The organism is Staphylococcus sp. HMSC62A08 (genome assembly GCF_001839105.1).
Classification (GTDB): Bacteria; Bacillota; Bacilli; order Staphylococcales; family Staphylococcaceae; genus Staphylococcus; species Staphylococcus caprae.
The window spans coordinates 137,702-195,372 of record NZ_KV840031.1 but is presented as its reverse complement, the minus strand read 5'-3'; the positions used below and the strand labels follow the sequence as shown (position 1 = coordinate 195,372).

Genomic DNA, 57,671 nt, shown 5'->3' with positions numbered 1-57,671 from the left:
TAAAGCGAGTGGATTGGCGTATACGATGAATAATGCTTTCTTATCTTTAATAAAGTTGTTTATTTTTTCAAGATCTTCAATTGAGCCGTAGAAATTTGGGTATTGAACGGCTACAGCAGCTGTATCATCATCAACAGCTTGTTCTAACTTTTCTAAGTCTGTAATTGTTCCATCTAGGTCGATTTCAACCACTTCAAATTCTTTACGTGTTTTAGCATAAGTATGGAGGACTTGTAATGCTTGATAATGTAATCCCTTTGAAACAACGACTTTGTTCTTTTTAGTATGGCTGAATGCTAAAATACAAGCTTCCGCAAAACTTGTCATACCATCATACATTGAGGAGTTTGCAACATCCATTTCTGTTAATTCACAAATTAAAGTTTGAAATTCAAAAATAGCTTGTAATTCACCTTGAGAAATTTCTGGTTGGTATGGTGTATAAGCCGTATAAAACTCTGATCTAGAAATCATCGCATCTACAACAGCGGGAGTGTAATGGGGGTGGGGGGGGGGGGGTAAAAATGATGCATGTGTTTCCTTTGTGATATTTCTGTTCGCAAGAAGGTTAAGTCTTCTAACTAAACTTGTTTCTGCTTCACCTTTTTCAATATTTAAATTTCTATCTAATAAAATATCGGCTGGGACATCACCAAATAATTCTGAAATTGATTTTGCTCCAATAGTATCTAGCATTTCTTGCTTGTCTTGATCTGTTAAAGGTATATAACGATGACTCACTATTTACACCCCTCTGTTTATTTAGTAATTTGATTTTTCTTCACAATTTTAGCTTTAACTTGTCGTTTACGAACTTGAACAAGCACTTCTTTTCCCATTTCAAATGCATCTCTATCGATAATAGCCAAAGCAATTGATTTACCTGATGAAGGAGATTGAGTACCTGAAGTTACTACTCCGATTTGATTACCCTCAAGGTTTAGTACCTCATAACCCGTTCTCGCAATACCTTTGTCGAGTAATTCTAGTCCAACAGTTCGTTTAGTAGAACCATTTTCCTTTTGGTCTTTTAGTACTGATTTACCTATAAAGTTGTCTTCGATAAGTGGTTTCGCTGCAAATGCAATTCCACCCTCATAAGGTGTAATAGATTCAGTTAAATCTTGACCATGTAATGGTAAACCTGCTTCAAGACGTAATGTATCACGAGCACCTAATCCACATGGAACTACATTATGTTTGAGTAATTGATTCCATATATCCACTGTGTCTTCAGATTTACAGTAAATTTCAAAACCATCCTCGCCTGTATAGCCTGATTGAGAAAGAATTACCTTTTTACCAAATAAATCGACATTTTGTTTAAACTCAAACATTTTCATATCGCTAACATCGATATCTACATTTTCGTTAACAAGGTCTCTTGCTTTAGGTCCTTGTATAGCAAGTTGACCGTATTCATCAGAAGTATTATTAACGTTAACATCAAAATTTTTACTCTGTTTAGAGATCCAATTAAAATCTTTGTCAGTATTTGCTGCATTAACAATTAATAAAAATCGATCATCTGCTAATTTATATGTAACTAAATCATCAATGATGCCACCTTCTTCATTACATAAAGCAGTATACATTGCTTTATTATCTGTAAGGTTGTTCGCATCGTTTGATAGGATATATTGAACAAATTGAAAGGCTTCATTACCAGATATTTCTATTTCGCCCATGTGGCTTACATCAAATAAGCCTATTTCATATCTAACAGCATTATGCTCTTCTTTAATACTTGAAAATTGAACAGGCATCGCCCATCCACCAAATTCAACTATTTTTGCACCGCTATCTATATAATTTTGATACAAAGGCGTCTTTTTTAATTCTTCAGTCATTTGAAAACCTCCTATAAATATTTAAAAAACAGAATAGCTTAAAAGCTACCCTGTTTAAATAATCCATCCAGGAACGCGTTACAGTATTATCCTTTTGCCTGAGAGTTTCGTTATATAATTTGATATAACTTGCACCTTCGGCGATAAAGTTAAATTTTAACAATATTCTAAAAACATTAACTAGAATATTACTTTATATTTTACTTTATTCTCTCTAATACTGATCAATCGCTAGATAATTTTTCTATAATTTCCTCATATATCTCTGAAACTGTAAGTCCACTATTCACCTTGATGAATGCGATTTCATTATATCTTGAAATCCTTGATAAATACAAGGCATTTAGTTGTTCAAGCGTCTTGTTTTTGGCGTTTGGTCTATGTGGATCACTCACAATGCGACGATAAATAACGTCGATATTACAATCTAGCCAGATAACATGTCTTTGCATTTTAAGTAGTGCTAATGAGTCGCTATTCTCAATTATACCTCCACCTGTTGAGATAATATCGAAAATATCTAAACACTCTTTTAAATACTTAAATTCTAATTTGCGAAATTCTTGCTCGCCTTTGTCATTGAAAATATCTGGAATTGATTTCTCTTCATTTAATTCAATGTATTGATCTAAATCAACATAACTTAAATTTTGTAACTCAGAGAGATATTGTCCAATAGTTGTTTTACCAGTGCCCATAAAGCCAATGAATATAATAGGTACTTTATTCTTCATCAATTTTAATCTGCCTTTTTTAACTTATTAACGATAACTTTATTGTAGTAAATATCTAAGTTATGTATTGTCTTTAATTTTAAACCATATTGAGTCATATAAAAAGATATAATTGATAAATAAAATGAAAAAATTACTATTAAATATAAGCTAATGAACGCCTTTTGTTTATAAAATGATGGTTTTGTCTTTCGTATTGTTCGTATCTCCTATCTTTAATTCTATTTTTATTGTTTTATTGTTCGTTTTTATGATTTTGCTAGAAACGACATTATTCAATAGCGTAATGTTTCCTTTATGGTTAATGTTTTTATAAATTTTATTGTGGTTAAATATATATCTAATCTCTTCTTCCTTACCTCGAATAATTAATCTCGATGAATCTTCAATGCTAATATGATTGTTATATTGTTGCGCTTCTTTCAATATATCTCGAGAAAAGAATTCAAACTCTATATCGTCATTGTCTTGCGCTAAATTCAGATAATGGGAAGTAAGATGTATGAGAGTTGGTAATATTGAAAAGCTAAGAAGTACTAAAGACAAGTTAAAGAGTAATTCGATAAAAGTAAAAGCAGGTATTTTATAGTGAGACACAAGTTTCGATCTTAAATTCTTTATCTTTACCACAAATTTTGTCATGAGATAATTGAATTTCATATTTTTCTATCACGATTCCTTGTTTGAGTTGATTTTCGTTGAAATGAGAAATGCTAGTAAGTATGATTTTTTTAATTTCTAAGGTTTTTAAATCGAGTTGATAAGTTTGATTAAATGAGGAAAGCGATGGCACAAAAATGAGTGTGATAATTCCTATAATAAAAAAGGCAAGTAAACCATCTAGTAATAAAGATGCTTTAAGTTTAAATTTGAACATATCTTATACGTCCCTTTTCAATGTGTAAAATTATTTTGTAAGTATGTTGATTCATGGCAATAATAAGTGAGCCAAAATGGTTTATGTTACCATCTTTATTAAAATTTAAGGTTTTAATTTTCGCTATATTTACTATTTTGCCGTGTGGAATATTAAACTTATATTTGTGGCCTTTTTCTTCGACAACTCGAATGGTATTAGATTTATTAGTAAATACTAAAGCGATAGAACTATTTGAACTTATTGCTTTAGATTTAAAATAATTAAGTTTTGTAATGAAGTGTTTAATTTCGTATTCTTCATTAATTATTTGTAAGTTGATAAGGCTTCTAGACCACAAAGTTGTGACTGTTAATATACTTATAATAAATAATATAAAAAGCATTTCTATAAGTGTGAAGGCGTTTATTTTACTAATTCGCAACTGCTTCACCGTTAGCTATACTAATTGTTTGCCCTGATTTGCAATTTTTCTGTCCTTCTTTAATGAAACCGTCGGAAATTAATTCTTGTATGTTACTCGGGTTACGATTATGTTTCAATGCGTATGCTTCAATTTGACTATTTACCATTTTAACTTGTGCATCGCAACCAGTAGATTGTATATGTGCTGTTTGCTTAGCAATATTAGGGATTATTAGAATCAGTAATAAACTGATAATTAAAAGTACTAATAACATTTCAATAAGTGTAAAAGCTTTGGATTTTTTAAATTTTTTTAATAAGTTCATAATGACTTCTCCTTTACTTAATCGTTTGCATAAGTTCAAACATAGGTAGCATGATGACGAGATATAAAGACACAATAAACAATCCTAAAATAAAGAAAATAACTGGTTGAATCAATTTAGTTTGTTTTATGACTTTATCTTCAAAATGTTGCAATAGCATTTGACTATATAATTTAAGTTCTATATCTAACTTCCCACTTTTTTCTCCCTGCTCGATAAATTTTATTAAATCATTTTTAAAGCATTTTAAATTTTTTAATATAAGCGGAAGTGTTCTTCCGTTATCAGCTCCTTCTAATAATTGACTTCCCAAGTATTTAAAGAATTCGTTGTTTTGTTCATTTTGATAGATAAAGACGATACGTTGGAGACTAACACCGTTTTTATAGAATAATGAAAGTTCATTAGAAAACTGATAAGTTCTATATATTTTGTAATAAGAATTTAAAATTGGAATTTTGAGGATGTAATCTATTTTTTTATCAATGGGTAATTTATTTAAAAGAGTGATGAATGAAAAGTAAATGATCATTGATAAAATTAGAAATAGAAATAAAAAGTTTGGAAGTTTCGTTATGATAAAAGTAAGTATATTTTGAAAGGTAGATAATTCTACATTCATCGTAGAATATAATTGTTGGAACTGTGGAATAACTGTCATATTCAAAACGATAAGCATCACTAGGAAGATGCTAATTAATACTATGGGATATTGTATGGTTTTAATGAGTGCTTTTTTAGCTTTATAATTCCTCTTCATATAATCAATTGAATCTGTTATCGCATTCTCAAGTTTTCCATATTGTTCTGCGAATTTAATTTGATTAAGGATGATTTCAGGATAGCCTATTATTTTTAAAATTTCATAACATGTTGCGCCTGTTTGTAATGATTCAATGATATTTTGACCTATCGTTTTATTTTTATAAGGGAAGTGTAAATTTAGAAAGCTGAAACTTTCAAATAAAGTAAAGCCATTTTGTAATAATTGATTAAGTCGTTGAAGCAATTCAATTAACTGAGGCTCGGTAAGATTTTTTCGCTTTTTAAATTTAAATATATTTGTCGACAATCTCTTCACAGATAATACCTTCCTTAGACATATTACTTAGATGTGTGGACAAATTTGTGAAAGTCTTAGGTAATGCGTGGTTATGTTCAAAGAAATAATTGACTTGATTTTGGTGCATCACTTCACATACTAATTGTCGTGACTTTGCAGTCGTTGTAATTAACCTTTGATTAGATATTAAACTAATAGATTGACATAACTCTTGTACAGTTGCTCCCATCTCTAGCAGTCTGAGTAAGGCTCCTTTACAATCATTTGCATGTAATGTAGTTAATACTAAGTGACCACTTAAACTAGCTTGAATGACGCACTTTGCTACGTATGCATCTCTAATTTCTCCTATTAAAATGACATCAGGATCACATCTTAATATAGCTTTAAATGAATTAGCATAATTAATACCTGCTTTTTCGTTAACTGATATTTGAGTGATACCATCTAGTAATTGCTCAACCGGGTCTTCAATAGAAATAACATTTAAATTCAGATTTTTATGTGCATGCATGACCATTTGATACATCAATGTACTCTTTCCTGAACCTGTGGGACCACTGAATAGCAACAATCCTTGTTTTTTATTCATTAAGTGTTTAAAATCATTGAATTCGTAAGACTCTCTTTTTTGTTGAAAATATTGAGGAACGATTCTGATGACACAACTTTCATTTCCTAATGATAGCGGAAGCGTAGAAATCCTAAGATAATATATATTCTTTAATTTATAAATATATCTTCCGCTTTGAGCAACTTGTTGGGTAGAGACATCTAATCCTGATTTAAACTTCATATAGATAAGTAATTTACTATAGATAGGATGAGCTAACGTATCATAATTAATCAATTGATCGTTGATTCTAAGTTTGATGAGTGTATGATGCTCACTTGGAATAAAATGAATATCACTGACATTGTTATTGATGGCATGATTTACAATTTCTTGAAATAACATTTTCATAAAAACACCTCCTACATATAACAACGTAGGAGGTGTAAAAATTACTTTATTGATTTATCCATTTAAAAATGGATTTAATTGTTCGTCATCCACTGTAGTATAAGGACCATGACCTGGGAATAATGGAAGGTCGCCTTCTAATTCAAATAATTTATCTTTAATAGAGTCGACTAAAGTTTCGTAATCTCCTTTATAAAGATCTGTGCGTCCAATACCATTATTAAATAAAGTGTCGCCTACTACAGCAAATTCATCAAACACATATGTTAAACTTCCTGGTGAATGTCCTGGTGTGTGTAATACATTAAATTTAAAACCTTTAATTTCGGCAGGCCCCTCATTAATACTTAAAGGTTTCGCATTGCTAACTACTTGTGGCATACCATATTGTTTGAATTTAGAAGCACCGTTTTTCTCCGGATCCTGTAAAAAATCAAACTCATCTTCATGCATATATACAGGTACATCATATTTTGTAACTATATCGTCCAATGCACCGATATGATCATAATGTGCATGTGTAAGTAGCACAGCCTTTAAAGGTTTATTTATCTGGTTTAATTTTTTAATAATTTTATCACTTTCACTTGAAGGATCAATTAAAAGAACGCTATCACCATTTTCAATGAAATACGTATTTGTATCCACTAAACCAAGAGTCAAATTGGAAATTCTCATTATTTATTCACCACTATTATCTAAATGTTTTTGAACAGATTTAAGTTTATCATTCATTTTTCTAGATTTATCACGACGGTCGTCGATACGTATATTCGTACAAACTCTGTCTAAACCTTTATCAAAGGGTAATTCATGAATTGCTTGAATGACTTCGAATAAATCTTTTAAGTCACCTTCTATAAGCGTGTTCATTGGTGTAAGTTGATAATCAATTTTACCTTGTTCTTTAAATTCTTTCAGTTTAGTTTGTATTTCTGCGATGTATTTACTTACACTTGGTCCTTCTGTGCCGACTGGAATAACTACAACGTCTACGATTGCCATTATTTTACACCTTCTTTATCTAGAACATAAGTCTTAATTAACCCTGCAGCTCCAGTAATACCTGCGTCGTTTCCAAGTTTTGCCTGAACGATTTCGGTTTCAAATTGAGCTGGAGTAAATGTTAGATTGTTATATTCTGTTTTGATATTTTCAATTAAAATCGGTCCTGCAGTAGACATGCCACCACCTAAGACAATGTATTTAGGATTGCTTGTAACACTAATAATACTGCATAAATAACCAATGTAATTAGCTACCTTTTCAGTGATAAATATACAGAATTGATCTCCTGCTTTAGCGGCATCAAAAACAGCTTTAGCAGTAACATTATTATCCTTAATTAATTGTAAAATTGATGATTTAAAAGTAAGTTTAGGATAATAGAAATTCACTAAATTAACGACACCAGTTGCAGAAGCTACTGTTTCAATACATCCCGATTTTCCACAATTACATTTAAAGCGTTGATCGAAGTCTGCTCTCATATGACCGATTTCAGCGCCTGATCCATTATGACCGTGAACAATCTCTCCATTAGATATGATACCACCACCAAGACCAGTTCCTAAAGTAATTGCAACAACATCATCAGCACCCTCGCCGGCACCTTTATGCTTTTCACCTAAAGCGGCAACATTTGCATCATTATCTACATAAACGGGGCAGTCTACATATTTCTGGAAAACCTCTCTCACATTTACATTTCCAGGCCAATGTAAATTTACAGCACCATTTACAACACCGGTTTCAAAGTTAACAGGTCCAGGTACACCAATTCCTACACCCTGAACATCTTCAAAATTGAAATTAAACTCTTGTACTTTTTGAACAAAAGAATCATAAATGTTTTTTAATAATAATTCACCAGTATGATCGCTAGTATCTGTATGAATTGACCATTTATGTAATTGTTCTAGTTGTGTATCGAAAATTCCCAATTTACAAGTAGTACCACCGATGTCGGCCGCTAAAATAATATTTGTCATTTATGTTCATTCCTTCTCTGATTAATTATCAAAATACATTTTAGATATTCATCTTTAGATAATAACTGATAGTTATATAAAGACTTTATTTCTTGTAACATCATTTCATGCATATCCTCAGGATCTTTAAAATAAATGATGAAACCATATTTCTTAAGTAACTGTAAAACATCATAAAAATTATTTATCTTTCGAGTCACTAGATTCACTCAACTCTTTTTGTAAGTTTTTGTAGTTAGTATTACTAGGGTCGCTTTTTACTGCCTTTTTCACATATTTTAATGCTTTCTTATTATCACTAAGAGAGCGATTAGCTATTGCTAATTCATAATTGAGTATGCCTGAATTGGGATAGCTTTTTAAACCTCTTTCCCATTCTGCTATCGCTTCTGATTGTGAACTTTCAGTCGCTGTGATTAGTCCGCTTAAATAATATGTTTCATCGTCAGCATATTTTTTATTTAAAGTTTGAGTAACCACACTTTTAGCTTCGCTATAGTTGCCAGCTAACATTTGATCTTTTATGAGTTTGTCATAAATATTATCTTCTTTAATCGTAAATATCCTAATTTGCAAAGCAACAAAAATAGTTAATAAAATGATTAAAAATATCCAAAACAACTGACGATTATTTTTAAAATAATATCCAATCAGTGTGATTAATAATCCACCGATAAAACCGCCTAAATGAGCCATAATATTGATATTAGACATGAAAAGCGACAGACCAACTAGGATAACCAATGCAATGAGTAATTGACCAATAACTTTTTTATCGAAGGTTTTACTTAAATACATTATTGCAAAAATAGCCCCAATTAATCCAAAAATTGCACCACTAGCACCAACGGAAATTGTTGATGTGTTAAAAGAAAGTGATACAAAATTACCAAACAATCCTGAAATAAAGTAAATGATTAGCATTCTCCATGAACCCACAATGGATTCAACAATTTTCCCAAAAATAAATAGAGAAAGCATATTCATTAAAATATGTTCAAAATTAAAATGTAAAAACATGGAAGTGATTAAACGATACCATTCTCCATGAACGACATTAAAATGTACAAGTCCACCAACATCTAATAATTTAACATCAGAAAATCTATTAAGATATAAAATCATACATAGCCAGATAACAACATTTATAATAATCAAAAGGTAAGTTGCAGGTGTGAATCTATGCATGTGTTTATCTAAAGGATTATTTGTTAATACTTTTCGTCTATAGTGAGAATAAGTCTTTTTATCATTGTTATTGATAAGCATTTTATGGATGACGAAATTTGGAGTGATTTGTTTTATATCTTCTTCATTTTTGATTATAAAGAAGTTGAGTTTTATAGGATTATTTTCGCTTATTTTTTCTTCAGAAAATTCCCTATCAGTAAAGTAATAAAAATTGTAAGAACTTGGTTTAAACCCAATCTTTTGCGCTAAATCATCTTGATGGTCTAGAATCCTAGATTTATCAAATCTAACTTCTTGAGTCGTACTTACATCTTTTCTAAAAATAACTACTGATTGTTTGCGTTTATGTACCAACCAAATTTCTGCATCATCTTTATCTCGACTTATTACATCGTAGTTTAGATATCTAATCCAGTAATATAAGGTCTTCCAATAAAGTTTCTCAATATTCATTTATTCCTCCACTACATCATTGTCATAAATAATTAATTGATCTACAGGTTGATCGAATGATTCTTTGTCAAATGTAGTAAGTTGAAAATCATATAGCAAGCTAACAGTTTGCGTTTTGTATTGGTTTAAAAATTTATCGTAATAGCCCCCACCATAGCCAATTCGATATCCACTTTTTTCAAAAGCTACACCAGGTACTACTAATAAATCCATATAGTTAGTAAGTTCAGAATCTGAAATAGAATGATAAATACCTTTATTATCTTTTTCAATTTCATTTAGAGATAATAGACGTTTAAAAGTCATCAATCCCTCTTTATAATTTGTTTCTGGAACGTAAACTTTTTTATTTTGTTTAATAGCCGTTTCGATTATTTGATAGGTATCGACCTCATGAGGCATCGATAAAACAAATCCTATGCTTTCAGCATCTTGATAAGCCTTCGTATTAAATAACTCATTTGCTAACCATAGGTCTGCAACAGCTTTTTTATCTTTGTTAAAACTTTTTAGTTTTTCAATTGTTGCTTGACGTATATGTTTTTTACCCAACATTTTCACCCACTTTGTTCAATTCATATTATAACGTTTATCCATAATGATGTCATTAAGTTGCTATGTATTCGAGTATATAAAAACTACCCACAAAATGAAGATTTTGTGGGTAGTTAGCTAAATTAATTATTTAGTTTCACGGTGTAAAGTTTGTTTATTATCACGTGCACAGTATTTTTTCATTTCAATACGTTCAGGATTGTTTCGTTTGTTTTTAGTTGAGATATAGTTTCTATCTCCACATTCAGTACAAGCTAATGTAACGTTTACGCGCATGATTATTCCTCCTTACCTTTTCTAAATACGACCTTATCATTATACCAATTACAAATGTAATTGCAAAGAATAATTTTTTGATATTACGTGTAAACTTATTCCTCATCATCGTCAGAATTACTATCTGAGTCTGAATCATTATTTTGTTGATCGCTTTTAGTTTGCGATGATTTATTGGAATCGTTGTTATCTTTTTTCTCTCTATCTCTAAAGTAATAGTTAATAACGTCTCTTCCTAAATCTCCACCATTTAACCAAGGTGGTGGGACGGGTTGATTGGTATAGACGATTGAGAATGAAAGTTTTGGATCTTTAATAGGTGCGTAACCAATATAAGTAGAGTTAACTCTTGGTTCACCATTTTGGAATACCTCAGCTGTACCCGTTTTACCTGCTGATGGTACGACAGTATTTCTAAAGCTGGCATATCCTGTACCATCTTTTTCATTAAACGCCATTTTGAATCCATCTTGAACTTCTTTGATTTCATTTTCAGAGTTATTCACTCTATTAAGAACATTGCCTTTAATTTTACGTTTTAAAGGACCTAATTCATCCTTATTCGTTGATTCGTGAATCGCTAAACCTATGTGCGGTTGGATTCTATAACCATTATTTGCAATTGTTGAAACGTATTGTGACAACTGCAATGGTGTATACGTATCATATTGTCCGATAGATAAATCTAAGTAGTTACCAGGATTATTTGTTAGTGGTTCGATTTGACCTGGTGTTTCATTTGGTAAATCTACACCTGTTTTAACTCCGAGACCAACTTGATTTAGTCCTTTTCGTAACTTTTGACCTGCCGTTGCAATGTCATTAGGTAATGGCATACCAGAATAATAAGGGTCACCTGCTAATTTTAATGCTGTCTTAAACATAAAGACGTTAGAAGAATGCATAAGTGCTTGCTTATCATTAATTGTCACTCGACCATCTTTGTTAAAGTAAGATCGTTTAGTTAGACCGCCTTGGAAGTGTAATGGTTCATCGACCATTGTTTCTCCTACTTTAATGGCATGATTTTGGTAACCAGCTAATAGCGTGCCACCTTTGACAGATGAACCAACTGCATATTGTGCAGTGAAGTTTCCAATATCAAAGTCTTTAAGTTTACCTTGCTTGTCAATTTGCTTACCAGCTATCGCAAGAATGTCACCGTTTTTAGGATTTTGTACTACTATGAGCGCATTATCCATATCTTTGGCGCCTTGACTTCTCAACGTGGAAATTTCTTTTTCCAATAGAGATTCAACTTTCTTCTGTAAGTCAATATCAATGGTTAATTGTAAATCATGACCCCTTTTTCCTGGGTTGACGACTTCAGAGTTGATGACTTTACCAGATTTATCCGTAGTATATTTCATTTGTTTTTTAGTGCCTTTAAGAACATCTTCATATTGATATTCTAAATAAGATTTACCTACTCTGTCGTTTCTTGAATAGCCTTTAGAAAGATATTGTTCTGTCAATTCTTTTGGAATACCTTCTGAAGAAGTTGAAACGCCTCCGAATATACCTCTTAAAGTATCTCCGTATGGATATTTTCTATCCCAGTCCATAGATGTGTTTACTCCAGGTAACTTTGAAAGTTGTTGAGATACAGCAGCGTATTCTTTTTCAGATACCCCATCATTTTTAATGGTTTGAGGATCTAACGTAGAACCAGCATTCATCTCACGATAAATAGCTAGAATTTGTAAATCTTTTTTACTTAATTCATCTAATTGTTTTTTACCAATTTTATCTCTTTGTTGATTGTCAAATTGTTCTTGAGTAATGCTACCATTCTCTAATAATGACTGCTCTTTTTTCATTAAACGTTTTGCTTGTTCCGGATGGATTTGAACCCAGAAATCTTTTTTGTCACGCTCTGTAATTTTATCCGTGTCCATCTTAATGAGACCAGATAATTTTTTAGCTGTATCAAGCATTTCTTGTTGTGTTGTCTTTTTGTTTCGTGTATATGTAATTGACATCTTTGAAGCATTATCAACAAGGACTTTACCATTTCTATCTAAAATGCGCCCTCTTGGTACTGATTCGTTAACTGTTATGTTTTCATCGTTCTTAATTAATTGTTTGTAATGTGATCCTTGTGCTATTTGCAAATAACCTAACCGTAACACTAGAATTGCGAAGATTAATACGATAAATCCAAATACAAAATTAATCCTCTTGTTCATGGTGTTTCTGGTTTTTTCATCATTTGATTTTTCTTTTAATCTTTTCAGCAAAACAACCTACCTCTATTCAACGTGTCTCATACAAATGATATATGATATTAGATTATTTTTCTATCATTTTGACAAAAAAATAACGGTCTCTCAATTGAGACCGTCAATCTTGTAGCAAAATTATTTTGCTGCTTTATATAATTCGTCAACTTTTTCCCAGTTAACAACATTCCAGAATGCACTGATATAATCTGGACGTTTGTTTTGATATTTAAGGTAATAAGCGTGTTCCCAAACATCTAAACCTAAGATTGGTGTTTTACCTTCAGTTAATGGGTTATCTTGGTTTGGTGTAGTTACAATTTCTAATTGACCGTTGTTTACTACTAACCAAGCCCAACCTGAACCGAAACGAGCTGCTGCTTTGTCAGCGAATTCTTTTTTGAATTCATCTAAAGAGCCCCATTGTTCTTTGATTTTGTCTACAACTTCACCTTTTTCTTCAGAATTAGGTGATAATAATTCCCAGAATAATGAGTGGTTTAAGTGACCGCCACCATTGTTACGTACTGCTGTTTGAATATCAGAAGGTACGCTATCTAAATTTGCAACAATTTCTTCGATTGATTTAGCTTCTAAATCTGTTCCTTCAACTGCTGAGTTTAAGTTAGTTACATATGTGTTATGGTGTTTGTCGTGATGAATCTCCATAGTTTGTTTATCGATGTGTGGTTCTAATGCATCATATGCATAAGGTAATTTTGGTAATTCAAAAGCCATAAATAATCATCCTCCTAAATTGTCTGTACAATAATCATAACAAGTAGCTTTTATAGCAACAATGAATATGCTTACAACACATTCAAATCTAACTACCAATTATTTTTATTACATCTTTAATATATCTCAAATCTGTGAAATTTAAACATAGAAATACTTAAAAATTAATCTTTTATTAATAATTCAGACTATCGGCCTATGTTTTGACGATGAAATCTTTTAAAAATAAAACCATCAACTTAAATAGCTGATGGTTAGAAGTTATGCTTTACGTTGACATGTTTCGCATACACCATAAACTTCTAATTTATGTGTGTGTATCGCGACGTTAGGTAAAAATTGTTTGATTTGCTCAATTGGACAAAAGTCTATCACCTTTGTGTCTCCACATTGTTCACAAATAAAGTGATGATGATGGTGATTAGTACAAGCAATTCTAAATTTCATTTCACCTTCTAATTCAGTACTTTCGATAATACCTAAATCTTTAAATAGGTGGAGGTTTCGATAAACTGTATCGAAAGAAATGCCTGGATAGTCTTTATCCATTTTTTGTTGAATATGTTTGGCATTTAGATATTTGTCTTCTTCTACAAATATATCCAACATATCTTTACGCTTATCTGTATATTTAAGTCCATTATCTTTTAAAATTTTAATAGCATCATTTGTATTCATTTGAAATTGCTCCCTTTTTGAACTTAACTTTTAACTTTTGGTAAATCATTGTTATCATCAGCATAATTACTAATAATACTACAATAACACCACCAGGTGAAATGTTCATATAAAATGCTAAAACTAAACCTAATATGACTGCTGATTCGCCAAGGACAACACTGAGTGCAATGAGCTGTTTAAACCCTTTAGTTAAACGCATAGAGATGGCAATCGGAAGTGTAATCAATGCACTTACTAACAATATCCCTACAACTCTCATTGAAGCTGAAATCACCATAGCTACAATAATAATAAATAAGAATTGAATCCATTTAGGTATACCAATAACCTTACTATATTCTTCATCAAATGATAGTATGAACAACTCTTTATAAAATAATGTAATAAATAGCACGACGATGATTGTAATAACGATTATTGTAGTTAAATCACTTAAATTAACAGCACTAATAGAGCCAAATAGAAGTCCCACTATCTCTTGATTGAAACCATCTGCTAATGAAATAAAGATCGCACTTAGCGCAATACCGGCACTCATTATAATAGGAATCGCTATTTCTTGATAATTTGAAAACGATGTTCTTAACTCTTCAATTAAAAGTGCTCCAATAACCGCAAAAAGTATCCCGAACCACATTGGGTTAATGAGAGACAAAGCTGGTATTACTGTGAGTATAAACATTCCAAATGAAATACCCCCTAAAGTGACATGGCTGAGAGCATCAGCTATAAGTGATAACCTTCTTACAACTATAAAAGCACCTATTAAAGGTGCGATAAACCCTATTAAAATGCCGCTAATCAGAGAGTACCTCATAAAATCAAAATTTAATAACGCGTCTATCACAAGTTACACTCCTTAATATTTAATTTCATGAGCTTTTTTCCTCATCGTTATTGCAACACGCTCTGTTATGTTGATGATCAACGAATTGAATTGGATGACCATAGATTTTAGATATTTCTACTTCATCTAATGATTTAAAATCTTCTGTTGTGCCATGAAAATGAAGATGTTTGTTCAGACATGCAACCTCCGTAGCTGTATCTGCAACTACTCCAATATCATGTGTCACCAGAATAATCGTGATACCTTCTTTTTTGAGCCTATCTAATGTTTCGTAAAACTCGTTCACATGTTTCGCATCAATACCATTGGTTGGCTCGTCTAAAACTAATACACTCGGATTTGAAATCAGTGCCCTAGCAATTAATACACGTTGCTGTTGGCCTCCTGATAATTCGGCAATATTTTTATTGATTAAGTGAGAAATGTTTAATCGTTTTAATACATCTTCCATTTTTTTATTATCACTTTTATTAAATTTCTGGAAAAGTTTCTTTGTCTTAGTTAAACCACTTAATACAACTTCTTTTACACTTGCTGGAAAACCTGCATTAAATGCTGTTGCTTTTTGGGAAACATAACTAATTTTTAAAGATGATTTGTTGCCTTTATACAAATGACCCTCAACAAATATTTCTCCTTTTTGTAAAGGTAACAGCCCTAAAATGATTTAAGTAAAGTTGACTTTCCAGCACCATTTGGACCAACGATGGCAAGAAATTCTCCTTTGTTAATTTTAATATTTATATTTTCTAATACATGCTTATTGTCGAAATAATAATCTATATTTCGTAATTCGAAAACTGGCGTCGTCATGTTTTCACCTCGCATATAACTATACAGCTTTGCAAATGTTATGTAAATAGTAATGTTTACGACTAAATAAAAGAAGCGAGATTGAAATCATTTATCAAATGGTATGATTTCATTATCTCGCTTCGTCGGGTGTTTCCTGTATTAGGAAAAAGCTATTTATTGATTTAAAATTTTATTTTTAAGATCTGAATCAAATTGTTGTGCTTTTAACATTTCGATTTCAAATTTATAAGGTGGTTTTTTATTTTTCTTATCTTCACCAACATAAGGTGTTTCTAAAATTTTAGGAATATCTTTAAATGCATCATGGTGGACAACATAGTTTAAAGCGTCGAAGCCAATATGACCAAAGCCAATATTTTCATGACGGTCTTTATGTGCGCCTATTTCATTTTTACTGTCATTCACATGTACAACTTTAATACGGTCTACGCCTATGATTTTATCAAATTCATTCAATACACCATCGAAGTCTTCTTTGACATTATAACCAGCATCATGTGTATGGCATGTGTCAAAACAAATTGATAAACGATCATTATGTGTCACGCCATCAATTATTTGAGCGATTTCCTCGAATGAGCGACCTACTTCTGAGCCTTTACCGGCCATTGTCTCAAGTGCAATTCGCACATCATTATCGTGTGTTAAGACTTCATTAAGACCTTCGATAATCTTTTTAATACCTACGTCTGCTCCAGCGCCTACATGAGAGCCAGGATGTAGTACAATATCTTTTGCGCCAATCGCTTGCGTACGTTCAATCTCATTTTGTAAAAAATCTACACCTAAGTTGAATACCTCAGGTTTCGTCGTATTAGCGATGTTAATAATATAGGGTGCATGAACGATAATATTAGATAAACCATATTCCTTCATGGCCTCATGTCCTTTTTCTATATTTAAATCTTCAATGCTTTTTCTTCTCGTATTCTGAGGAGCCCCAGTATATATCATAAATGTAGATTCACCGAATTTATGGGCTTCTTCTGCAGAGCCTTGTAACATCTTTTTACCACTCATTGAAACATGAGAACCTAATAACATGTCATTCACCTATCCTTAATTATTTTTACGTTTTTGTCTGTTTTGTCTTTTACTATAAAGCTTTCTCTCTTGACGTTTCATTTTTTCTACTTCTTGCTTAAACTTTTTCTTATAACCTGGTTTAACTTTTCTTTTGGATTTACTTCGAACTTTATGTTTAACTTCGTTTGTTAGATGGTCATCTTTGCGTTGTCTTGTTCGTCTTGTATCATGTGCTTTAATCGGTTTTAGTTCGCCATTTTTAATGTCTACATTTTCAAAATGATAGCCTTTATCTTCGATTAATGAAATATTATACTCTTCATCAGGACTATAAAGCGTAATTGCTACTCCTTTATAATTACCCCTTCCTGTTCGTCCTACGCGATGAGTAAAGAAATCAATATCATTTGGTACGTCAAAGTTAATCACGTGACTCACGCCTTCGATATCGATACCTCTTGAAGCAAGATCACTTGCAATCACGTATTGGAAGTCTAAGTTTCTAATACGCTTCATTTGTTGTTTACGTTCTCTAGGTGTTAAGCCCCCGTGAATCATACCAACTTTAATACCTTCATTATTTAAAGAATTTGCAAGTTCGTTTGCATTTTCTCTACTATTACAGAAAATGATACATAAATACGGATTTAACATATCGATAAGACTTAACGTTTTATCGATTTTGGCAGTACCTTTTGTAGGTATAAGATAAAATTCAATGTTTTTCTTATTTTGAGACTTACTATCAACCTCAACGAATTCAGGTTGACTTAAATATTTATTTAAAAATGGTTGCAATGATTTAGGAATAGTTGCACTAAATACTGCAATGTGAGCCTCGTCATCTAATCTTGCTGCGATATAATCTACATCTTCAATTAAACCTAAATCAATCATTAAGTCAGCTTCGTCCACAATTAAATTGCTGGCAAGGTGCGCATGAAGATATCCGCCTTGTGCAAGATCATTAATCCGTGTAGGTGTACCAATAATTAATTGGGGTTGTCTATTACAACGTTGTTTATCTTTTTCGATATCTGTACCACCGATAAACAATTTAACACTTACCTCTTGTTTGAATTGACTCAGATGACTAGCCGCTTGAAATAATTGTTGAGCGAGTTCTCGTGTTGGTGCAACGACAATGGCTTGTGGTTCTTGAACATCTACATCAATCTTTTGCATTAAAGGTAATAAGAAAGAATGTGACTTTCCTGTACCTGTTTGTGATTGACCAATCAAGTTAGTACCTTTCAATATTCTAGGGATTATTCTATTTTGTATTTCTGTAGGTTTTTCAAAATTAAGGTCTTGAACCGCTTTAATTAAACTTTCGTCTAAATTAAAATGCTCAAATGGATGTTTTGCCATGATATGGCCTCCTTTAAAGTCTAATAAGCAATATATTATTTATAAGTGAATGGATCGGTGTTAATATCTGAGGCTTCGATAGGTAACTCATCTTTATACTCAAATAGCCAGTCTTCTAGCAACGATTTTAAGCCTTGCTTCATTACAAATTCGCTATAGTGGTTAATATCTAATAAATTAACACCTTGTATTTTAGCATCTAATGCGTCGTGATGTTTAATATCTCCAGTTACAAATACATCAGCACCCAATTTTTGCGCTTCATATTCAAAACCAATTCCTGAACCGCCTATCATGGCAACTTTGTTAATGACTGCATCAGGATGACCCGTATATCTTAAACTATTAATATTTAATTGCTCTTTAGTGTAACTAGAAAACTCATCTAAAGTCATCGTATGTGGAAGTTCACCTATGATACCTAAACCATACTCGCTTCGTTTCTGCAGTTTAATAAAATCATATACGGGCGTTTCATAAGGATGATAATTTATAATTGCCTGTTCGGTGATTTGTCTTTCATTTTCAGAAATCATAAATTCGAGTTTAATCTCATCTACATATTCTATACTATCGAGTTGACCGAGATAAGGATTGGCTTCTCCAACAGGTTTAAATTGTCCCTTTCCTGCGCTTTCAAAGAAACAGTATTCATAGTTTCCTTCTTTAGCTAAGCCGAGTTGATTGAGTTGGTCTTTAAAGTTTTCGACATTTTCTTTAGGGATAAAAGTTTGAACCTTATAATACGTCGTATTTTGTTGGTTAATTAGTTTAATATTATTTAAACCAAGCGTGTCTGCTAGCATCTTATTTACGCCATTTGGATTTACATCTAAATTTGTATGCATTGCGATAAGGTTAATATCGTTTTGAATTAGTTTGCGTATAATCTTGCCGTAACCAGTTTGAACGATATTTTTAATCCCTTTGAAGATAAGTGGATGATGTGCAATGATGGTATTTATATTTTTGTCTATCGCTTGATTGACGACGTCTTCAGTACAATCTAAGGCGGTTAATATACCATTGACTTGTTGGTTTTCATCGCCGATTAGTAATCCGACATTATCCCATGATTCCGCTGTGGAAAATGGTACATGTGTATCTAAAATAGATATGAGTTTACTCAATTTCATTATCTAACACCTCTTGTATGAGATTAATTTCACTTTCAATTTCTTTAAGTCTCTCATGATGTGTTGTTGAATTCAATTGTGACTTAATATGATAGAGTGCTTCGAGTTCTCTATTCCACTTTTTATAGAAATAATCATTCTTTTCCTTTAATAAATATGGGCCGAATTTTGATTCTTTTGTAGAGAGTGGTTTCAAAGATTGATTAAATTCTGCTACTACAATTTCATAAATATGCCCTTTTTCCTCAAGAATGACCTCATCTATAATTTCATAATTCAGTGACGTTAAGACATTTCTCAAGACTTGTGTTTGAATATTACTTTGCAAGATAAGCCTTGGATGATGCGTTAATTTTTCTTGCCCTTCTTTTAAAATTGAAGCAATAAGAGGTCCACCCATGCCACAAATCGTTATATTATCAATGTTTTCAGTATGATTGATAACGGCTAAACCGTCACCTAAGCGAACTTCAATTGATTCATTTAAGTCATTTTCAGCGACATTGTTCACCGCAGCCTTATACGGTCCTTTAATGACCTCGCCAGCAATTGCACTTGTACATATCTTGTTTTGTATTGCATAGATAGGTAAATAAGCGTGATCTGAACCAATATCAGCTAGTGTTCCTTGCTTTAAAAATGAGCACACACGCAATAATCGTTGATTTAAATTAATCATGTTTAAACTCCTCATATGTATTAAAAAAGAGTGGGATTGAATTCAGTATATTGAAAATTGAATTCATTATCCCACCCTTTCAAGTGTGATGATTCGATTGGGCGAGGTAGAAAACGATGTTTATTCATTCATAGACACTTGCCCAACTTTATTATTTTAATCCATGAAATCTTTAAGTCTCTTACTACGACTAGGATGTCTTAGTTTTCTTAAAGCTTTAGCTTCAATTTGACGAATACGTTCACGTGTAACACCAAATACCTTACCAACCTCTTCAAGTGTTCTTGTACGTCCATCGTCTAAGCCAAATCTTAAACGCAACACGTTCTCTTCTCTATCAGTTAACGTATCAAGTACATCTTCAAGTTGTTCTTTTAATAATTCATATGCGGCATGGTCTGAAGGACTTTGTGCTTCTTGGTCTTCAATGAAATCTCCTAAGTGGCTGTCATCTTCTTCGCCGATAGGTGTTTCAAGAGAAACTGGTTCTTGCGCAATTTTTAAGATTTCACGTACTTTTTCAGGTGGTAAATCCATTTCTTCACCAATTTCTTCTGGTGCAGGGTCACGACCTAAATCTTGTAATAATTGACGTTGAACACGTATTAATTTATTAATCGTTTCAACCATATGGACAGGAATACGGATTGTACGTGCTTGGTCAGCAATCGCTCTTGTAATTGCCTGTCTAATCCACCAAGTTGCATATGTTGAAAATTTAAACCCTTTACTAAAGTCGAATTTTTCAACGGCCTTAATTAAGCCCATGTTACCCTCTTGGATTAAATCTAGGAATAACATACCTCTACCTACATATCTTTTAGCAATACTAACAACTAAACGTAGGTTGGCTTCAGCTAATCGTGATTTTGCGATTTCATCACCTTGTTCAATTTTCTTAGCTAATTCAATTTCTTCTTGAGCACTTAACAGATTGACTCTACCAATCTCTTTAAGGTACATACGGACTGGGTCATTAATTTTGACACCAGGAGGGGCACTTAAATCATTGGGGTTTAATTTTTCATCTGTATCGGAGCTATCTTTTTCATTAACAAGAGTAATATCATTATCATTAAGTTGATCGAAGAAATCATCCATTTGATCAGAATCCATTTCGAAATTCTGTAGTTTTTCAGCAATTTCTTCATGGCTTAAATGACCTTCTTTTTTACCCTTATCAATTAATTGTTTTTTAACATCTTCTAATGTTAAAGTCGGATCAATTGTTTGTTTTTTAATTTTCACTTGGTTATCAGACATGAAAAGGCCTCCCGATTTTAATAAATACTGATAATCTTTCAATAACTATATATTATATCAATTAAATATGATTTGTATATTGTAAATATTGAATTAATCACTTTCAATTAAGCCATTTTAATATTTTATATAGGCACTTCATCAAGATTTTAATTAAAAATCAATCATACATTTAAAAATTGTGACATAGTTTTACTACCCACTCAACCTTATTAGTAACCATTGTTTAGAATGTGTGAATGTTTTCATTATTGTATCGCTTTTATATTATTACGCTTTTCAATTTCACTATATTTACATTCTACTTTTATTCTTATTTACGATAAGTTGTAAATAGTATTTTTGCAATTCTACATCACCTATACGAGATGCTTCTCTTAATTTATGATTCAATGCTTCAATTGACTCTTCGCCACTATTGCTATTAATAATGTGTATGTAGTCCTCTATTTCATTTTCATAAGGTTCATCATTAAGATTATATTGTTCTAGTTCAATGAAAGCCTCTCTTAAATCATTAGATTCAATATATTGCATTACGTCACTTATACTATAATAATCTTGTTCTGAAAAATAGTCATGCAAAATATTAAATATACTCTTAAAATATTTATTTGTAAAGTCATCACTACTAATCTTTTGATAGTAATTTAAGAATGTATCTTTATCTTTCATAAAATGTTTAAGCAGAAAGGGCACTGCTTAAACATGCTTCGATAAACGATTAAATAATTGAGTATGTGCCTGTGATGAAGGACCATAAGTACCGTAATCCGCTGGTGGTGCTTGTGGCGTTGCATTTACGCCTACTTCATGTTGAATGGTTTCTGGATTTATTTTGAAAATGTCAGCCACATCGTGTATGAGTTTATTTCGAAGTATTGTTGATTGGACAAGTGAAATGTCATTCGTCGTTTCTTTAAAATATCTTTCGTAAGCTAAGTCATTATTATTGATTTCATCTTGATGTGTTTGAACTTTAAATAAAACGAATGATTTTTTATCTTTTTGAACAAAATTTAAAAATGTGTCATTACCATATTTTCCAATATATTCATCTGGATCCATTCCAGAAGGTAATTGAACGACATACACATTTAAACCTTGTTGTAAAAGCGTTTGTCCAGTTTTCAAAGTAGCCTCTTTACCGGCGAAATCTCCATCAAACATTAATGTGATATTATGTGTTAATTTCTTAAGAAATGTGACATGTTCTTGAGACAATTGTGTCCCCATGCTTGCTACAACTTGTTTTAAACCGGCATAATCTGACTTAATAACATCCATAAATCCTTCGAGTAGAATAATTTCATCATTTTTTCGTATTGATTTACGGGCTTTATCTAAATTATATAAGAGTCTTCGTTTTTGAAAGATAGGCGTTTCTGGACTATTTAAATATTTAGGTTCTTGTCCAGTATATGTTCTACCTGAATATCCAACAATTCGTCCTTGGGCATTTTTTAAAGGGAACATGATTCTATTTCTGAATCTATCATAATAACTGAAATTCTCTTCGTTACGAGATAACAAACCAGCTTCATAAGCAAGTTCTATATCATAACCCTTTTTCTCTAGAAAGTCATGACAAAAATGTGAGTTATCTGGAGCGAACCCAATCTCTCTTTCTTTAATTAATTCATCAGTAAACCCACGTTCTCTTAAATAATTTAATGCTTCTTCGCCTTCTACAGTCTTCATTAGAGCATAATGATAATATTCTTGAATAAGCTCATGCATCTCAATCATTTTCAGATCATCTGAGGCCATTTGAGATTCTTGATTCTGTTGTGTGTTGCCAATATCAACTTGTATATTGACACGTTCACCCAACTCTTTAACTGCCTCTACAAATGGTATATCTTTAATTTCTTGCGTAAATTGGAAAACATTGCCACCCTTTTTACAACCGAAGCAATGACATATTTGTTTATCCTCAGAAACTGTGAAAGAAGGTGTCTTTTCATCATGAAAAGGACACAAACCAATGTAATTGCGCCCTCTTTTTTCAAGTTTTACATATTCACTTACTAAATCTAAAATGTCTGTCTTATCTTTAATTTCATTAATGACCGATTGATCTATACGCAAAGGGAATCACCTATTAAATATTAGTCATATTATTATATCTTTTTTACTAGGAAAATGAAATCATTTCGATTTACTTTCTTCAATTAAATATATAATATCATTTGCTGTTTCTTCAATAGCTTTATCTGTGACATCAATCACAGGGCAACCTACTTTAGAAACGAGTTCATCAAAGTAATCTAATTCTTCTTGAATACGTGCTTCTGTCGCATATCTAGCAGTATCTCCTAAACCTAGTTGTTTTAATCTTTCTTTACGGATACGATTAAGTTTTTCTTCGCTAATTTTTAAAGCAATACATTTAGATGTATCTATTTCAAATAACGCATCTGGAGGTGTGACTTCAGGAACAATTGGAATGTTCATCACTTTATAACTTTTATGTGCCAAATATTGAGATAGCGGTGTTTTAGAAGTTCTTGAAATACCTAACAGTACAATATCTGCCTTAGGTAAACCTTTAGGGTCTTTACCGTCATCATATTTAACTGCAAACTCAATTGCGTCAATCTTCTTAAAGTAAGCGTCATCTAGTCGATGTACGATACCTGGTTCGTAGTAAGGCGTTTCATCAATTGACTCTGATAATAAATCCATTAATGGTCCCATGATATCAACTGATTTCAAAGAAAATTCTTCTACTTTGGCAAGCATATATTTCTTTATTTCTGGTTTAACTAATGTGTAAACAATGATAGCGCCAGTATCACGCGCAACTTGAATCACTTCATCAACATTCTCAAAAGATTCAATGTAAGGATAGCGAAGGAATTCGTGTTTACATTGTTTAGGATTAAACTGGGAAACACCTGCTCTAGCAACTAATTCTGCTGTTTCTCCTATCGAATCTGAGGCTACAATTATCTTTATATTATCCATGTATTTACCACCTATTCTTTAAATAATGATACGAATAATTTAGTTATCGTTGTTTTAGAAATTCGACCAGTGACTTCATATTTGTCATTGTCTTTTTTTCTAACAATGGGGAGTGCGTCAATTTCTTTTTCAATCATTTGATTGGCAGCATAAATGACGAGCTCGCTTTCTTCAAGAAATGTAATATGAGGCATTCGAGTCATATTTACGCTTATCGGCATTGTATGTATATCTTCGCCAATCATGGATGCCCTGAGTAAGTCCTTTCTTGAACAAACGCCAATGAAATCATTGTCTTTATTTGTGATAAATAATGTACCTGCATCTTCTAAAAAGATTGTACAAATTGCATCATAAACAGACATTTCCTCTTTCAAAATTACAGGTTGAGACATATAATCTTTAACCACGTATTGTCTTAGTTGTTCATTAATAATTTTATTTTTAGATTTGCCCGAATAGTAATAACCGACTCTAGGTCTTGCTTCAATAAAGCCTGACATTGTCAGTATTGCTAAGTCAGGACGTAAAGTAGCGCGAGTGAGATTGAGCTTTTCAGCAATCTGTTCACCCGTGATAGGTCCTTTGGTTTTGACGATATCAATAATTTGTTCCTGTCTTTTACTAAGTTCTATAGGTCCTCACCCCTCTTGAATACTTCTTATTATAACTTTTATTATAAATTGCTACAAATACATAGAAATACTTGCTATTAAAAAATCTTTCAATTAGAATAATGTTGAAGCGAGTTAAGGATGGTGTGAGCTTAACATTGATAAATTGGCGCATGACTAAATGAATGAAATAAAAGCGAGTGTCTACACTAATTTGGGTGGAACCGCGGGTTAAATGTAAGTAAACATTTGTATTTCATGTACAAATGATTAAAAATACTTTTAAACTCGTCCCAAGATAATATGACATATTTGATATGTATATTGTCTTGGGGCGTTTTTATGTGTAAGGAGAGTTTTTATGGTAAAAGATATGGAAACAATTGTTCAACTAGCGAAACATAGAGGTTTTGTCTTCCCAGGAAGTGACATCTATGGTGGTTTATCAAATACTTGGGATTACGGTCCTCTAGGTGTGGAACTTAAAAACAATATTAAAAAAGCATGGTGGCAAAAATTTATTACTCAATCACCTTATAATGTGGGTATTGACGCTGCTATCTTAATGAATCCTAAAACTTGGGAGGCATCAGGTCACTTAGGTAACTTTAATGATCCGATGATTGATAATAAAGACAGTAAAATTCGTTATCGTGCCGATAAATTAATTGAAGATTACATGCAAAAAGAAAAAGGCGACGAAAATTTCATTGCTGATGGATTAAGTTTTGATGAAATGAAGAAAATCATTGATGATGAAGGAATTGTTTGTCCAGTAAGTGGTACAGCGAATTGGACTGATATTCGTCAATTCAACTTAATGTTCAAAACATTCCAAGGTGTTACTGAAGATTCTACAAATGAATTATTCTTACGTCCTGAAACAGCTCAAGGTATCTTCGTTAACTATAAAAATGTTCAACGTTCAATGCGTAAGAAATTGCCTTTTGGTATTGGCCAAATTGGTAAATCATTCCGTAATGAGATTACACCTGGTAACTTCATTTTCAGAACAAGAGAATTCGAACAAATGGAACTTGAATTCTTCTGTAAACCTGGTGAAGAAATTGAATGGCAAAACTTCTGGAAAACATTTGCAAGTCAATGGTTAAAAGATTTAAATATTAATGAAGAAAATATGCGTTTAAGAGACCATGATGAAGATGAATTATCTCACTATTCTAATGCGACAACTGATATTGAATACAGATTCCCATTTGGTTGGGGAGAACTATGGGGTATCGCAAGTCGTACGGACTTCGACTTACAAAAACATAGTGAACATTCAGGCGAAGACTTCAAATATCATGATCCAGAAACAAACGAGAAATATGTTCCATATTGTATCGAGCCTTCATTAGGTGCGGATCGTGTAACATTAGCTTTCTTATGTGATGCATATGAAGAAGAAGGTGTTGAAGGAAGTAAGGATGCACGTACGGTTATGCACTTCCACCCTGCTTTAGCACCATATAAAGCTGCAGTATTACCTTTAAGTAAGAAATTATCTAGTGAAGCAATTAAAATATTCGAACAATTGAGCCAAAACTTCTCTATTGATTTCGATGAATCACAATCAATTGGTAAACGTTATCGTCGTCAAGATGAAATTGGTACGCCATATTGTATTACATTCGATTTCGATTCACTAGAAGATAATCAAGTCACTGTACGTGATAGAGATTCAATGGAACAAGTACGTATGCCAATTTCAGAATTAGAAACATTCTTAGCTGAAAAAATTAAATTTTAGAATTGATAAATAGTAAATAATCATTTTTCATGGATTCAGACTGCTGATAAAGTTGGAAACTTTATCAGCAGTTTTTTATTGAAAAAAGACAAACCTTTCTTTGTTTTAAAGCAGGTTTGTCTTCAATTTGAAATTATATAATTTGAATTTCTTAATATAAGAAGTTGTATAGTCTTTTGTATTTCTTATTTTTCGCTATTCTTTTGTAACAGGATTTGATCATATAACTGTTGGAATGGAACCTTTCTTATACTAAATAAGAATATAGAGATGGTTATAAATAAACAGATATAAACGATAACATATGATTTTTGTGAAAAACTATAAAGCAAGCCTGATATAGCGTAACCAAATTGTATAGAGAAAAAGGTAAATGCATTTTTAATTTTTATTTATTTTTTTTTAATATTTTCTGGAAGAATCAATTGCTTATATATTGAGTTAGGTATAGTAAATAAAGCCGTTGCTACACCACCAATAAGACTACCTATGATAATAAATACTAGTATATAATTACTTAATATGAAAAAAGGTATAAGATTAATAATTATAATCAACGCCATTAAAGCAATAGATAAGTAGAAAAATTGATTGTAACCTTTTTTCTTGAGTTTATTCATATTTAAAGTAGTTAAAATACTACCTAACGATACAAACGTTCCGATAAGTCCTATGTTTGACGCCGATAGATGAAAAATATTCACTATACTGGTCTGAGTTCCTATTGTTATGAAGCTAAACAGAAAATTAATAAGAAAAGAGGTAAAGAATATCAAGTATAATAACTTATTGATTCTTACGAATTGAAAAACTTCCTTAAAATCATTATAAAAGTTGCTATTTTTATTTTGATGTATAGCTTGATTAGCTACATTTAATTTAGTGAATTTCATAAATAGAATTATTAATAAACTAAGAAATTCAGTGATAAATGCTATCATAAGTATAGATTTTACATTGATAATGCTATAAATTAGCCCTCCTAATAGAGGAGTTACAATCAACATGATACGTGTGACAATTCGGTTATAAATAATATAAGTCTCTAATAGTTTTTCCCCTACTAATGCTCTCATATCACTTTGAAAGACTACTAAACTAATACTGTCAGCAATAGCCAAAATACAATTTAAAATTATTATTCCTATGACTGTTGATAAAAATTGTGAATGATAATAAAAAATAGATAAACCCAAAAGAGAAATGAATTCAGCTATAATAACTAAATATTTTTTGGAGAATTTATCTACAATGTATCCAATTAATGGGTTAACAGCAAACCCAACTACCATTGTTGTAATCAAAATTAATGTGAACATTTTAGAATCATGTGTTCTATCTAAATAATGTAAACTTAAAGTAAATTCTAAGAGGGTGCTTCCAATCAAACTCACACAAGTTAAAGCTAATAATAAATACATGTTCTTTTTCATTCTTCATCAAGCCTATCAAGATATATTTTATAAATAATGAGGACCTCATTTGATACGTCCTATTTAAGTTTGTTTAATTATAATTTAAATAAATTATATATTCAATATAGAATTGATATTATAATGTATGTTCGTGAGTTTAATTGTAATAGCAGAAGCCCATATAGTATTAATCAGGAAAAATTATAATGAAATAAATAACTTTATAAAAGTAAAGTTGTAGGATAATGTTGATTATTTTAGAGAGTTTTTTATGTATGAAAAATCCACACTGTGCCGCTTTTATAAGTAAAACGGTTTAGTGTGGATCATTTTCTAGTCTTTTAAGTTGGTTAATTAACTTCTGGCTTTTAAAAAACATGCCGGCATATTCTCTGTAAAGCATAATAATGAGTTCTGACATTTCGTCTAAAATTTCTTGATGAATACTCAGAGAATTCATCTTATTGATAGGTAATTTTTGCAGTATATCTAATAGATAAAGCGAGCGATTTGTTAATTTCAAGGCGTGTGGGTCTTGATATGCTACTTCTTGAGAAATAGCTCCATCAAATTTGAAACTATAGCCCATTAATTTGGATTGGTCATCATTACCTGTTATGACGCAACGATTAAAAGAGGCAGTAAAACCAAATTTTGCCATACATTTCAATAGAACTACGATAGACATCAACTGAGCTGACGTGCCTTCGCTTATTTTCGTAAGTACAAAATGAAGAAGCTCGTAATTATATTTAGATACCTCATTTTCTTCCATTGATCTTTCAATTGTTTCTGCACATAAAGAAGCATAACTACTTTCATACAAATCTAATTGTAATTCATAGTGCTGGTTAATGACATCGACAGAATTTAAAGTTCCCATACCACGCCATTTATTATAAATAAATAAGCCATACACAAACATTTGTGTATGAGCTTGTAAACCAGATTTAACTTTTTTCGCACGTCGAGCCATTAAAGGTATTTTCGCACCATACTCATTTAAAATTGTAATGATTTTATCAGACTCACCATAATCAACCGATTTAATAATGATGCCCTTTTGTTTCATTAACATGATACATTCACCGACTCTCTAATGATCAATCTTGATCTTCAATATAGCCAATCTGGCGGATAAAGTTTACTTTATTTCTCCAATCACGTTGCACTTTAACCCATAGTTCTAAATATACTTTAGAACCAAGTAACATTTCTATATCGTGTCGTGCACGTTTTCCAACTTCTTTAAGTTTTTTACCGCCTTTACCAATGACAATGCCTTTTTGAGAATCACGCTCAACATATATTGTCGCTTCGATTCTGACTCTGTCTTCGTCTTCTTTTATCATTCGATCAACATTAACGCCAATTGCGTGCGGAATCTCTTCGCTTGTTAAATGTAAAATCTTTTCACGAATAATTTCACTCACTACAAACTGTTCTGGGTGATCAGAAATTTGGTCATCCGGATAATATTTTGGTCCTTCAGGTAGATACGATTTTAGCACATCGATAAAGTGATCAACATTTAACCCTTCAAGTGCTGAAATTGGAATAATATCTGTAAAGTCCATGTATTCTTTGTATTGTTCAATCTTTGGCATTAAAGCATCTGGATGCACAAGGTCTATTTTATTTAATACTAAAAAGATGGGTGTTTTAACATTCTTTAACATTTCCATGATATATTCATCACCACGGCCAATATCTTCATTTACATTGACCATGAACATAATGGCATCAATTTCGGAAAGTGTATTTTTAGCCACTCTCATCATATAGTCACCAAGTTTATGTTTTGGTTTGTGAATACCAGGTGTGTCTATAAAGATAATTTGAGCATCATCTCTTGTCATCACACCCTGAATTTTATTGCGCGTAGTTTGAGCTTTATCAGACATGATTGCAATTTTATGTCCTATCACTCTATTTACAAAGGTAGATTTACCAACATTAGGTCTACCAATGATTGAAACAAATCCTGATTTATGTTCTTCTGTCATTAATTTAAATCCTTTCTTGAAAATCCTAATGGTAATAGTTCGCTTACAGTCGATTCTATCATTTCGCCTTTGTGATTAGTCATATATACTGGCATATCGTCATCGCAAAGTTCTTTCAATACTTGTCTACAAGCACCACAAGGAGAGGATGGTTGATCTGCGTCAACCGTCACTGTAATAGATTCGAAATCTCCAGGTCTATAACCTTCTGAAATAGCTGCGACTAAGCTAGAACGTTCTGCACAAATGCCTAAGGAGTATGCCGCATTCTCGACATTTGCACCGTGAAACGTGCGTCCATCTTTGGTTCTTAAATAAGCCCCAACTTTAAAATGACTATAAGGCGCATATGCATTATTTTGTGCCTCCCTAACTTCTTTAAAATAATGCGATTGATAGCTCATTTATTTTCCCCCTAAAATAAACTTAAAATATGTGGTACGAAAACGATTAATCCAATACACATGGCTAAAACGGATACAATTACTACACTAAACGCTGCGATATCTTTGGCATGTTTAGCATATTCATGATATTCAGTAGTAACTAAATCGACCACAAACTCGATTGAAGTGTTAATGGCTTCTAAACTCAATACTAAAGCAATAGCAAGTAATACAAACATCCACTCTGAACGATTAATATGAAATATAAATCCCATTATGATAGCAATAATTCCAGCTAATATATGGAGTAAGAAATTTTGGTCTTTTTTTAAAATGGCTGTAAAACCATCGTAAGCATATTTGAAACGTCTCATTACTAGTCTCTAGTCAATCCGTAAGAATTTAGAATTGCATCTTGTTGACCAAACATTTCTTTTTCGTCATCTTCTGTCATATGATCATACCCTAATAAATGTAAGAATCCATGTAACGCTAAAAATCCTAATTCACGTTCAAAAGAATGGCCATAACTTTCTGCTTGTTCTTGCGCAACATCAGTGCAAATAATTATGTCTCCAAGTACGCGTGGAATTTCTAAGTCATTCATATCTATATCAGGTTCATCTTCTTCTAAAGCAAATGAAATGACATCAGTCACTTTATCTTTATCTCTATAGACTTTATTGATGTTTTGAATTTCATCTTTATCTACGAAGGTAACTGATAGTTCTGCGTCACTTTCTATATTTTCCTGTTTTTTAGCAAAGGTTAGTAAAGAATCAATTTGTTCATACCATTCATCTTTGACTAAATCAGTGTGGTCGCTAAAATCTATAGTAAACATTTAATCAACTCCTTCGTAACGATCAATAATTTTACTTACTAGTGGATGTCTCACTACGTCACTTTGGTCTAATTTCATAATACTTATACCATTGACACCGTACAGTTTTTTAATTGCTTCTTTCAAGCCACTCTTCACGCCTTTAGGTAAGTCAATTTGAGTTTGATCCCCAGTAACAACCATTTTAGAACCGAAACCTAAACGTGTTAAGAACATTTTCATTTGAGCGTGCGTTGTATTTTGTGCTTCATCTAAGATGACAAACGCATCATCAAGCGTTCTTCCTCTCATGTAAGCAAGTGGCGCAATTTCAATAATTCCTCTTTCTATAAATCTTTCTGTTTGTTCTCTTCCTAATACAGTATTTAATCCATCATAAAGCGGACGTAAATAAGGATCTACTTTTTCTTTTAAATCACCTGGTAGGAAACCAAGTGATTCTCCAGCTTCAACTGCTGGTCTTGTTAGAACGATACGTTTAACGGTACCTTTACGTAATTGCTTGGCAGCGTAAACAACTGCTAAAAATGTCTTGCCGGTACCTGCAGGTCCTATACCAAATACTAAGTCATTTCTTTTCATAGCATTGATATACATTCGTTGACCCATTGTTTTGGCACGAATCGTTTTACCGAATGCATCTTTTGTAATTTCTTCATCGTATAAATCTAAAAGGTGCTGAATCGTGTTATTATCTGCCATTTTAATAGCAGCTTCTACATCTTTAAGTGTAATTGTATTTCCCAATTCTATAACTTTTAATAAATTGGTAAGAACTAATTCTGCTTTTTCTACATGCTCTAACTTTTCACCTTTAACGGCAATTTCTTGTCCTCTAGCATGTATGACGACATCAAAGTTGTCTTCAATAGTTTTAAGATGCTCATCATTATTCCCCATTAAAGCTTGTGATTGATTAATGTCGTCAATTTGAATTATTCCTGGCATAAACGCGCTCCTTTTCAAGTTACGATAGTTAATATTATTGATTACGTAATATAATTAAATGTGTTGAATTCCATATTCATTATATCACGCTTGTTCTACTAATTAATGTGATTATGCTTTAAATCAAAGTTGAAATTTATAACGTTTGATATAACATCTATCTCATTAAAAATTTTACTAAACTCCTACAATTTAGACAAACTAAAAAGAGAGTAAAACTGTATTCATTTGGAAAAAATGAATACAAAGTTTTACTCTCCTAGTTTTAACTTATAATTAAATAATGATGTTATTAAATTAAAAGCGTCATTTAAAGTTGTTTCGGTTCACTTAGAATTTCTGACCATATTAAACCGTTGATGACCTCATCGTTGTCAAATTTGAAAGCTGAATGAGACATACTTCGTTCAACATTTTGAGAATTCAGTAGCTGTTTTAAGCGATAACGTTTTGTTCTTTCTGATAAATATTTATCTTTAATAATATCTCTCGCTTTTTTCTCAATCATTTCTAGTTGTTTTTCTTTTTCTCTATCAATCTCACTACGAACGTTTTTTAAATCCTCAGTTAAACTAGCTTCAAGTTCTTTTCTTAGTTTTTCAGCACTTTCGTCTCTTGATGTTGTGGCAACAGGTTGAGGTCTGTTGTTCTCATTGTTGTATGGCGTTGGATCTGGTTTAGGATGTGTATGAGTTTGTGACGGCGTGGTTGTTTCTTTATATGGTCTATCTTCTTCCTCATCTAAATCTTTATTTATAGGAGGAAGTGTTTCTTCAAAGTCTTTACGTTGTTTCTTTTCAGTTTCACCATTTAATTCATCATTAAGTTCCTTAAAAGTTTTCTCAAATTCTTCAAAGAAACCACCCTTTTTAGGTTGTTGTTCGCCTTGTGATTTCTGAGGTGGTCTTTGATTTTGTCTGTCTTCGTGGCTCTTGTCACGAATCGCACTAATGGCTGTAACAATTATTGATATTATAAATATTATAATACCGATACTCATCTAATCACCTCATTATATTATTGTTCTGGTGATTCATCATCATTTTGATCAGTACGTTTGTTAATCGCATTTCTCATGCCAGTATCTGCTTCGATATTCTTCAGATTATAATAATCTTTAACTCCGATATTACCTGATCTTAATGCTTCAGCCATAGCTAATGGTACTTCTGATTCTGCTTCAACAACTTTAGCTCTCATTTCTTGTACTCTAGCTTTCATTTCTTGTTCAGATGCTACAGCCATAGCGCGACGTTCTTCGGCTTTAGCCTGTGCGATATTCTTATCTGCAAGTGCTTGTTCAGTTTGTAGATCAGCACCAATATTTTTACTAATATCAACATCTGCAATATCGATAGATAATATTTCAAATGCAGTTCCAGAGTCTAACCCTTTACTTAATACAGTTTTAGAGATGTTGTCCGGATTTTCAAGAACTTCGGTATGATGTTCACTTGAACCAATAGTAGAAACGATACCTTCACCAACACGGGCGATAATTGTTTCTTCACCAGCACCACCGACTAATCTAGCAATGTTAGCACGTACTGTGATTCGGGCTTTTGCTTTAACCTCGATACCATTCATTGCCACACCTGCGATAAATGGTGTTTCGATCACTTTAGGATTAACTGACATTTGAACAGCTTCAAGTACGTCACGACCTGCTAAATCGATAGCGGCACCACGTTCAAATGGTAAATCTATATCTGCGCGTTGTGCTGCAATATTTGCATCTACTACTCTATCAACGTTACCACCAGCTAAGTAATGTGATTCTAATTGATTTGTAGTTAACTTTAAGCCTGCTTTATGCGCTTTAATTAAAGGTGCTATGACCTTTCTTGGTGATACTCTTCTTAGTCGCATACCTACAAGTGTACCAATGCCGACATGAACGCCAGCTGCTAATGCAGAAATCCATAATCCTACTGGTACAAATGAAAATAGGATTAATAATGCAACTACGATAATTACAGCTATGATTATAAAACCAATACCAAACATTGAATCGCTCCTTAATATTATTCTATTTCTCTAACAACTACACGTGTACCTTCTACCTCAAGAATTTTTACTTGTCTATTACGTAAAATAAACGTGCCATCTGATACAGCATCTATTCTTTCATCGTCACAAGTGATAATTCCTGCAGGTCTAAGATCGGTAACTGTTCGAGCGGTTTTACCCACGAGATGAGAGCGGTCTTCATGTGAACGATAACCAGCCTCAGAATTTGTTGAATCTTTTAAGATTACTTTATCTAGAAATGGAATTTTTCTTTTGAAGATTTTCACTAATAACACCCACTCTATAATTGATAATATTAATGCAACCACTACATTACCAAGCATGAGTATAATATTATCACCTAGCATAATAATACTTAATGTAATAAGTGTCATACCAATAATGCCAATGACTGCACCAATAATAAACAGCTCTATAATAACTAGTATTACGCCTACTGTAAATAAGAGTACAGATAATACGTTGACATCCCCATTAATAAGGAATCCTAAAAATAGTAATAATAATGCTAATGAAGCAATGATTCCTATGATATTAATACGTTTTGAATATAATTGGTATAGAAAACCTAGGAAGATAATACATGTAAGTATTAGCGAAACGAAAGGTTGAGTTATCAAATGCGCAATATGATCAACCCAATTATTTCCACTAGTAAGTTTCGTTAAAAGCAACGTATGTATTAGATTGGAGTAATTCACTATTTCACCTCACCCTCATTATGATTATACATGAAAACGCCCACATTATATAGCATTTCACTAATATATAAATTGCTAAATTGTAGAAAAGTAATTTAATTTGAAGTAGTTTAATAATATTTGATTAATTTTCTGAAAAATAAAAAGTATAAGAATTGGGAGCTGTCTATTGAAGAGTTTCATAAAAAGTAACATCGAAATAGGAAAAAAGTTTATAAAAAAACCCTAGTTATAAAAACTAGGGCGATATTTATAATTAACATTCGTGTTGAGGGAGTCAACAGAGCTATTAATTATTTGAATTTACGTTTACGTGCAGCTTCTGATTTCTTTTTACGTTTAACGCTTGGTTTTTCGTAAAATTCACGTTTACGTACTTCTTGAATTGTTCCACTTTTTGATACTGAACGTTTAAATCTACGTAAAGCATCTTCTAGTGATTCGTTTTTACGTACTACTGTTTTAGACATCTGTATTTCCCTCCCTCCAAATATCAACGGAACTTTATAGTCGATGCACAGTAAAAACTATGCAACTATTAGTATAATATAACTCAAATTGGTGGTCAATTAGTAAAATTTACATTTTTTAAATATTTAGACAAGTACTTCTTCTTCTGATTTATTCGTTGCATGTTCAACCACGCGGATAGCTTTACCGTCATTTAGAGGATAATCTGCTTTAAGTATTTTTACTTTAACAATTTGTCCAATTAATGATTCGTCACCTTCAAATTGAACTTTCATATAATTATCTGCATATCCAACTAATGTGTTAGGTTTTTCCCCTTGTTCTTCTGGTATCACTTCAAGAACTTCATTTTCAAATTTAGAAGCATATTCTTTAGCAAGTTGATTGCTAAGTGTAATTAATTTATGCACGCGTTCATTTTTAATTCCTTCATCAATTTGGTCATCCATTCGAGCTGCGGGTGTACCAATTCTTGGAGAATAAGGAAATACGTGTAATTCAGAAAATTGATGTTTGACGATGAAGTCGTAAGTTTCTTGGAATTCTTCTTCAGTCTCACCAGGGAAACCTACAATTACATCACTAGTAACAGCTAAATCTGGTAAAGCCTTGTGTAATTCAGTTAATCTTTCTGAAAAGTGTTCCATCGTATATTTACGTCTCATACGTTTTAATACACTGTCAGAACCTGATTGTAACGGTACGTGTAAATGTCTTACTACTTTATTTGAATTTCCAATGACTTCTATCACTTCATCAGTTAATTGACTTGCTTCAATAGATGAAATACGAATTCGTTCTAGGCCATCAATTTCGTCTAAATCTCTTAATAATTGAGCGAGATTATAGTTTTTTAAATCTTGACCATATCCGCCAGTGTGAATACCTGTTAAGACAATTTCTTTGTAGCCTGAGTTAACAAGTTGTGAAGCTTGTTCGACAACCTTTTCAGGATCTCTTGAGCGCATTAAACCACGAGCCCATGGAATGATACAGAACGTACAGAAATTATTGCATCCTTCTTGAATCTTTAATGAAGCTCTAGTTCTATCTGTAAAATAAGGAACTTCAAGTTCTTCATATGTACGGTTTTTCATAATATTACCTACACCATTGATAGGTTGTCTTTCTTGTTGAAATTGATCTATATAATCAAGTAATTTATGACGGTCTTGTGTTCCTACAACGACATCAACGCCAGGAATTTCCATAATTTCAGCTGAAGAAGTTTGTGCGTAACAACCTGTTACACAGACAACAGCTTCAGGATTTTGTCTAATTGCACGACGAATAATTTGTCTACTTTTCTTATCACCAGTATTGGTTACTGTACAAGTATTGATTACAAATACATCCGCATTTGTTTCAAAATCTACTCTATCATAATCTGCTTCTTTAAATAATTGCCAAATTGCTTCAGTTTCATAGTGGTTTACTTTACAACCTAATGTATGAAATGCAACTGTTGACATAGTCTTCACCCCAATAATTCTTTTTCAAAACTAACTGCACTTAAAGCGTATAGAGGCGCAGTTTCTGCCCGTAAAATGCGTGGGCCTAAACCAACAAGTGTACTATGCTCTTGGAATAATGACACTTCTTTATCTGATAGTCCACCTTCAGGCCCAAATATCATTAAAACACGATCTTGTGCTTCAAATTGTTTTAAAATATGTTTAAAATGACTCAAATCTCCATGCTTCGCTTGTTCTTCGTATGCAATTAGAACGTAGTCATAATGATTTATCATATCATAAATTGCTTTTAAATTCGACTTAAAATAGATATTGGGAATAGTTAATCTATAACTTTGTTCGGCTGCTTCTTTAATAATCTTTTGCCATCTATCTATTTTTTTAGCTACTTTAGATTCATTTAATTTTACGACTGAGCGATCCATTCCCACGGCGATAAACTCGCTTGCACCCATTTCGGTAGCTTTCTGGATCATCCATTCATATTTATCTGATTTAATCAAACCGCTACAAATAGTAATATGCTGAGGTAATTCAGTATTAATATCTTGTTTTTCATCTAATCGTAGTTCGATATTATTGTCGTTGATAGAGATAATTTCGCATTTATACACCTTTTTATCTGAAAAGGTAATAATGATATGATTACCTTCTTTATAACGCATTACATGAGTAATGTGATGTACATCTTCCCTATCTTCAATAAAAAAACGCTGATTTTCATCAGCGTTTTGATTAATAAAATACCTTTGCAAATTAATCACTCACTTTCTGACCAACTATACATACCCAACCGTTGTCATGTTCAACAGAAATGATATTAAAGCCAACACGCTTCATTTGAGATTCTATTTCTTCATATTTTTCTTCTATAATACCAGAAGTTATGAAATAACCTTCTTCAACTAAAGTATTATAAGCATCTTCAATCATTTCTTCAATAATGTGAGCAAGAATATTTGCTATAACAATGTTAAATTTTTTATCTTCATCTTGTAATAAATTACCTGGAACTGCTTCAATTGCGTTTTCACAGTGATTCTTCTTGAAATTTTCTTTTGCAACATTTACAGCCATTTCATCAATATCTAATGCTTTAATTCGTTTTACACCAATTAAATGACTTGCGATACTCAATATTCCAGAGCCTGTTCCAACATCTATAACAGAATCTGTAGGTTTAACATATTTTTCAATGGCTTTCAGACACATGCTTGTCGTAGGATGATCTCCAGTACCAAACGCCATGCCTGGATCTAGTTCAATACATAATTCATTATTACTTTCTTTTTCATATGTTTCCCAGCTTGGAACTATTGTAAATCGTTCTGAAGCTTTAAATGGATGAAAATAGTTCTTCCATTCATTAGCCCAATCTACTTCAGCGATTTCTTTTTCCGAAAACGTAACTATATTTTCATCTAATTCTGGAAGATTCAGAACTGCGTTTTTAATATTAGTTCTAAGCGTGTCACCAAAAGTGAGTTCATTGAAATACGCTTTTAATCTGACGCCTTGATCAGGATAGTCATCAGGGTTTAATTCATAAATTTCTCCAAATTTATCAGCAGGTTGGTTCACTAAATCTTTGGAGTCTTCTATCACAACGCCATTAGAACCATGGCTTTCAAGTATGTCTGTTACATCATATTCTACTTCGTGATTGACTACAATTGAGAGTTCCGTCCAATTCATTACTTATTCTCCTTTGAAGAATCGTTTTGCTCTATCTTTAAAATTAGATGGCTGTTCATTCACTTCTTCACCATTAATTTCAGCAAATTCTTTCATGATTTCTTTTTGTCTGTCATTCATTTTAGTTGGAGTAACTACTTTAATATTTACAAATAAGTCACCATGACCATAGCCATGAACGTTTTTAATACCTTTATCTTTAAGACGGAATTGTTTACCTGTTTGTGTTCCTGCAGGAATTGTAAGAACAACATTACTTTTTAATGTAGGTATTTTGATTTCGTCGCCTAAAGCAGCTTGAGGGAAACTTACGTTTAAATTATAGTATATGTCGTCTCCATCACGTTCAAACGTATCAGAAGGTTGAACTCTAAACACAACATATAAATCACCATGAGGGCCCCCATTAATTCCAGGTGAACCTTCTCCGGCTAATCGAATTTGTTGTTCTGTATCTACACCTTCAGGTATAGTTACTTCTAATTTAACTGTTTTATTTTCAGTTCCTTTACCATGACATGTAGGACATGGTTCTTCAAATTCTTGTCCACTACCTTCACATTTAGGACAAACTTGTTCTGTGCGCACTCTACCTAGGATAGTATTTTGTTCCACAGATACGTGTCCTGCGCCGTTACAGTAACTACAAGTTTTCTTGCTTGTACCTGGTTTAGCACCTTCACCATCACATGTATGACATGTAACGTCTTTACGTATAGATATTTCTTTTTTAGTACCAAACACGGCCTCTTCGAACGTAACGGTCATTGTATATTGTAAATCATCACCTTTACGAGGTGCATTTGGATCTCTTTGTCTTGAACCGCCACCGAAGAATGAACTGAAGATATCTTCGAATCCACCTCCGCTAAATCCGTCAAAGTCTGCACCGCCGAAGCCTTGACTGCCAAATCCACCTTGAGGGCCTTCGTGACCAAATTGGTCATAGTTTGCACGTTTATTATCATCACTTAAGACTTCATAAGCTTCGGATATTTCTTTAAATTTTTCATCTGCGCCTTCTTCTTTATTGATGTCAGGATGATATTTTTTGGATAATTTACGGTAAGCTTTTTTGATTTCGTCCTTAGAAGCGCTTTTACTTACGCCTAAGACCTCATAATAGTCTCTTTTGGCCACAACTATCTCTCCTTTTATACGTTTAACAAGATTAGTTTATCTAATTCACTCTAACTATCCAAATAAAAAGCCAAAGCCAATGTTCAATTGACTTTGACTTTTTTGGCTTAGTTATGAATTAAATTCATTTACTAACTCATCTCAGAATTATTTTTTATCTTCGTCGTCTTTAACTTCTTTGAAATCAGCGTCTTCTACAGTGCTATCTTGAGAACCTTGTTCTCCTTGAGCCTGTTGTTGTGCTTGTTGAGCTTGTTGAGCTTGCTCGTATACTTTAGCTGATAACTCTTGAACAACTTTTTCAAGTTCTTCTTTTTTAGATTTGATGTCTTCAATATCTTCGCCTTCAAGCGCAGATTTAAGTGCATCTTTTTTCTCTTCAGCATTTTTCTTATCATCTTCGCCAATATTGTCGCCTAAATCGCTGATAGTTTTTTCAACTTGGAATACTAAGCTATCAGCTTCATTGCGTAAGTCAACTTCTTCACGACGTTTTTTATCTGCTTCAGCATTTTCTTCAGCGTCTTTCACCATACGGTCGATTTCTTCATCAGATAAAGCTGAGCTTGATTGGATAGTGATATTTTGTTCTTTGTTTGTACCTAAATCTTTAGCGGTTACATTAACAATACCGTTTTTATCGATATCAAATGTTACTTCGATTTGAGGTACACCACGTGGAGCTGGTGGAATATCAGTTAATTGGAAACGACCTAATGTTTTGTTGTCAGATGCCATTGGACGTTCACCTTGTAATACGTGAATATCAACTGCTGGTTGATTATCTGCAGCTGTTGAATAAACTTGTGATTTAGATGTTGGAATAGTAGTATTACGTTCGATTAACGTATTCATACGTCCACCCATAATTTCGATACCAAGTGATAATGGTGTAACGTCTAATAATACTACGTCTTTAACATCACCAGTGATAACGCCACCTTGGATAGCTGCACCCATTGCTACTACTTCATCTGGGTTAACACCTTTATGAGGATCTTTTCCTACTTCTTTTTTAACTGCTTCTTGTACAGCTGGAATACGAGTTGAACCACCAACAAGGATTACTTCATCGATTTCTGAAGTTGATAGACCAGCATCTTTTAATGCTTGACGAGTTGGTTCCATTGTTTTTCTGATTAATGAATCTGCTAATTCTTCAAATTTAGAACGGCTTAGGCTCATTTCTAAGTGTAATGGACCACTTTCACCAGCTGAGATGAATGGTAGTGAAATTTGAGTTTGAGATACGCCAGATAAATCTTTTTTAGCTTTTTCAGCAGCATCTTTTAATCTTTGTAATGCCATTTTGTCTTGAGATAAATCTACGCCATTTTCTTTTTTGAATTCAGAAACTAAATAGTCAATGATAACTTGGTCAAAGTCGTCACCACCAAGTTTGTTATCTCCTGCAGTAGATAGTACTTCGAATACGCCATCGCCTAATTCAAGGATAGATACGTCAAAAGTACCGCCACCTAAGTCGAATACAAGAACTTTTTGATCTTTATCAGTTTTGTCTAAACCATAAGCTAATGCAGCAGCTGTTGGTTCATTAATAATACGTTCCACTTCTAAACCTGCAATTTTACCAGCATCTTTAGTAGCTTGACGTTCAGCGTCGTTAAAGTAAGCTGGCACTGTGATAACTGCTTTATCTACAGTATCACCTAAATAGCTTTCTGCAGTACTTTTTAAGTTTTGTAAAATCATAGCTGAGATTTCTTGAGGTGTATATGATTTACCTTCGATATCTACTTTATAATCTGTACCCATATGACGTTTAATAGATTGAACAGTGTTAGGATTTGTAATTGCTTGACGTTTAGCAACTTCACCTACTTGAGTTTCTCCATTTTTAAACGCAACTACTGAAGGAGTTGTACGTGCACCTTCTGGATTTTGAATTACTTTTGGTTCATCGCCTTCTAATACAGCAACACAAGAGTTTGTAGTACCTAAGTCGATTCCGATTACTTTACTCATAATAAAATTCCTCCAATTTAATATGTTTTAAATTTACAATGTTTTTTCAATCAACTTATTGATTTACTTTAACCATTGATGGTCTTAATACACGATCCTTAAGTTTATATCCTTTTTGTAATTCTTGAGTGACTTCACCTGATTTGAAATCAGGATTATCATCTTGAACCACTGCTTGATGTAAATTAGGATCAAATTCTTGCCCTTCGGCTTGAATTTCTTCAAGACCATTATCTTTTAAAGCTCTTAGTAAACTTTCGTGTACCATTTGCACACCTTTTTGAAGTGATTTAAAAGATTCATCATCACCTTCAATTTGAAGTGCGCGTTCAATATTATCTATTGACGGAAGAATATCAGTTAAAACACCTTGAGCTTGATAAGTTTTATTAATTTGATTTTCATTTTGAATTCGACGCTTATAATTTTCGAATTCAGCATATAATCTTAAATATTTTTCTTCATTATCATTTGCTAATTTTTCTAATTCTTGAATTTTTTCATCTTTAGGATCAACATCTTCTTGTTGATCTGTTTCTTCAGAATCATCTTGCAATTGATTATCTTTAACTTCATTCTTATCAGTGTGATCTACTGATTCCTCGTTATTTTCAAAAGTTTGATTATCTTCGCTTTCTTTTGAATTAACTTCTTCCTCAGTTTGATTCACTGTATGATCTTTTTCTGTCATTGTCTGACCTCCAATACAACTCTCATTACTACCATATTTGGTTAAGTAATTGAATTACATTTTGATAATGCATAGCAGTTGGTCCTATGACCGCAATTTGACCTTTTAGTGACTCATCAAAATGATACTGACTTGTCACGATAGAAATATCACTTAAACTTTCATCAATTTCTTTGCCAATACGAACATTGATTTGAGATGCTGATATTTCATCTAATAATTCAGTGATTCGATTTGATTCGATATATTGAAGAATTGGTTGTATAGATGACACGTTTGTTTCATTCAACGCATCAATAAGTTTAACCTTTCCTCCCATATAAATGCTATTACTTTGATTATTAATATGTTGTTCCATCAAATCAATCATTTCGCTTACTAACTTTTTCTCTTCATCTGAATTTACAACCATATGAATATCACGAGATAAATTTTTATGATTCTCATTAAAATGTGTAGTCAAAAAGTTAGCTATTTTATTTAAGTTAAGACGATTCAGTTCTACATGAGTTACAACATGAATGTTCTCAACATGACCTGATGAAAATACCATAATTAAAATAACCAAATGATTGTTAGCTTGAATCAAATGAATATTACTAATAATATCTTGATTGTGATTTGGACGTACAACCAACGTTGCATATTGAGATTGCATTGATAATTCATTTGCAAAATAAGTCAATGCGGTAGAAATATCATAATGATTCTCAATCAATAACTGATTTAAACGTTGAATTTTGTTTTGATTTTGATGAGATGTTTGTTCTAATAAACGATTGACATAATATCTAAAACCTAATTCGGATGGTGTCCTACCTGAAGAGGTATGTGTCTTCTCAATGAAGTTCATATCTTCAAGTTGTTTCATTTCATTTCTAATGGTAGCAGGACTAATATCTAAATTATGTCGATGAATTAAAGTTTTAGAACCAATCGGTTGTCCAAAATCAACATAATCTTCAACAATTGCATTAAGGATGCTTAATTGTCTATTTGTAATCATGTTTTCACCTCATTAGCACTCTTTTATCTCAAGTGCTAATTATAATTTATCAAAAAGGTCAAAGTAAGTCAATGTTAAAGCATTAAAATATCGAAATTTTTAGAGGTTAAGTAAAAATGCCTCGAAAACCTCATTACCAATCACTTTACCACGATCAGTTAATGAAATGTTTTGTTGTTGTTTTTGTAATAGATTTCTTCCTAATAAATTTTCAATTGTTTGACCAAAAACACTTTCAATCGGTAATCCGAATTTGTATTTAAATCTTTCAGTATTAACGCCTTGGTTCATTCTTAAACCAAGAAACATTTCTTCTTCCATTTTTTCTTCAAAAGTTGGTTCTGTTTGAGTAAGTATAGGTTGTTCATTTTTATTAATAGCATCAATATAATGACGAACAGGATTTAAGTTGGTATATCTTACCCCGTCTACGTAACCACTTGCACCTGCACCAAATCCATAATATTCCTCATTTAGCCAATAAACTTTATTATGTGTAGATTCGTGCCCTGCTTTTCCAAAATTAGAAATCTCGTACTGCTTTAGATTTGATTGTTCTAATCTTTGCATTAAATACTGGTACATTTCAGCACCTAAATCTTCATTTGGAAGTTTAAGATGTCCCTTTCTATACATATTATAAAATTGAGTTTTAGGTTCTAGTATAAGCCCATAACTAGATATATGATCAATATCCATCTTTAGAGCTAATTCCAAACTTTGTTTGAAATCATCCAAAGTTTGTTGTGGTAGATGATACATCAAATCAAGACTAATTGATTCAATTCCAACTTTGCGTGCATTTTCAACAGCTTCGTATATGTCTTCTTTTTTATGAGTTCTGCCAAGTATTTCTAATAATTCTGGTTTAAATGTTTGCACACCCATTGAAATTCTATTGACGCCATACCTTTTTAAGAGTGCTACCTTTTCATAAGTTAACTCATCTGGATTAGCTTCAAATGAATATTCGCCACTTATAGTAAACGTATTATTAATCGCTTTAAGTAATTTTTCAAGTTGCGTTAAATTTAAAGCAGTAGGCGTTCCTCCTCCAACATACATCGTTTGAAGTTGTCTATTATTATTAACCTGCATTTCTTTAATAAGAGCATCTAAGTATTCATCTACTGGCTGTTTATCTATAAAATACTTATTGAAATCACAATAAGTACAAATTCGTACGCAGAAAGGAATATGAATATATGCGCTTGTAACTGTCAAAATTCTCCCCCCAATAATGAACATAAAAAAGAGCGGAAGCGAAATCTTGTAGTTAAAATGATTTCATCGCTCCGCTTCGGTAAGGATGATTGTTGCTGAACTAGTGGATAAAAGAAAAATTGGATTTATTCGATTATCTCATATTTAGGCACTTTCGATACGTTTTTAAAGGCTGAGACTCATGTGTTTATGTCTCAACCTTTGAATTAAAGTTTTATTCATCATCCATTTTAAGCACTGCTAAGAAAGCATCTTGAGGAATTTCAACATTACCTACAGCTTTCATTTTAGCTTTACCGGCTTTTTGTTTTTCTAGTAATTTACGTTTACGGCTAATATCGCCACCATAACATTTTGATAAGACATTTTTACCCATCGATTTAATATTTGTACGAGCACTAATTTTTTGACCGATGGCTGCTAGCACTGGTACTTCGAATTGCTGTCTTGGGATAAGTGTTTTTAATTTTTCAACGAGTGCTTTACCTCTTTCATAAGCAAAGTCTCTATGAACTATGAAACTTAACGCATCAACTTTATCACCATTAAGTAGAATATCCATCTTAACTAAGTTACTTTCTTTATTCTCAATGAATTCATAATCGAAAGAAGCATATCCTTTAGTATTAGATTTTAGTTGATCAAAGAAATCAAATACGACTTCTGATAATGGAATTTCATACACAATATTTACTCGTATATCATCCAGATAGTCCATATTCACAAATTGACCACGTTTACGTTGACATAATTCCATAACAGCACCGACGTAATCATTAGGAACCATCATTGTAGCTCTAACGAAAGGTTCGTAAATATGGTCGATTTTATCTCTTTCAGGCATTTGGGCTGGATTATCTACAGTAACTTCTGAGCCGTCTTTTAAAATACATTGGTAAATTACTGATGGTGCAGTCGCAATTAATTCAATTCCGAATTCTCTTTCAATTCTTTCTTGAATAATTTCCATGTGTAACATACCTAAGAATCCAGTTCTATAGCCAAAACCAAGAGCTTGTGAAGATTCAGGTTCAAATTCTAATGATGCATCATTAAGTTGAAGTTTTTCCAATGCTTCTCTTAAATCATTATAATCTTTATTATCTATTGGGAATAATCCGCAATAAACCATTGGATTCATCTTTTTATAGCCTTTAAGTGGCTTGTCAGCTGGTCGATGAGCTAATGTGATTGTATCACCAACACGTGAATCATCTACATTTTTAATGCTGGCGATAATATAACCAACATCACCTACTGTTAATTCTTCAACAGGTAACTGTTTAGGTGTATTGATACCCACTTCAGTTACTTCGAATTCTTTACCAGTCGCCATCATTTTAATTTTATCTCCAGCTTTGACTACACCATCTATAATTCTGATAGAAGATATAACGCCTCTATATGGATCATACTCTGAATCAAATATGAGGGCTTTTAATGGTGCTTCTGGATCTCCATCTGGAGCTGGTACGACTTCGACTATTTTTTCTAATATATCTTCAATACCAATATTTGATTTGGCACTCGCTAAAACAACATCGTCTTGATCTAAGCCGATAACATCTTCTAATTCTTGTTTTACTCTTTCAGGTTCTGCTGCTGGTAAATCAATTTTATTCACCACAGGTAATAATTCTAAATCATTATCTAAAGCTAAATAAACATTAGCTAAGGTTTGTGCTTCGATTCCTTGAGCCGCATCGACGACAAGAATTGCACCTTCACATGCTGCCAAAGAACGTGACACTTCATATGTAAAATCTACATGTCCTGGTGTATCAATAAGATGGAAAGTATAAGTTTGACCATCTTTAGCGTCGTATTTTAAACGAACAGCATTCAATTTAATTGTTATTCCACGTTCTCTCTCTAAATCCATAGAATCAAGTAATTGATCTTGCATTTCGCGTGTTTCGACTGATTTAGTATTTTCTAAGATTCTATCAGCTAATGTCGATTTCCCGTGGTCAATATGTGCGATGATAGAGAAATTTCTTATATTTTCTCTTCTATTATAGCGTTCTTGCTTATCCATCTTATCCTACTCACTTTCATAAAAATAACCCGATTTATGTATACATCTTTGATATGATAACGTTTTTAAAGTTTAAATGCAAATGAACTTAAAGGAAGTTATTGAGGTTGAGACATTAATAACATTTTCATTATTCCTAAGAAAACTTCATTCTATGTCATTACAATGGTTTCTATCCAGAATAAACTCCTTTATTCCAGTATCATTTAAGTTCTAACAATTTTAATTATATAGAGTTAATGGTCACTTTCCAATAGTTAAAGACTTTAAACTATATTCACAATACTGATAAATAAATGATTGCACAAAGATTAGACATTTGATAAAATATTTCTTGTTGTAATCAAATAAATTTTGATAAGTTAAGTTCACTTTTAGGAGGTGACAGAAATGCCAAACATTAAATCTGCAGTTAAACGTGTGAGAACAACTGAAACAGCTGAAGCACGTAATATCTCTAAAAAGAATGCTATGCGTACAGCAGTTAAACGCGCGAAAACAGCTATCTCAACTGATGCTGAAAACAAAAATGAATTATTAAATTTTGCGATTAAACAAGTTGATAAAGCTGCTCAAAGCAACTTAATCCACTCAAACAAAGCTGATCGTATTAAATCAAAACTTATGACAGCTAATAAATAATTCTACTTATTAAAAAGATCAAGCGCTGAGCTTGATCTTTTTTATTTTAAAGAGACAAGATAAATAGTTCTAAAATAAGCTGCTTATCCATGTATGAAGATTTTAATTTATAATCAGTTTCTGCACATGAATCAATAATATTTAATAAATCATTTAATTGATAATTCCGAGCTTGATTTAAAGCTAATTTCACCCTATAAGGATGCGCATTAACTGTTTTAGCTATTTGCTGACCACTGTATCCCTTTTGACCCAATATTTTACATTGATAATACAATCTGTAGTTGCTTGTTATTAATGCTAAAAGTTTAATAGGTTCTTCTTTCATTGTTATTAAATCATTCACTAACTGTACTGCTTTATTTTTTCTGCCTTTTTGAATAAATTCAGTTAATAAAAACACATTTTGTTCTAAGCTTCTATTAATAATTTGATTGACATCATCTTTATTTATTGTAGGTCTATCCCCTAAGAAGAGCATTAATTTTTCAAGTTCTTGAGAGACAATATTAAAATTAATGCCAGTGAGCTCAATAAAGAGATTTAATGCATCTTGTTTTATATCTTTATAATTCTCATTTAATTTGCGCTGAATCCATTTTTTTATTTCTTCTTCAGACATCTGTTCTACTTTTTTTAATTGAGCATATTTTTTAAGCGATTTCGTTAGCTTTTTACGTTCATCTAATTTATTTTGATAAACTTCAAAGATAATTAAGTTTTCGCCATCATACTTTTCAATAAACTCTATGAGTTGTTCAGCACTATGATTGAGTTCTTTAGTTACTTTTTCGCCAGTAAACACATAGGCATTTTTTACTACAATAGCCTTTTTATCTGAGAAAAAGGGCATCGTTAATGTTTCTTCAATGATAGGCGTTAAGTCATTTTCATACATATTAAATTTCACAAAGTTGAAATCATCTTTGTCCTGTCCAAGATATTGATTGACTATTTCAGAACTTTTCTTCTCGACAAGTTCAGGCACTTCACCGTATATAGCCACAATATTATCGCTCATAAGTACACCCTTCCTCTATTTCTCATACCTGTAAATTATATCATTTTATTGCGTTACTTCTCTAGCATTAGTTGATTGACGTTGATATATACGTTGAATCTTCGTTTTTATGTCATCTAAATTAATACTTAGTTCCCCATTATCCTGTGTATCATAAACTTCGCTTCCATTCTCTTTTTAACGAGATATAACATCATCATTGGGAAGATGATATTTATTATGCTTGCCACTTGAAATTAAACTTATTTTGGGTTGTATGTTTTTAACAAATTCTTCAGAACTGCTTGTTCTACTACCGTGATGTCCTACTTTTAATATATCTATTTTTGGCAATTTGTAATTTTGTAAAAGAATTGATTCATTGTTCTTAGTCGCATCCCCCATTAATAGAATATTTTTATTACGGTATTGGATGAGTATGATAATGGATTGTTCATTTTTATCTGAACTGGCGGGTATAAATGTATTGAAAAATTTTAATTTAGTTACTTCAAAATTAATTTGAGAAATATTTTTAACCTCATGTATTTTAATATTCTTCATCTTGCCTTCCTTTATAATATATTTTAATAAATCATTTGGAAAACCATCACTATTCAATATAATGTTTTTAATTTTTAAGTGTTCAAATAGATATGGTAATTCTCCCATATGATCTGCATGTGGATGCGTTAAGATTAGATAATCAATCGTAGAAATTCCTTTTCTTTTAAGACTCGGAAGAATTTTAAACTTAGCTATATTATGATGACTAATACTTTTAGATTTGTTTTCATCTCCTTTACCTCCAGTATCTATCATAATCGTTTTATTGTTTCCAGTTTTGAAAAGTATACTATCACCTTGTCCGACATCAAACAGAGTTAATTCAGCATAACTTGGCTTATTAGTAAATGTGAGTAGAGATAATATGATTATAAATACTGATAAGGAAATAAATACCTTTTGATGTACGAATAAATAGTAAACGATAAATATTGATAATATGAATAGCAGTAATTGCTTTTCACTTAAATCAGGGATATACCATTTATAATGGGACAGTTTATAGAATAAATTTAGTAGTAGATCATGAACATTATACAAAAATGCCATATAGCGATTCATGATTTCGAAATGAGAAATTAAATGACTCGTGATGAAAAATAAGATAATAGATGGAAAAAGTAAGAAGCTATAAAATGGAACAAAAAGTAAGTTCGATAGGAAACCAATCCACTGAAATTGATTAAAATGATAGACGCTAATTATGATAGAACCAAATTGTGCTATACATGTTATTGCTAAGAGACTTTTTATAGGTGTTAAATTTTTAAGAAATGGTTGAGCCATTAGAATGAAGAAGCAAATTAAAAATGAAAATTGAAAACCTATGTTATAAATATACCCTGGATAAACAATGTACATAATTATAAAAATTAATGAAAGTAAATTGAGAGAAGATTTTCTAAGAGATTTGGGGAGTAATATTACTAAAATAGCTATTGATATTGCTCTCACAGCGCTAGGAACAAAATCAGTATAAATAGCGTAAATAACTAATACGCATATGGTTAAGATCTTTATGACTAATAAAGGTGTATTAAATCTTACGAGAGATTGATGGATAATTAAAATAATTGTGGCTATATGTGTGCCGCTTATAGCTAATAAATGATATATTCCTATCTCTTTTACTTTTTCCTTATAATCTGGATTGATTAATGTCGTATTGCCAGTAATTAATGCAAGGATTCTATTAGGATATTTCACTCCTGAATGGTATATCTTATTCGAAATGTATTCTTGATGATTATAAATCCATTGAAAATGACCATTAGTTTTACAAGAATTCAAGTTGATAGATGAAATCGTTATAGAAGGATGCTCATTATCAAATTTAAAATCCCCTTTTATGTAGCACGTCTTATTTTTTAAAGATGCGTAAGTTTTAGACATTTTAGTCTTAAAGAAAAATTTATAGTTTTCATTCTTATATATAAGATAGCCAGTAGTATACTTTTGTTTATTTTCTAATGATTTAAAAGTTACGTCATTTCGAACCATAGGATGGTTTCTAAGATAATTTTGCGATTTGGTTTCCTTTTGAGTATAAGAATAAATAATAAAATATGAAAGTATGGAAGAAGCAAACATTAATATAATAAGAGGGAGTTTGAAGTTCTTAATCGTCGCAAGTATGAACGCCAATAGAAATAGTGAGGTAGAGATAACTTTGAAATTCATCCAAAGTATCCCTACTAAAAATGAAAGTGCTATGTATATCATTGATTAACCTTGCGTAAGGTATTGTGCTACGTATTCTGGAGAGAATGGTATTCTTTTATATTCATTACCTGATTGTTGAAGTAGTTTAATAGCGTAGTCATGATTGTGATAATCTTCTGCATAATATATCGTCTTAATGCCAGCTTGTATAATTGACTTTGTGCAATTTAAACAAGGGAAATGAGTCACGTAAATTGTAGCACCTTCTGTTGAAACACCTTGTTTAGCGCATTGTAGTAGTGCATTCATTTCTGCATGTATTGTTCTAATACAATGACCATCTTCAATAAGGCAACCTTCATCAATGCAATGAACTTCCCCTGCTACTGATCCGTTGTAACCACCAGCAATAATTCTATTATCTTTGACAATTGTAGCTCCAACAGAGAGTCTTTGACATGTCGATCTCAAAGCTAATAAATGACTTTGAGCCATAAAATATTCTTCCCATTTAATTCTTTCCATGTGTAGTTGCCTCCTTATGTAGAAAAACAATTAATATTTATAGCTTAATCATTTAAAGCAATAAATGCAATAATGAATAAAAGCTAAATAATAAAGTGTTCTTTTAATTTTTCAAACGTTTTCTCGCCAAACCCTTTAATCTTTTTTAAATCATCTATTTTATCAAATCTACCGTTTTGTTCTCTATAGTTTATAATTTCTTTAGCTTTTGTTGGTCCAATACCTGGGACTCCTTTAAGTTCTGATTCAGTCGCATTATTAAGATTGACTTGTTTATTTTCACTATTTTGATTCGTAGTTATTGGAGAATTATTATTTCTAATAGTATGAGGTTGCTCTCCTTTTGTGGGCACATATATTAACTTTTGGTCTATTAATTTTTCTGATAGATTAATTTGGGAAACGTCTGCATTTTTAGAAAGTTTTACCTTATTCAAAGCGTCAATGACTCGTTCAGTCGATAGCATTTGATATACATTAGGATGCTCGACAGCCCCTTTAATATCAACATAAACTTTTTCCTTACTGTTTTCTTTATTACTCATATTCTTATTATTTGTATTAGCTTTAGTATGAGATTGATTGTTTTTAATCTCATTTGAATCTAGATGATGATCTTTTGGAAACTCATTCATTTCATTATTCTCATTATGAGATTCATCTTTGTTAGTCAAAGTAAGAATCGCGATAATGATTCCGACAATCCCTAATATAAAATATCGTTTCCATCGCAAAATAAAATCGATATACTTTTTATCTATATTAAACAAAAAATCACTCCTTCATACTTATCAACGTACGAACGAGTGATTTTACTTCTTAATGTTAATATTTATTTTTTAACAACGAAAAATAATCGATCAGCATCTTCTTCATGTTTCTCTAGATTGAAATCTGTGAAAGTTTCAATTTTTGTAAAACCTATCTCTTTTAATAGTGATTTATAAGTTTCTTCTTCATAGGTTCTTTGGTAATGCGATTCATCGAAACGTCGATAACTACCATCTTTCTCAAGAATAAAGAATGACATTTCATGATAAACACTCAATGGTTCATCACCACGAATAGCTTCCCATCCTAAGAAAACATCATCAGTTTCATCAATATAGCTTTGATTATTAAACAATGTATTCATCTTGTGAACCGTATGCACATCAAAAAGAAACACACCATCATTAGTTAAATGTTGGTATACTGATTTGAATGTATTTCTGACATCATCAATTGTAGGTAAATAATTCAGTGAATCACAAAATATTGTAATAACATTAAACTTTTGGTTCAAATTAAAATCTGTCATATCTCCTTCTAACCATCTAACATTGTTAGTTTTCTCGTTAGCAATCGTCAACATATCAATACTTAAATCCATTCCAGTTACATGTCCTAATGTGACTAATCGATGCGTTAAACTACCGGTGCCACAACCTAAATCTAGAATTTCATTAATTTGTTGCTTTGAAAAGGATTCAACAATATTGAACCATTCATCATACGGTTGGTCCTGTGTGAGTTGGTCATATACCAAACTCATATCTTCATACTGAGACATCTTTAAAAGACAGCCTGACCATATGATTCAACTGGAGCATCTTGATATAATTTCTCGATATTGTAATAATTTCTTTCGTCTTTGTGGAAAATATGAACTACAACATTGGCTAAATCAATAAGTACCCATCTTGCATCGTTATATCCTTCCATACGCTTTACATCAATATTTTGCTCATGAACAGCTTCTTTAACAGCTCTAGCAATAGATTGAACTTGACGTTCATTATTACCATGACACACAACAAAGTAGTCAGTCATATCACTGATACCTTGCATGTTAAGAGAAATTACATCTTCAGCTTTTTTGTTTTCTGTCGCTTCGACAGCAATATTTAATAATTCTTCTGAACTCATTTAATCATCCTTTATTCTTTCGTCACTATAATTATAATAATTCAAGCATGCAATCGTAGTGCCATATACCGTAATATCTTTACCAATTAAAAATAAAACTGTACGCTTAGAAATTTCATAAATTGTTTTATCTAAGCTACCTTGATTGTATGCCATATCTCTAATTTCTTCAACTCCGGGGGTCTTTCTGCCGGGTTCAATATAATCTGCAATAAAAATTAACTTCTCAGTTTTAGTCATTTGTTGACGACCAGTTGTATGATATTTAATAGCTAATAAGACTTCTTCGTCCTTGATATGATAGTCATGTTCCATTATTGCAGCACACACTGGACCATGGAGGATTTCATTTCCGTAACTAAGTAAATCACTCTCTAACTCGCATTGTCTAACAATCTGATACATTTTACTTAAATCATCATATTTGCAATAATCATGCAGTACACCAGCCAATTCAGCTTTCTCTTTATCACCGTCATAAATCTCTGCTAATTTCACTGCTGTTTCTGCTACTCTTAAAGAATGATTATAGCGCTTTTCTGGTAGCTTATCTTTAACGAGTGCTTTAGCTTCATTTATATCCATAAAATCCTTCCTCCTGTATATACTTTTCTACCTTTTTAGGGACTAAAACTTGTATCGTTTGCTTATTTTTAATACGATTTCGTACCATAGATGAACTTATATCTATACGGGGAATTTTAACTGATATCATACCATTTTCTACTTTTTGATATGCCTTATCACGATTTACAATCACAAAGGTAATCATTTTCTTTAACTTTTCAATATTATACCACTGATCTAATTGCTCATATTGGTCTGTACCAATGACAAAGTAGAATTCATCATTAGGCTGTGATTGCTTTAATTCTGCTAAAGTATCATATGTGTAACTTTGGCCTTTTCTTTCTAACTCAGCCGTACAAATATTACCAAAGCCTAAATCTTCTATTACAAGCTCAATCATTTTCATTCGATAGGATGAATCTAGAAAGTCATCATGTTCTTTCAAAGGTGCCATATAGCTCGGTAAAAAGTAGAACGCATCTGGCTGCAATTGATGATATATCTCACTAGCTACTACCATATGAGCGGTATGAATCGGGTTAAATTGACCGCCGTACAACACAATTTTAGCCATTAAGGTAACGTAATTTCTTTATTTTCTTCAGATTCTCTATACAGTACAATCATTGACCCGATTACTTGTACTAATTCACTTTTAGTCGCTTCACTTAGCGCTCTAGCTAATTCATTTTTATCGTCAAAATTATTTTGAAGCACATGAATTTTAATGAGTTCTCTATTCTCTAACGTTTCATCAATTTGATTAATCATATTTTCATTAATTCCACCTTTTCCTATTTGGAAAGTTGGATCTGTATTATGCGCTAAACTACGTAAATATCTTTTCTGTTTTCCAGTTAACATGATCTATCTCCTTTCAATTTATCTAGAACTGTCTGTTTCATCGTTTGGATATCAGGCATTTGATTCGTCCATATTTTAAAACTTTCAGCACCTTGATATACGAACATATCTAAACCATTATATATAGGATTGCCTTTATTTTCAGCTTCTTCTAAAATAGGAGTCTTATATGGAATATAGACAATATCGCTAACAAGTGCATTTGTATTTAGATTTTTCAAATTTAAAACACTTTCTTTATTTTCAGCCATACCTGCAGGTGTTGTATTAATAATAATATCAAATTCATCTAAATAGCTTTCTGCGTCCTCTAAAGAAATTGCATTAATATCAAGTTTCCAATCGTTGAAACGTGACATGGTACGATTAGCAACAGTTAATTTAGGATTCACAAATTTTGCTAATTCATTTGCAATACCCTTACTTGCTCCACCTGCGCCTAATATTAATATATAAGCACTTTCTAAATCATCATATACTTGTCTTAAGCCTGTGACATAACCTATCCCATCAGTATTGTACCCTATCCATTTACCGTCTTTGATTAAAACAGTGTTAACGGCTCCAACAGTTTTGGATTGTTCATCTATTTCATCCAAATAAGGTAGGATTCGTTCTTTATGTGGAATTGTGATATTAAATCCATTGAGCCCCTTTTCTGTAATGATTTCTTTAATCAAATGAAAATCTTCAATAGGTATATCTAATGCTTCATAAGTGTAATCTAATCCTAACTTAGAAAAGTTAGCATTATGCATTACAGGAGATAAAGAATGAGATATAGGATGTCCAATTACAGCAAATTTCATTCTTCTCACTCCTTTTATAAAATAGAATTTCTTAATATTACATCAACATTTTTAGGGACGCGTACAATCACTTTTGCACCTTCATCAATTGTAATGAAACCTAATCCTGAAATCATAACGTCACGTTTTGCTTTTCCTGTTTCAAGTCTAACGGCCTTTACATTATTTAAATCAAAGTTCTCAGCGTTATGCGGTGGCGTTAAAACTGAACCTAATTGTGATTTCCAAAGCTCATTTGCCTTTTCGGTTTTAGTTCTATGAATATTTAAATCATTAGAGAAGAAACATATTAAAGGTCTTTTACCTCCAGAAACATAATCAATTCTCGCTAAACCACCAAAGAATAGTGTTTGACCTTCATTTAATTGATACACACGTTGTTTAATTTCCTTTTTAGGCATAATGGTTTTTAATTCTTTTTCAGAAACATAATGTGTCATTTGATGTTCTTGAATAATTCCTGGTGTATCATACATAAATGTTGTTTCATCTAGTGGAATATCAATCATATCTAATGTTGTACCTGGGAAACGTGAAGTTGTTACGACGTCCTTTTCACCAACACTTATTTCGATCAATTTATTAATTAAGGTTGATTTACCTACATTCGTTGTTCCTACTATATAGACATCTTCATTGTTTCTATATTGATTAATCGATTGCAATAATTCTTCGATGCCCCAACCTTTGTCTGCAGAGATGAGTACGACATCTTCGGCTTCAAGGCCATACTTTCGAGCAGATTTCTTCAACCATTCTTTCACACGACGTTTATTAATTTGTTTAGGAAGAAGATCAAGTTTGTTTGCTGCTAAAATAATTTTTTTATTTCCAACAATTCGCTTAATCGCGTTAATGAAAGATCCTTCGAAATCAAATACATCAACCACATTAACGACGATACCTTTTTGATCTGATAATCCTGTTAATAAATTTAAAAAGTCTTCACTATCCATTCCAACGTCTTGCACTTCGTTGTAATTCTTTAACCTAAAGCATCTTTGGCAAATGACATCTTCACGAAACATATTATGTTCAGGTACATATCCTGGTGCGTTTTTATCTTCAGATTGTAGCGGTGCACCACAACCAATACATTTTAGTGTTTCACTCAATCAATTTTCCTCCCATTTGATATAACCTTTTTTTCTGAAATGATTCAACAAACGTCTTTCGATGAGACGATTGAATTTCGTTATAAATCCATCTGTTCGTTTAACTGGAACGACCATGATAGTATAAAGTCCATTACGATTACCACCAAAAACATCAGTCAACATTTGATCTCCTATAACTACTGTCTCTTTAGCTTGAATATTCATTTGTTTAATGGCTTTTTTAAATGCTTTGCCCATAGGTTTTCTCGCCTTGAAAATGAAATCTACTTCTAAATCTTTAGAAAAACTAGATACACGTTCCTCATTATTATTTGAAACAATCGTTACAGTGATGCCTAATTTTCGAGCTTTAGCAAACCACTCTTTAATTCTTTCGGTAGGTTCTTTGACATCCCAACCCACAAGTGTGTTATCCAAATCAGTTATAATACCTTTGACTCCATTACTAGCTAATTTCTCAATATCTATTTCAAACACAGATTGTACATATGCATTGGGCATAAATAAATTTTTAACAATTCCCATTTTATATTTTCACCTTTACTTTTTATAATGATTTAACTAATAATTCAACTGTTTCACTAGATGAAACTGCAGCTTTTCCTAAGAATTCTTCAAAAGAGATTTCTGCTTCTCCATTAGCTAAATCTGATACTGCTCGTGTCACAATAAATGGCACTTTAAATTGATAACATGTTTGAGCGATGGCAGTAGCTTCCATCTCAACTGCCATTGCTTTTGGAAATTGAGATTTAATTTTACGGCGTTGTTCAACACTTCCGATAAAACTATCGCCACTAACAATTAATCCTACTTTCCCATTTAAATCTTGTTGTTTAAGTATGGATATCGTCTTATCTAATAACTTAGTACTAGATTCGTAATGCTTAGGCATTTGAGGAATTTGTCCATAATCATAGCCGAATGCAGTTGCGTCTGCATCATGATAGGTTACCGTATCACTTACAAGTACATCTCCTACCGATAAACTTTCATCTAATGCACCGGCCGATCCAGTATTAATAATAAGGTCTGGATTAAATTTTTCTATTAATAAAGTAGTGGAAATAGAAGCATTTACTTTGCCGATCCCACTTTGAGTTAATACTATGTCTTTATTGTTAAGCGTTCCTGTATAAAATTTT

The 57,671-nt window shown here is 32.0% G+C and carries 61 protein-coding genes, 3 pseudogenes and 1 riboswitch (1 of these 65 cut by a window edge); of the genes and pseudogenes, 2 read left to right on the top strand and 62 right to left on the bottom strand.

Annotated elements, in window-relative coordinates:
- The 29 genes and pseudogenes from gcvPA to HMPREF3264_RS04565 form a co-directional block, all read right to left on the bottom strand.
- Nucleotides 1-741, bottom strand: the 5' portion of a protein-coding gene (gcvPA, locus tag HMPREF3264_RS04705) for an aminomethyl-transferring glycine dehydrogenase subunit GcvPA (RefSeq protein WP_070872126.1). Its footprint begins 606 nt before the window's first position; 741 of the gene's 1,347 nt are visible here — the first part of the coding sequence; it begins with the start codon at nt 739-741; its stop codon lies off the left edge, out of view.
- Nucleotides 742-758: 17 nt separating this feature from the next.
- Nucleotides 759-1,850: a glycine cleavage system aminomethyltransferase GcvT gene (gene gcvT / locus HMPREF3264_RS04700; protein WP_070872124.1), complete on the bottom strand. Its 1,092-nt coding sequence runs from the start codon at nt 1,848-1,850 to the stop codon at nt 759-761.
- A gap of 76 nt (nt 1,851-1,926) precedes the next feature.
- Nucleotides 1,927-2,078: riboswitch (glycine riboswitch) on the bottom strand.
- Nucleotides 2,075-2,584, bottom strand: a complete 510-nt coding sequence (locus HMPREF3264_RS04695; RefSeq protein ID WP_070872122.1) for a shikimate kinase — start codon at nt 2,582-2,584, stop codon at nt 2,075-2,077. Its footprint overlaps the riboswitch before it by 4 nt.
- A 168-nt stretch (nt 2,585-2,752) precedes the next feature.
- The gene (locus tag HMPREF3264_RS04690) at nt 2,753-3,181 is read right to left on the bottom strand and encodes a competence type IV pilus minor pilin ComGF (protein WP_256323955.1); all 429 of its coding nucleotides are present in this window, start codon (nt 3,179-3,181) and stop codon (nt 2,753-2,755) included.
- On the bottom strand, nt 3,168-3,461 hold the full coding sequence (locus tag HMPREF3264_RS04685) for a hypothetical protein (protein ID WP_070872118.1): 294 nt from the start codon (nt 3,459-3,461) through the stop codon (nt 3,168-3,170). Before HMPREF3264_RS04685 ends, HMPREF3264_RS04690 begins: the two co-directional genes overlap by 14 nt.
- On the bottom strand, nt 3,448-3,846 hold the full coding sequence (gene comGD / locus HMPREF3264_RS04680; protein WP_371106822.1) for a competence type IV pilus minor pilin ComGD: 399 nt from the start codon (nt 3,844-3,846) through the stop codon (nt 3,448-3,450). The genes HMPREF3264_RS04685 and comGD overlap by 14 nt, the downstream gene beginning before the upstream one ends.
- A 28-nt stretch (nt 3,847-3,874) precedes the next feature.
- Nucleotides 3,875-4,192: a competence type IV pilus major pilin ComGC gene (gene comGC, locus HMPREF3264_RS04675; RefSeq protein ID WP_002443081.1), complete on the bottom strand. Its 318-nt coding sequence runs from the start codon at nt 4,190-4,192 to the stop codon at nt 3,875-3,877.
- A 13-nt stretch (nt 4,193-4,205) separates the two neighbouring features.
- Entirely contained in the window at nt 4,206-5,273 is a 1,068-nt protein-coding gene (gene comGB, locus HMPREF3264_RS04670; RefSeq protein WP_070831115.1) for a competence type IV pilus assembly protein ComGB, read from the bottom strand.
- Nucleotides 5,245-6,219 (bottom strand): competence type IV pilus ATPase ComGA, encoded by a 975-nt coding sequence (gene comGA / locus HMPREF3264_RS04665; RefSeq protein WP_070831112.1) that lies wholly within the window; start codon nt 6,217-6,219, stop codon nt 5,245-5,247. The genes comGB and comGA overlap by 29 nt, the downstream gene beginning before the upstream one ends.
- Nucleotides 6,220-6,273: 54 nt before the next feature.
- The gene (locus HMPREF3264_RS04660; RefSeq protein WP_070872113.1) at nt 6,274-6,897 is read right to left on the bottom strand and encodes an MBL fold metallo-hydrolase; all 624 of its coding nucleotides are present in this window, start codon (nt 6,895-6,897) and stop codon (nt 6,274-6,276) included.
- Between the two features lie 3 nt (nt 6,898-6,900).
- A complete protein-coding gene (locus HMPREF3264_RS04655) occupies nt 6,901-7,224 on the bottom strand; it encodes an MTH1187 family thiamine-binding protein (RefSeq protein WP_002443093.1) in 324 nt (107 codons plus the stop codon).
- A complete protein-coding gene (locus HMPREF3264_RS04650; RefSeq protein WP_002443095.1) occupies nt 7,224-8,210 on the bottom strand; it encodes an ROK family glucokinase in 987 nt (328 codons plus the stop codon). Before HMPREF3264_RS04650 ends, HMPREF3264_RS04655 begins: the two co-directional genes overlap by 1 nt.
- Entirely contained in the window at nt 8,207-8,410 is a 204-nt protein-coding gene (locus tag HMPREF3264_RS04645; protein ID WP_002443096.1) for a YqgQ family protein, read from the bottom strand. Before HMPREF3264_RS04645 ends, HMPREF3264_RS04650 begins: the two co-directional genes overlap by 4 nt.
- Nucleotides 8,391-9,854 (bottom strand): rhomboid family protein, encoded by a 1,464-nt coding sequence (locus HMPREF3264_RS04640; protein WP_070872112.1) that lies wholly within the window; start codon nt 9,852-9,854, stop codon nt 8,391-8,393. Before HMPREF3264_RS04640 ends, HMPREF3264_RS04645 begins: the two co-directional genes overlap by 20 nt.
- Complete coding sequence (locus HMPREF3264_RS04635; protein WP_070872166.1) at nt 9,855-10,406, bottom strand: 5-formyltetrahydrofolate cyclo-ligase; 552 nt, start codon at nt 10,404-10,406, stop codon at nt 9,855-9,857. It lies immediately after the preceding gene.
- A 129-nt stretch (nt 10,407-10,535) separates the two neighbouring features.
- The gene (gene rpmG / locus HMPREF3264_RS04630; protein WP_002433802.1) at nt 10,536-10,685 is read right to left on the bottom strand and encodes a 50S ribosomal protein L33; all 150 of its coding nucleotides are present in this window, start codon (nt 10,683-10,685) and stop codon (nt 10,536-10,538) included.
- Between the two features lie 95 nt (nt 10,686-10,780).
- Nucleotides 10,781-12,925 (bottom strand): peptidoglycan D,D-transpeptidase FtsI family protein, encoded by a 2,145-nt coding sequence (locus HMPREF3264_RS04625; RefSeq protein WP_070872110.1) that lies wholly within the window; start codon nt 12,923-12,925, stop codon nt 10,781-10,783.
- A 120-nt stretch (nt 12,926-13,045) separates the two neighbouring features.
- Nucleotides 13,046-13,645, bottom strand: coding sequence for a superoxide dismutase (locus HMPREF3264_RS04620; protein WP_070872108.1), 600 nt, complete (start codon nt 13,643-13,645; stop codon nt 13,046-13,048).
- A 261-nt stretch (nt 13,646-13,906) separates the two neighbouring features.
- Nucleotides 13,907-14,323: a Fur family transcriptional regulator gene (locus HMPREF3264_RS04615; RefSeq protein WP_002443108.1), complete on the bottom strand. Its 417-nt coding sequence runs from the start codon at nt 14,321-14,323 to the stop codon at nt 13,907-13,909.
- On the bottom strand, nt 14,310-15,173 hold the full coding sequence (locus tag HMPREF3264_RS04610) for a metal ABC transporter permease (RefSeq protein ID WP_070872106.1): 864 nt from the start codon (nt 15,171-15,173) through the stop codon (nt 14,310-14,312). The genes HMPREF3264_RS04615 and HMPREF3264_RS04610 overlap by 14 nt, the downstream gene beginning before the upstream one ends.
- Before the next feature lie 25 nt (nt 15,174-15,198).
- Nucleotides 15,199-16,004 (bottom strand): annotated as a pseudogene (locus tag HMPREF3264_RS04605) (metal ABC transporter ATP-binding protein).
- A 141-nt stretch (nt 16,005-16,145) separates the two neighbouring features.
- Nucleotides 16,146-17,036 (bottom strand): deoxyribonuclease IV, encoded by an 891-nt coding sequence (locus HMPREF3264_RS04600; protein ID WP_070831099.1) that lies wholly within the window; start codon nt 17,034-17,036, stop codon nt 16,146-16,148.
- Between the two features lie 15 nt (nt 17,037-17,051).
- On the bottom strand, nt 17,052-18,389 hold the full coding sequence (locus HMPREF3264_RS04595) for a DEAD/DEAH box helicase (protein WP_070872104.1): 1,338 nt from the start codon (nt 18,387-18,389) through the stop codon (nt 17,052-17,054).
- Between the two features lie 35 nt (nt 18,390-18,424).
- Nucleotides 18,425-19,525, bottom strand: a complete 1,101-nt coding sequence (locus HMPREF3264_RS04590) for a Nif3-like dinuclear metal center hexameric protein (protein WP_070872102.1) — start codon at nt 19,523-19,525, stop codon at nt 18,425-18,427.
- Complete coding sequence (locus HMPREF3264_RS04585) at nt 19,512-20,204, bottom strand: tRNA (adenine(22)-N(1))-methyltransferase (RefSeq protein ID WP_070872100.1); 693 nt, start codon at nt 20,202-20,204, stop codon at nt 19,512-19,514. The genes HMPREF3264_RS04590 and HMPREF3264_RS04585 overlap by 14 nt, the downstream gene beginning before the upstream one ends.
- Before the next feature lie 156 nt (nt 20,205-20,360).
- Complete coding sequence (gene rpoD, locus HMPREF3264_RS04580; protein ID WP_002443124.1) at nt 20,361-21,467, bottom strand: RNA polymerase sigma factor RpoD; 1,107 nt, start codon at nt 21,465-21,467, stop codon at nt 20,361-20,363.
- Nucleotides 21,468-21,761: 294 nt separating this feature from the next.
- A pseudogene (gene dnaG / locus HMPREF3264_RS04575) lies at nt 21,762-23,558 on the bottom strand (DNA primase).
- Nucleotides 23,559-23,618: 60 nt separating this feature from the next.
- The gene (locus HMPREF3264_RS04570) at nt 23,619-24,437 is read right to left on the bottom strand and encodes a pyruvate, water dikinase regulatory protein (RefSeq protein WP_002443128.1); all 819 of its coding nucleotides are present in this window, start codon (nt 24,435-24,437) and stop codon (nt 23,619-23,621) included.
- An 11-nt stretch (nt 24,438-24,448) separates the two neighbouring features.
- The gene (locus HMPREF3264_RS04565) at nt 24,449-25,072 is read right to left on the bottom strand and encodes a transcriptional regulator CcpN (RefSeq protein ID WP_080981459.1); all 624 of its coding nucleotides are present in this window, start codon (nt 25,070-25,072) and stop codon (nt 24,449-24,451) included.
- 340 nt (nt 25,073-25,412) lie between these two features.
- On the opposite strand from HMPREF3264_RS04565, the gene HMPREF3264_RS04560 reads away from it, so the two are divergent.
- Entirely contained in the window at nt 25,413-26,804 is a 1,392-nt protein-coding gene (locus tag HMPREF3264_RS04560; protein WP_002443132.1) for a glycine--tRNA ligase, read from the top strand.
- 392 nt (nt 26,805-27,196) lie between these two features.
- Here HMPREF3264_RS04560 and HMPREF3264_RS04555 read toward each other — a convergent pair whose 3' ends face one another.
- The 20 genes from HMPREF3264_RS04555 to lepA all read right to left on the bottom strand — a co-directional run bounded on the left by HMPREF3264_RS04555 (nt 27,197) and on the right by lepA (nt 46,861).
- Complete coding sequence (locus HMPREF3264_RS04555; protein ID WP_176746814.1) at nt 27,197-28,225, bottom strand: MFS transporter; 1,029 nt, start codon at nt 28,223-28,225, stop codon at nt 27,197-27,199.
- Between the two features lie 310 nt (nt 28,226-28,535).
- Complete coding sequence (gene recO / locus HMPREF3264_RS04550) at nt 28,536-29,291, bottom strand: DNA repair protein RecO (protein ID WP_176746815.1); 756 nt, start codon at nt 29,289-29,291, stop codon at nt 28,536-28,538.
- A 31-nt stretch (nt 29,292-29,322) separates the two neighbouring features.
- Nucleotides 29,323-30,225 (bottom strand): GTPase Era, encoded by a 903-nt coding sequence (era, locus tag HMPREF3264_RS04545; RefSeq protein WP_002443137.1) that lies wholly within the window; start codon nt 30,223-30,225, stop codon nt 29,323-29,325.
- Entirely contained in the window at nt 30,225-30,629 is a 405-nt protein-coding gene (cdd, locus tag HMPREF3264_RS04540; protein ID WP_002443139.1) for a cytidine deaminase, read from the bottom strand. Before cdd ends, era begins: the two co-directional genes overlap by 1 nt.
- Before the next feature lie 11 nt (nt 30,630-30,640).
- Nucleotides 30,641-30,985 (bottom strand): diacylglycerol kinase family protein, encoded by a 345-nt coding sequence (locus HMPREF3264_RS04535; protein WP_002443141.1) that lies wholly within the window; start codon nt 30,983-30,985, stop codon nt 30,641-30,643.
- Between the two features lie 2 nt (nt 30,986-30,987).
- A complete protein-coding gene (ybeY, locus tag HMPREF3264_RS04530; RefSeq protein ID WP_070872094.1) occupies nt 30,988-31,455 on the bottom strand; it encodes an rRNA maturation RNase YbeY in 468 nt (155 codons plus the stop codon).
- Nucleotides 31,456-32,403: a PhoH family protein gene (locus HMPREF3264_RS04525; protein WP_002443146.1), complete on the bottom strand. Its 948-nt coding sequence runs from the start codon at nt 32,401-32,403 to the stop codon at nt 31,456-31,458.
- Nucleotides 32,404-32,713: 310 nt separating this feature from the next.
- Nucleotides 32,714-33,403: an iron transporter gene (locus tag HMPREF3264_RS04520; RefSeq protein ID WP_070831082.1), complete on the bottom strand. Its 690-nt coding sequence runs from the start codon at nt 33,401-33,403 to the stop codon at nt 32,714-32,716.
- A 17-nt stretch (nt 33,404-33,420) separates the two neighbouring features.
- Complete coding sequence (gene floA / locus HMPREF3264_RS04515) at nt 33,421-34,410, bottom strand: flotillin-like protein FloA (RefSeq protein ID WP_002443149.1); 990 nt, start codon at nt 34,408-34,410, stop codon at nt 33,421-33,423.
- 17 nt (nt 34,411-34,427) lie between these two features.
- Nucleotides 34,428-35,108, bottom strand: a complete 681-nt coding sequence (locus HMPREF3264_RS04510; protein ID WP_259666551.1) for an NfeD family protein — start codon at nt 35,106-35,108, stop codon at nt 34,428-34,430.
- 320 nt (nt 35,109-35,428) lie between these two features.
- A complete protein-coding gene (gene rpsU, locus HMPREF3264_RS04505; RefSeq protein ID WP_000048060.1) occupies nt 35,429-35,605 on the bottom strand; it encodes a 30S ribosomal protein S21 in 177 nt (58 codons plus the stop codon).
- A gap of 126 nt (nt 35,606-35,731) precedes the next feature.
- Nucleotides 35,732-37,078 carry a tRNA (N(6)-L-threonylcarbamoyladenosine(37)-C(2))-methylthiotransferase MtaB gene (gene mtaB, locus HMPREF3264_RS04500; protein WP_037541481.1) on the bottom strand — a complete coding sequence of 449 codons (1,347 nt, stop codon included), beginning with the start codon at nt 37,076-37,078 and terminating at the stop codon, nt 35,732-35,734.
- 5 nt (nt 37,079-37,083) lie between these two features.
- On the bottom strand, nt 37,084-37,836 hold the full coding sequence (locus HMPREF3264_RS04495; RefSeq protein WP_070872090.1) for a 16S rRNA (uracil(1498)-N(3))-methyltransferase: 753 nt from the start codon (nt 37,834-37,836) through the stop codon (nt 37,084-37,086).
- 1 nt (nt 37,837) lies between these two features.
- Complete coding sequence (gene prmA / locus HMPREF3264_RS04490) at nt 37,838-38,776, bottom strand: 50S ribosomal protein L11 methyltransferase (RefSeq protein ID WP_070872088.1); 939 nt, start codon at nt 38,774-38,776, stop codon at nt 37,838-37,840.
- Nucleotides 38,777-38,779: 3 nt separating this feature from the next.
- A complete protein-coding gene (gene dnaJ / locus HMPREF3264_RS04485) occupies nt 38,780-39,916 on the bottom strand; it encodes a molecular chaperone DnaJ (protein WP_070872086.1) in 1,137 nt (378 codons plus the stop codon).
- A 147-nt stretch (nt 39,917-40,063) separates the two neighbouring features.
- A complete protein-coding gene (gene dnaK, locus HMPREF3264_RS04480) occupies nt 40,064-41,902 on the bottom strand; it encodes a molecular chaperone DnaK (RefSeq protein WP_070872084.1) in 1,839 nt (612 codons plus the stop codon).
- Between the two features lie 55 nt (nt 41,903-41,957).
- The gene (gene grpE / locus HMPREF3264_RS04475; protein WP_002443163.1) at nt 41,958-42,593 is read right to left on the bottom strand and encodes a nucleotide exchange factor GrpE; all 636 of its coding nucleotides are present in this window, start codon (nt 42,591-42,593) and stop codon (nt 41,958-41,960) included.
- Between the two features lie 28 nt (nt 42,594-42,621).
- Nucleotides 42,622-43,599 carry a heat-inducible transcriptional repressor HrcA gene (hrcA, locus tag HMPREF3264_RS04470; RefSeq protein WP_070872082.1) on the bottom strand — a complete coding sequence of 326 codons (978 nt, stop codon included), beginning with the start codon at nt 43,597-43,599 and terminating at the stop codon, nt 42,622-42,624.
- 99 nt (nt 43,600-43,698) lie between these two features.
- Entirely contained in the window at nt 43,699-44,823 is a 1,125-nt protein-coding gene (gene hemW / locus HMPREF3264_RS04465) for a radical SAM family heme chaperone HemW (protein ID WP_070872080.1), read from the bottom strand.
- Between the two features lie 214 nt (nt 44,824-45,037).
- On the bottom strand, nt 45,038-46,861 hold the full coding sequence (gene lepA / locus HMPREF3264_RS04460; protein WP_070872079.1) for a translation elongation factor 4: 1,824 nt from the start codon (nt 46,859-46,861) through the stop codon (nt 45,038-45,040).
- Between the two features lie 390 nt (nt 46,862-47,251).
- Here lepA and rpsT point away from each other — a divergent pair, with 390 nt between their 5' ends.
- A complete protein-coding gene (gene rpsT, locus HMPREF3264_RS04455; RefSeq protein ID WP_002443172.1) occupies nt 47,252-47,503 on the top strand; it encodes a 30S ribosomal protein S20 in 252 nt (83 codons plus the stop codon).
- 46 nt (nt 47,504-47,549) lie between these two features.
- Here the strand turns inward: rpsT and holA are convergent, their stop codons facing one another.
- The 13 genes and pseudogenes from holA to HMPREF3264_RS04390 all read right to left on the bottom strand — a co-directional run.
- Nucleotides 47,550-48,524, bottom strand: a complete 975-nt coding sequence (holA, locus tag HMPREF3264_RS04450; protein WP_070872077.1) for a DNA polymerase III subunit delta — start codon at nt 48,522-48,524, stop codon at nt 47,550-47,552.
- Between the two features lie 45 nt (nt 48,525-48,569).
- Nucleotides 48,570-50,792, bottom strand: a pseudogene (locus HMPREF3264_RS04445) (DNA internalization-related competence protein ComEC/Rec2).
- Nucleotides 50,793-50,795: 3 nt separating this feature from the next.
- Nucleotides 50,796-51,257, bottom strand: a complete 462-nt coding sequence (locus tag HMPREF3264_RS04440; RefSeq protein WP_070872072.1) for a ComE operon protein 2 — start codon at nt 51,255-51,257, stop codon at nt 50,796-50,798.
- An 83-nt stretch (nt 51,258-51,340) separates the two neighbouring features.
- Nucleotides 51,341-52,027: a helix-hairpin-helix domain-containing protein gene (locus HMPREF3264_RS04435; protein WP_070872070.1), complete on the bottom strand. Its 687-nt coding sequence runs from the start codon at nt 52,025-52,027 to the stop codon at nt 51,341-51,343.
- A 62-nt stretch (nt 52,028-52,089) separates the two neighbouring features.
- The gene (locus HMPREF3264_RS04430) at nt 52,090-52,809 is read right to left on the bottom strand and encodes a class I SAM-dependent DNA methyltransferase (RefSeq protein WP_070872068.1); all 720 of its coding nucleotides are present in this window, start codon (nt 52,807-52,809) and stop codon (nt 52,090-52,092) included.
- 2 nt (nt 52,810-52,811) lie between these two features.
- On the bottom strand, nt 52,812-53,165 hold the full coding sequence (gene rsfS / locus HMPREF3264_RS04425) for a ribosome silencing factor (RefSeq protein WP_002443183.1): 354 nt from the start codon (nt 53,163-53,165) through the stop codon (nt 52,812-52,814).
- Nucleotides 53,166-53,750, bottom strand: a complete 585-nt coding sequence (gene yqeK, locus HMPREF3264_RS04420; protein ID WP_002443185.1) for a bis(5'-nucleosyl)-tetraphosphatase (symmetrical) YqeK — start codon at nt 53,748-53,750, stop codon at nt 53,166-53,168.
- Complete coding sequence (locus HMPREF3264_RS04415; protein WP_070872066.1) at nt 53,737-54,309, bottom strand: nicotinate-nucleotide adenylyltransferase; 573 nt, start codon at nt 54,307-54,309, stop codon at nt 53,737-53,739. The genes yqeK and HMPREF3264_RS04415 overlap by 14 nt, the downstream gene beginning before the upstream one ends.
- A complete protein-coding gene (gene yhbY, locus HMPREF3264_RS04410) occupies nt 54,309-54,599 on the bottom strand; it encodes a ribosome assembly RNA-binding protein YhbY (protein WP_002443189.1) in 291 nt (96 codons plus the stop codon). Before yhbY ends, HMPREF3264_RS04415 begins: the two co-directional genes overlap by 1 nt.
- Nucleotides 54,593-55,408 carry a shikimate dehydrogenase gene (gene aroE / locus HMPREF3264_RS04405; RefSeq protein ID WP_070872064.1) on the bottom strand — a complete coding sequence of 272 codons (816 nt, stop codon included), beginning with the start codon at nt 55,406-55,408 and terminating at the stop codon, nt 54,593-54,595. Before aroE ends, yhbY begins: the two co-directional genes overlap by 7 nt.
- A 14-nt stretch (nt 55,409-55,422) precedes the next feature.
- Nucleotides 55,423-56,523 carry a ribosome biogenesis GTPase YqeH gene (gene yqeH, locus HMPREF3264_RS04400; RefSeq protein ID WP_002443194.1) on the bottom strand — a complete coding sequence of 367 codons (1,101 nt, stop codon included), beginning with the start codon at nt 56,521-56,523 and terminating at the stop codon, nt 55,423-55,425.
- On the bottom strand, nt 56,524-57,051 hold the full coding sequence (locus HMPREF3264_RS04395; RefSeq protein ID WP_044466731.1) for a YqeG family HAD IIIA-type phosphatase: 528 nt from the start codon (nt 57,049-57,051) through the stop codon (nt 56,524-56,526).
- A 22-nt stretch (nt 57,052-57,073) separates the two neighbouring features.
- Nucleotides 57,074-57,671, bottom strand: a 598-nt coding sequence (locus HMPREF3264_RS04390; protein ID WP_070872164.1) for a 5'-methylthioadenosine/adenosylhomocysteine nucleosidase, incomplete at its 5' end; no start/stop codon positions are given.

Bases quoted from the DNA above. Each gene is read 5' to 3' on its own strand.
- rsfS (WP_002443183.1), bottom strand. From the start codon at position 53,165: ATGAGTTCAGAAGAATTATTAAATATTGCTGTCGAAGCGACAGAAAAC.
- HMPREF3264_RS04440 (WP_070872072.1), bottom strand. From the start codon at position 51,257: ATGGAAAGAATTAAATGGGAAGAATATTTTATGGCTCAAAGTCATTTA.
- HMPREF3264_RS04595 (WP_070872104.1), bottom strand. From the start codon at position 18,389: ATGGCAAAACATCCATTTGAGCATTTTAATTTAGACGAAAGTTTAATT.
- HMPREF3264_RS04600 (WP_070831099.1), bottom strand. From the start codon at position 17,036: ATGTTATTAGGTTCTCATGTTTCAATGAGTGGTAAAAAGATGTTACAA.
- rpoD (WP_002443124.1), bottom strand. From the start codon at position 21,467: ATGTCTGATAACCAAGTGAAAATTAAAAAACAAACAATTGATCCGACT.
- HMPREF3264_RS04640 (WP_070872112.1), bottom strand. From the start codon at position 9,854: ATGAATATTGAGAAACTTTATTGGAAGACCTTATATTACTGGATTAGA.
- HMPREF3264_RS04590 (WP_070872102.1), bottom strand. From the start codon at position 19,525: ATGAAATTGAGTAAACTCATATCTATTTTAGATACACATGTACCATTT.
- rpsT (WP_002443172.1), top strand. From the start codon at position 47,252: ATGCCAAACATTAAATCTGCAGTTAAACGTGTGAGAACAACTGAAACA.
- holA (WP_070872077.1), bottom strand. From the start codon at position 48,524: ATGAGCGATAATATTGTGGCTATATACGGTGAAGTGCCTGAACTTGTC.
- HMPREF3264_RS04655 (WP_002443093.1), bottom strand. From the start codon at position 7,224: ATGGCAATCGTAGACGTTGTAGTTATTCCAGTCGGCACAGAAGGACCA.
- ybeY (WP_070872094.1), bottom strand. From the start codon at position 31,455: ATGTTTACTATAGATTTTAGCGACCACACTGATTTAGTCAAAGATGAA.
- recO (WP_176746815.1), bottom strand. From the start codon at position 29,291: ATGAAACAAAAGGGCATCATTATTAAATCGGTTGATTATGGTGAGTCT.
- HMPREF3264_RS04430 (WP_070872068.1), bottom strand. From the start codon at position 52,809: ATGTCTCAGTATGAAGATATGAGTTTGGTATATGACCAACTCACACAG.
- HMPREF3264_RS04555 (WP_176746814.1), bottom strand. From the start codon at position 28,225: ATGTATTTATTATTAGCTTTAACTTGTGTGAGTTTGATTGGAAGCACC.
- HMPREF3264_RS04685 (WP_070872118.1), bottom strand. From the start codon at position 3,461: ATGTTCAAATTTAAACTTAAAGCATCTTTATTACTAGATGGTTTACTT.
- HMPREF3264_RS04660 (WP_070872113.1), bottom strand. From the start codon at position 6,897: ATGAGAATTTCCAATTTGACTCTTGGTTTAGTGGATACAAATACGTAT.
- grpE (WP_002443163.1), bottom strand. From the start codon at position 42,593: ATGACAGAAAAAGATCATACAGTGAATCAAACTGAGGAAGAAGTTAAT.
- era (WP_002443137.1), bottom strand. From the start codon at position 30,225: ATGACAGAAGAACATAAATCAGGATTTGTTTCAATCATTGGTAGACCT.
- dnaK (WP_070872084.1), bottom strand. From the start codon at position 41,902: ATGAGTAAAGTAATCGGAATCGACTTAGGTACTACAAACTCTTGTGTT.
- aroE (WP_070872064.1), bottom strand. From the start codon at position 55,408: ATGAAATTTGCTGTAATTGGACATCCTATATCTCATTCTTTATCTCCT.
- lepA (WP_070872079.1), bottom strand. From the start codon at position 46,861: ATGGATAAGCAAGAACGCTATAATAGAAGAGAAAATATAAGAAATTTC.
- HMPREF3264_RS04695 (WP_070872122.1), bottom strand. From the start codon at position 2,584: ATGAAGAATAAAGTACCTATTATATTCATTGGCTTTATGGGCACTGGT.
- yqeK (WP_002443185.1), bottom strand. From the start codon at position 53,750: ATGGATATAAATGAAGCTAAAGCACTCGTTAAAGATAAGCTACCAGAA.
- HMPREF3264_RS04415 (WP_070872066.1), bottom strand. From the start codon at position 54,309: ATGGCTAAAATTGTGTTGTACGGCGGTCAATTTAACCCGATTCATACC.
- HMPREF3264_RS04560 (WP_002443132.1), top strand. From the start codon at position 25,413: ATGGTAAAAGATATGGAAACAATTGTTCAACTAGCGAAACATAGAGGT.
- HMPREF3264_RS04535 (WP_002443141.1), bottom strand. From the start codon at position 30,985: ATGAGACGTTTCAAATATGCTTACGATGGTTTTACAGCCATTTTAAAA.
- HMPREF3264_RS04520 (WP_070831082.1), bottom strand. From the start codon at position 33,403: ATGAGTATCGGTATTATAATATTTATAATATCAATAATTGTTACAGCC.
- comGC (WP_002443081.1), bottom strand. From the start codon at position 4,192: ATGAACTTATTAAAAAAATTTAAAAAATCCAAAGCTTTTACACTTATT.
- comGA (WP_070831112.1), bottom strand. From the start codon at position 6,219: ATGAAAATGTTATTTCAAGAAATTGTAAATCATGCCATCAATAACAAT.
- HMPREF3264_RS04615 (WP_002443108.1), bottom strand. From the start codon at position 14,323: ATGAATACAAATGATGCTATTAAAATTTTAAAAGATAATGGACTTAAA.
- cdd (WP_002443139.1), bottom strand. From the start codon at position 30,629: ATGAGCTATCAATCGCATTATTTTAAAGAAGTTAGGGAGGCACAAAAT.
- rpmG (WP_002433802.1), bottom strand. From the start codon at position 10,685: ATGCGCGTAAACGTTACATTAGCTTGTACTGAATGTGGAGATAGAAAC.
- comGD (WP_371106822.1), bottom strand. From the start codon at position 3,846: ATGCTTTTTATATTATTTATTATAAGTATATTAACAGTCACAACTTTG.
- rpsU (WP_000048060.1), bottom strand. From the start codon at position 35,605: ATGTCTAAAACAGTAGTACGTAAAAACGAATCACTAGAAGATGCTTTA.
- HMPREF3264_RS04395 (WP_044466731.1), bottom strand. From the start codon at position 57,051: ATGGGAATTGTTAAAAATTTATTTATGCCCAATGCATATGTACAATCT.
- HMPREF3264_RS04620 (WP_070872108.1), bottom strand. From the start codon at position 13,645: ATGGCTTTTGAATTACCAAAATTACCTTATGCATATGATGCATTAGAA.
- floA (WP_002443149.1), bottom strand. From the start codon at position 34,410: ATGTTTGGTATTGGTTTTATAATCATAGCTGTAATTATCGTAGTTGCA.
- HMPREF3264_RS04570 (WP_002443128.1), bottom strand. From the start codon at position 24,437: ATGGATAATATAAAGATAATTGTAGCCTCAGATTCGATAGGAGAAACA.
- gcvT (WP_070872124.1), bottom strand. From the start codon at position 1,850: ATGACTGAAGAATTAAAAAAGACGCCTTTGTATCAAAATTATATAGAT.
- prmA (WP_070872088.1), bottom strand. From the start codon at position 38,776: ATGAATTGGACGGAACTCTCAATTGTAGTCAATCACGAAGTAGAATAT.
- yhbY (WP_002443189.1), bottom strand. From the start codon at position 54,599: ATGTTAACTGGAAAACAGAAAAGATATTTACGTAGTTTAGCGCATAAT.
- HMPREF3264_RS04525 (WP_002443146.1), bottom strand. From the start codon at position 32,403: ATGCCAGGAATAATTCAAATTGACGACATTAATCAATCACAAGCTTTA.
- mtaB (WP_037541481.1), bottom strand. From the start codon at position 37,078: ATGTCAACAGTTGCATTTCATACATTAGGTTGTAAAGTAAACCACTAT.
- HMPREF3264_RS04650 (WP_002443095.1), bottom strand. From the start codon at position 8,210: ATGACAAATATTATTTTAGCGGCCGACATCGGTGGTACTACTTGTAAA.
- HMPREF3264_RS04585 (WP_070872100.1), bottom strand. From the start codon at position 20,204: ATGATTAATTTAAATCAACGATTATTGCGTGTGTGCTCATTTTTAAAG.
- hrcA (WP_070872082.1), bottom strand. From the start codon at position 43,599: ATGATTACAAATAGACAATTAAGCATCCTTAATGCAATTGTTGAAGAT.